General features: G+C 67.7%; 50 protein-coding genes and 1 pseudogene (2 of these 51 running past the window's edge). 33 read left to right on the forward strand and 18 right to left on the reverse strand.

Annotation, left to right across the window (positions count from 1 at the left end):
* On the reverse strand, positions 1-1,789 hold the 5' portion of the coding sequence (dinG, locus tag EA796_RS11295; protein ID WP_122108687.1) for an ATP-dependent DNA helicase DinG. It extends 356 nt beyond the left edge of the window; only the first 1,789 of its 2,145 coding nucleotides appear in the window; it begins with the start codon at positions 1,787-1,789; its stop codon lies off the left edge, out of view.
* A 123-nt stretch (positions 1,790-1,912) separates the two neighbouring features.
* Between dinG and EA796_RS11300 the strand changes: the two genes are divergently transcribed.
* Positions 1,913-2,377, forward strand: coding sequence for a CopD family protein (locus EA796_RS11300; protein WP_122108688.1), 465 nt, complete (start codon positions 1,913-1,915; stop codon positions 2,375-2,377).
* Between the two features lie 128 nt (positions 2,378-2,505).
* On the opposite strand, the gene EA796_RS11305 is transcribed toward EA796_RS11300, so the two are convergent.
* The 4 genes and pseudogenes from EA796_RS11305 to EA796_RS23450 form a co-directional block, all read right to left on the reverse strand.
* Entirely contained in the window at positions 2,506-3,267 is a 762-nt protein-coding gene (locus EA796_RS11305; protein ID WP_122108689.1) for a collagen-like protein, read from the reverse strand.
* Positions 3,260-3,565: a DUF1145 domain-containing protein gene (locus EA796_RS11310; protein WP_122108690.1), complete on the reverse strand. Its 306-nt coding sequence runs from the start codon at positions 3,563-3,565 to the stop codon at positions 3,260-3,262. The genes EA796_RS11305 and EA796_RS11310 overlap by 8 nt, the downstream gene beginning before the upstream one ends.
* 116 nt (positions 3,566-3,681) lie before the next feature.
* Complete coding sequence (locus EA796_RS23570; protein ID WP_178082556.1) at positions 3,682-4,416, reverse strand: OmpA family protein; 735 nt, start codon at positions 4,414-4,416, stop codon at positions 3,682-3,684.
* A gap of 135 nt (positions 4,417-4,551) precedes the next feature.
* A pseudogene (locus EA796_RS23450) lies at positions 4,552-4,905 on the reverse strand (OmpA family protein); the annotation flags it as partial.
* A gap of 440 nt (positions 4,906-5,345) precedes the next feature.
* Here EA796_RS23450 and EA796_RS11325 point away from each other — a divergent pair.
* From EA796_RS11325 to EA796_RS11335, 3 genes are all read left to right on the forward strand, one after another.
* Positions 5,346-5,843 carry a DUF6231 family protein gene (locus EA796_RS11325; protein ID WP_122108693.1) on the forward strand — a complete coding sequence of 166 codons (498 nt, stop codon included), beginning with the start codon at positions 5,346-5,348 and terminating at the stop codon, positions 5,841-5,843.
* 4 nt (positions 5,844-5,847) lie between these two features.
* Positions 5,848-6,327 (forward strand): YchJ family protein, encoded by a 480-nt coding sequence (locus tag EA796_RS11330; RefSeq protein WP_122108694.1) that lies wholly within the window; start codon positions 5,848-5,850, stop codon positions 6,325-6,327.
* A gap of 93 nt (positions 6,328-6,420) precedes the next feature.
* Positions 6,421-7,536 carry a hypothetical protein gene (locus EA796_RS11335; RefSeq protein WP_122108695.1) on the forward strand — a complete coding sequence of 372 codons (1,116 nt, stop codon included), beginning with the start codon at positions 6,421-6,423 and terminating at the stop codon, positions 7,534-7,536.
* 31 nt (positions 7,537-7,567) lie between these two features.
* Here the strand turns inward: EA796_RS11335 and EA796_RS11340 are convergent, their stop codons facing one another.
* Positions 7,568-8,116, reverse strand: coding sequence for a hypothetical protein (locus tag EA796_RS11340; protein ID WP_122108696.1), 549 nt, complete (start codon positions 8,114-8,116; stop codon positions 7,568-7,570).
* Between the two features lie 197 nt (positions 8,117-8,313).
* Here EA796_RS11340 and EA796_RS11345 point away from each other — a divergent pair, with 197 nt between their 5' ends.
* From EA796_RS11345 to EA796_RS11390, 10 genes are all read left to right on the forward strand, one after another.
* Positions 8,314-8,811, forward strand: a complete 498-nt coding sequence (locus EA796_RS11345; RefSeq protein WP_178082557.1) for an LEA type 2 family protein — start codon at positions 8,314-8,316, stop codon at positions 8,809-8,811.
* 5 nt (positions 8,812-8,816) lie between these two features.
* On the forward strand, positions 8,817-9,014 hold the full coding sequence (locus EA796_RS11350) for an SEC-C metal-binding domain-containing protein (RefSeq protein ID WP_021444498.1): 198 nt from the start codon (positions 8,817-8,819) through the stop codon (positions 9,012-9,014).
* A gap of 7 nt (positions 9,015-9,021) precedes the next feature.
* Entirely contained in the window at positions 9,022-9,486 is a 465-nt protein-coding gene (locus tag EA796_RS11355; protein WP_122108697.1) for a DUF2489 domain-containing protein, read from the forward strand.
* 122 nt (positions 9,487-9,608) lie between these two features.
* On the forward strand, positions 9,609-12,122 hold the full coding sequence (locus tag EA796_RS11360; RefSeq protein ID WP_122108698.1) for a penicillin acylase family protein: 2,514 nt from the start codon (positions 9,609-9,611) through the stop codon (positions 12,120-12,122).
* Between the two features lie 420 nt (positions 12,123-12,542).
* Positions 12,543-13,370 (forward strand): ammonia-dependent NAD(+) synthetase, encoded by an 828-nt coding sequence (nadE, locus tag EA796_RS11365; RefSeq protein ID WP_122108699.1) that lies wholly within the window; start codon positions 12,543-12,545, stop codon positions 13,368-13,370.
* A gap of 106 nt (positions 13,371-13,476) precedes the next feature.
* Positions 13,477-14,580: an AI-2E family transporter gene (locus EA796_RS11370; protein ID WP_122108700.1), complete on the forward strand. Its 1,104-nt coding sequence runs from the start codon at positions 13,477-13,479 to the stop codon at positions 14,578-14,580.
* Positions 14,570-16,090 carry an efflux transporter outer membrane subunit gene (locus tag EA796_RS11375; RefSeq protein ID WP_178082558.1) on the forward strand — a complete coding sequence of 507 codons (1,521 nt, stop codon included), beginning with the start codon at positions 14,570-14,572 and terminating at the stop codon, positions 16,088-16,090. The genes EA796_RS11370 and EA796_RS11375 overlap by 11 nt, the downstream gene beginning before the upstream one ends.
* Positions 16,087-17,214 carry an HlyD family secretion protein gene (locus EA796_RS11380; protein WP_122108701.1) on the forward strand — a complete coding sequence of 376 codons (1,128 nt, stop codon included), beginning with the start codon at positions 16,087-16,089 and terminating at the stop codon, positions 17,212-17,214. The genes EA796_RS11375 and EA796_RS11380 overlap by 4 nt, the downstream gene beginning before the upstream one ends.
* Positions 17,214-18,248: a DUF2955 domain-containing protein gene (locus EA796_RS11385; RefSeq protein WP_122108702.1), complete on the forward strand. Its 1,035-nt coding sequence runs from the start codon at positions 17,214-17,216 to the stop codon at positions 18,246-18,248. Before EA796_RS11380 ends, EA796_RS11385 begins: the two co-directional genes overlap by 1 nt.
* A complete protein-coding gene (locus EA796_RS11390) occupies positions 18,239-18,685 on the forward strand; it encodes a potassium channel family protein (protein ID WP_122108703.1) in 447 nt (148 codons plus the stop codon). The genes EA796_RS11385 and EA796_RS11390 overlap by 10 nt, the downstream gene beginning before the upstream one ends.
* A gap of 111 nt (positions 18,686-18,796) precedes the next feature.
* Here the strand turns inward: EA796_RS11390 and dcd are convergent, their stop codons facing one another.
* The gene (gene dcd / locus EA796_RS11395) at positions 18,797-19,363 is read right to left on the reverse strand and encodes a dCTP deaminase (protein WP_021446086.1); all 567 of its coding nucleotides are present in this window, start codon (positions 19,361-19,363) and stop codon (positions 18,797-18,799) included.
* 311 nt (positions 19,364-19,674) lie between these two features.
* Here dcd and EA796_RS11400 point away from each other — a divergent pair, with 311 nt between their 5' ends.
* Complete coding sequence (locus EA796_RS11400) at positions 19,675-19,884, forward strand: cold-shock protein (protein WP_004423761.1); 210 nt, start codon at positions 19,675-19,677, stop codon at positions 19,882-19,884.
* Positions 19,885-20,006: 122 nt separating this feature from the next.
* Here the strand turns inward: EA796_RS11400 and apbC are convergent, their stop codons facing one another.
* Positions 20,007-21,095: an iron-sulfur cluster carrier protein ApbC gene (apbC, locus tag EA796_RS11405; RefSeq protein ID WP_021446087.1), complete on the reverse strand. Its 1,089-nt coding sequence runs from the start codon at positions 21,093-21,095 to the stop codon at positions 20,007-20,009.
* A 164-nt stretch (positions 21,096-21,259) separates the two neighbouring features.
* On the opposite strand from apbC, the gene metG reads away from it, so the two are divergent.
* The 9 genes from metG (at position 21,260) to EA796_RS11450 (ending at position 30,942) form a co-directional block, all read left to right on the forward strand.
* A complete protein-coding gene (metG, locus tag EA796_RS11410; protein ID WP_122108894.1) occupies positions 21,260-23,296 on the forward strand; it encodes a methionine--tRNA ligase in 2,037 nt (678 codons plus the stop codon).
* A gap of 119 nt (positions 23,297-23,415) precedes the next feature.
* Positions 23,416-24,000 (forward strand): electron transport complex subunit RsxA, encoded by a 585-nt coding sequence (rsxA, locus tag EA796_RS11415; protein ID WP_122108704.1) that lies wholly within the window; start codon positions 23,416-23,418, stop codon positions 23,998-24,000.
* Entirely contained in the window at positions 23,997-24,572 is a 576-nt protein-coding gene (gene rsxB, locus EA796_RS11420) for an electron transport complex subunit RsxB (protein ID WP_122108705.1), read from the forward strand. Before rsxA ends, rsxB begins: the two co-directional genes overlap by 4 nt.
* Positions 24,569-27,574, forward strand: a complete 3,006-nt coding sequence (rsxC, locus tag EA796_RS11425; protein WP_256679208.1) for an electron transport complex subunit RsxC — start codon at positions 24,569-24,571, stop codon at positions 27,572-27,574. The genes rsxB and rsxC overlap by 4 nt, the downstream gene beginning before the upstream one ends.
* A gap of 73 nt (positions 27,575-27,647) precedes the next feature.
* Positions 27,648-28,679 carry an RnfABCDGE type electron transport complex subunit D gene (locus EA796_RS11430; RefSeq protein ID WP_122108706.1) on the forward strand — a complete coding sequence of 344 codons (1,032 nt, stop codon included), beginning with the start codon at positions 27,648-27,650 and terminating at the stop codon, positions 28,677-28,679.
* 2 nt (positions 28,680-28,681) lie between these two features.
* On the forward strand, positions 28,682-29,317 hold the full coding sequence (rsxG, locus tag EA796_RS11435; RefSeq protein ID WP_122108707.1) for an electron transport complex subunit RsxG: 636 nt from the start codon (positions 28,682-28,684) through the stop codon (positions 29,315-29,317).
* Positions 29,314-30,021 (forward strand): electron transport complex subunit E, encoded by a 708-nt coding sequence (locus EA796_RS11440; RefSeq protein ID WP_021443588.1) that lies wholly within the window; start codon positions 29,314-29,316, stop codon positions 30,019-30,021. Before rsxG ends, EA796_RS11440 begins: the two co-directional genes overlap by 4 nt.
* Positions 30,018-30,656, forward strand: coding sequence for an endonuclease III (gene nth / locus EA796_RS11445; RefSeq protein ID WP_122108708.1), 639 nt, complete (start codon positions 30,018-30,020; stop codon positions 30,654-30,656). The genes EA796_RS11440 and nth overlap by 4 nt, the downstream gene beginning before the upstream one ends.
* A 106-nt stretch (positions 30,657-30,762) precedes the next feature.
* Complete coding sequence (locus EA796_RS11450; RefSeq protein ID WP_017677837.1) at positions 30,763-30,942, forward strand: PA3496 family putative envelope integrity protein; 180 nt, start codon at positions 30,763-30,765, stop codon at positions 30,940-30,942.
* Positions 30,943-31,002: 60 nt separating this feature from the next.
* Here EA796_RS11450 and gloA read toward each other — a convergent pair whose 3' ends face one another.
* The 3 genes from gloA to EA796_RS11465 form a co-directional block, all read right to left on the reverse strand.
* Positions 31,003-31,395, reverse strand: coding sequence for a lactoylglutathione lyase (gene gloA / locus EA796_RS11455; protein WP_021443586.1), 393 nt, complete (start codon positions 31,393-31,395; stop codon positions 31,003-31,005).
* Between the two features lie 93 nt (positions 31,396-31,488).
* On the reverse strand, positions 31,489-32,706 hold the full coding sequence (locus tag EA796_RS11460) for an argininosuccinate synthase (RefSeq protein WP_021443585.1): 1,218 nt from the start codon (positions 32,704-32,706) through the stop codon (positions 31,489-31,491).
* Between the two features lie 108 nt (positions 32,707-32,814).
* Positions 32,815-33,762 carry an OmpA family protein gene (locus EA796_RS11465; RefSeq protein WP_122108709.1) on the reverse strand — a complete coding sequence of 316 codons (948 nt, stop codon included), beginning with the start codon at positions 33,760-33,762 and terminating at the stop codon, positions 32,815-32,817.
* Between the two features lie 195 nt (positions 33,763-33,957).
* On the opposite strand from EA796_RS11465, the gene pyrC reads away from it, so the two are divergent.
* The 3 genes from pyrC (at position 33,958) to EA796_RS11480 (ending at position 36,228) form a co-directional block, all read left to right on the forward strand.
* On the forward strand, positions 33,958-35,004 hold the full coding sequence (pyrC, locus tag EA796_RS11470) for a dihydroorotase (RefSeq protein WP_021443378.1): 1,047 nt from the start codon (positions 33,958-33,960) through the stop codon (positions 35,002-35,004).
* Entirely contained in the window at positions 35,001-35,675 is a 675-nt protein-coding gene (gene rnt, locus EA796_RS11475; protein WP_021443379.1) for a ribonuclease T, read from the forward strand. Before pyrC ends, rnt begins: the two co-directional genes overlap by 4 nt.
* Before the next feature lie 334 nt (positions 35,676-36,009).
* Positions 36,010-36,228 (forward strand): bacterioferritin-associated ferredoxin, encoded by a 219-nt coding sequence (locus EA796_RS11480; RefSeq protein ID WP_021443380.1) that lies wholly within the window; start codon positions 36,010-36,012, stop codon positions 36,226-36,228.
* 206 nt (positions 36,229-36,434) lie between these two features.
* Here EA796_RS11480 and EA796_RS11485 read toward each other — a convergent pair whose 3' ends face one another.
* Both EA796_RS11485 and pap read right to left on the reverse strand, forming a co-directional pair.
* Positions 36,435-37,619 carry a thiolase family protein gene (locus tag EA796_RS11485; RefSeq protein WP_122108710.1) on the reverse strand — a complete coding sequence of 395 codons (1,185 nt, stop codon included), beginning with the start codon at positions 37,617-37,619 and terminating at the stop codon, positions 36,435-36,437.
* A 91-nt stretch (positions 37,620-37,710) separates the two neighbouring features.
* Positions 37,711-39,198: a polyphosphate:AMP phosphotransferase gene (pap, locus tag EA796_RS11490; RefSeq protein ID WP_021443382.1), complete on the reverse strand. Its 1,488-nt coding sequence runs from the start codon at positions 39,196-39,198 to the stop codon at positions 37,711-37,713.
* A gap of 105 nt (positions 39,199-39,303) precedes the next feature.
* On the opposite strand from pap, the gene mnmC reads away from it, so the two are divergent.
* Together mnmC and EA796_RS11500 are read left to right on the forward strand one after the other, a co-directional pair.
* A complete protein-coding gene (gene mnmC / locus EA796_RS11495) occupies positions 39,304-41,265 on the forward strand; it encodes a bifunctional tRNA (5-methylaminomethyl-2-thiouridine)(34)-methyltransferase MnmD/FAD-dependent 5-carboxymethylaminomethyl-2-thiouridine(34) oxidoreductase MnmC (RefSeq protein WP_122108711.1) in 1,962 nt (653 codons plus the stop codon).
* A gap of 139 nt (positions 41,266-41,404) precedes the next feature.
* Positions 41,405-43,525, forward strand: a complete 2,121-nt coding sequence (locus tag EA796_RS11500) for a TonB-dependent receptor (protein ID WP_122108712.1) — start codon at positions 41,405-41,407, stop codon at positions 43,523-43,525.
* 39 nt (positions 43,526-43,564) lie between these two features.
* On the opposite strand, the gene EA796_RS11505 is transcribed toward EA796_RS11500, so the two are convergent.
* Positions 43,565-44,461: a DMT family transporter gene (locus tag EA796_RS11505; protein ID WP_122108713.1), complete on the reverse strand. Its 897-nt coding sequence runs from the start codon at positions 44,459-44,461 to the stop codon at positions 43,565-43,567.
* Positions 44,462-44,610: 149 nt separating this feature from the next.
* Here EA796_RS11505 and EA796_RS11510 point away from each other — a divergent pair, with 149 nt between their 5' ends.
* Both EA796_RS11510 and EA796_RS23345 read left to right on the forward strand, forming a co-directional pair.
* Complete coding sequence (locus EA796_RS11510; RefSeq protein WP_021443387.1) at positions 44,611-46,497, forward strand: DEAD/DEAH box helicase; 1,887 nt, start codon at positions 44,611-44,613, stop codon at positions 46,495-46,497.
* Positions 46,498-46,650: 153 nt separating this feature from the next.
* The gene (locus tag EA796_RS23345; RefSeq protein WP_156350864.1) at positions 46,651-46,857 is read left to right on the forward strand and encodes a hypothetical protein; all 207 of its coding nucleotides are present in this window, start codon (positions 46,651-46,653) and stop codon (positions 46,855-46,857) included.
* A gap of 66 nt (positions 46,858-46,923) precedes the next feature.
* Here the strand turns inward: EA796_RS23345 and EA796_RS11515 are convergent, their stop codons facing one another.
* The 4 genes from EA796_RS11515 to bglX form a co-directional block, all read right to left on the reverse strand.
* Positions 46,924-47,463, reverse strand: coding sequence for a cytochrome b (locus EA796_RS11515; RefSeq protein ID WP_021443388.1), 540 nt, complete (start codon positions 47,461-47,463; stop codon positions 46,924-46,926).
* Between the two features lie 198 nt (positions 47,464-47,661).
* Positions 47,662-50,208 carry a glucans biosynthesis glucosyltransferase MdoH gene (gene mdoH, locus EA796_RS11520; protein WP_122108714.1) on the reverse strand — a complete coding sequence of 849 codons (2,547 nt, stop codon included), beginning with the start codon at positions 50,206-50,208 and terminating at the stop codon, positions 47,662-47,664.
* Entirely contained in the window at positions 50,201-51,760 is a 1,560-nt protein-coding gene (locus EA796_RS11525) for a glucan biosynthesis protein G (RefSeq protein ID WP_021444651.1), read from the reverse strand. The genes mdoH and EA796_RS11525 overlap by 8 nt, the downstream gene beginning before the upstream one ends.
* 234 nt (positions 51,761-51,994) lie before the next feature.
* Positions 51,995-54,286, reverse strand: coding sequence for a beta-glucosidase BglX (gene bglX, locus EA796_RS11530; protein ID WP_256679209.1), 2,292 nt, complete (start codon positions 54,284-54,286; stop codon positions 51,995-51,997).
* 179 nt (positions 54,287-54,465) lie between these two features.
* Here bglX and EA796_RS11535 point away from each other — a divergent pair, with 179 nt between their 5' ends.
* On the forward strand, positions 54,466-55,341 hold the full coding sequence (locus EA796_RS11535; RefSeq protein WP_122108716.1) for a helix-turn-helix domain-containing protein: 876 nt from the start codon (positions 54,466-54,468) through the stop codon (positions 55,339-55,341).
* 127 nt (positions 55,342-55,468) lie between these two features.
* Positions 55,469-56,653 carry the 5' end (the start) of a DEAD/DEAH box helicase gene (locus EA796_RS11540; protein WP_122108717.1) on the forward strand. 1,446 nt of this gene lie beyond the right edge of the window, so 1,185 of the gene's 2,631 nt are visible here — the first part of the coding sequence; the start codon lies at positions 55,469-55,471; the stop codon falls past the right edge of the window.

The following is a 56,653-nucleotide window of genomic DNA, read 5'->3' on the forward strand; positions in this document are numbered from 1 at the left end:
CCTTGTGCTTGTTCAGGGTCTCCTGCTTGGACAGGTTGCCTTGGATGAACACGCGGCGGCGCCAGTCGCGGTCGAGGCCGTCGAACACCTCCTGCATCTGCTTGCGCGAGGAAAACAGCACCAGGGTGCCGCGACTGCCCGCCACCAGGCCGGGCAACTCGCGGACGATGGCCGCGGTGTGCGCCGCCGCCTCGCGCGGGTCTGCCTTGAGGTCGGGCACCCGCAGCACGCCGGCGTCGGCATGGTGAAACGGACTCGGTACCACGGCGGTGACCGCCACCTTGGGCAAGCCAGCACGCATGCGGTAGCGGTCGAAGGTGCCCAGGGCGGTCAGGGTGGCCGAGGTCACCAGGGCGCCATGGGCGACGTTCCACAGGTTGCGCCGCAGGGTCTCGGCGGCGAGGATCGGGCTGGCGTTGACCTCGATGTCGAACAGCGCGCCGCCGTCGGCCAGGGTCAGCCAGCGCGCCATCGGCGGGCTCTCCTCGGGGTCTTCGGCGGTGAAGGCCAGCCACAGTTCCCAGTTGCCCTTGGCCCGCGCCAGCAGGCTGCCGAACAGCGGGTACCACTCCTCGGCCTGGTGGCTGGCGATGCCGTTGGCGCCCTCGCCGTCCATGGCCTCCTTGAGCAGTTCGGTGACGCCGGTGAACAGATCGTTGAGCTTGGAAAAGCCCTTCTTCAGCTCCAGGCCCAGCTCGCTCAGATGCTCGGGGACCACACCGCCGACAAAGCGATGGCGCGGGCGCTCGCGGCCTTCCATATCCTCGCCGGGTTTGAAGTCGGCAACCTGCTCGCAGGTGCTGAACATAAATTGCTGCTGGGTCTTGAGCTCGCGGGCCAGCTCCGGCACCTGCTCGATCAGGCGGCCGAGATCGCCCGGCAGCGGGTTCTGCGCCAGCAGCTTGGTCAGGTTCTTGTCGATCTGGGTCAGCCAGTCGGCAGTGGAACGCAGGCGGGTGAAGTGGGCGAAGTGGCCGATGGCCTTGTCCGGCAGGTGGTGGCCCTCGTCGAACACGTAGATGGTCTCGCGCGGGTCGGGCAGCACGGCGCCGCCGCCGAGGGCCAGGTCGGCCAGCACCATGTCGTGGTTGGTGACGATCACGTCGACCTTGCCCATGCCTTCGCGGGCCTTGTAGAAGGCGCACTGCTGGAAGTTCGGGCAATGGCGGTTGGTGCACTGGCTGTGGTCGGTGGTCAGCTGCGACCAGCGGCTGTCCTCCAGCTCCTCGGGCCAGCTGTCGCGGTCGCCGTCCCACTTGTTGCCGGCCAGCTTCTCGATCATCGCGGTGAACAGCTTCTGGCCCTGCTCGTCGACATCGATGCGAAAGCCTTCCTCCTCGAACAGCTGGGCGGTGGCGCTCTGCGCGGCGCCGTCCTGCAGCAGGTGGTCGAGCTTGGACAGGCACAGGTAGCGGCCACGGCCCTTGGCCAGGGCGAAGCTGAAATTCAAGCCGCTGTTGCGCAACAGGTCCGGCAGGTCCTTGTGCACGATCTGCTCCTGCAGGGCGACCGTGGCGGTGGCGATCACCAGGCGCTTGCCGGCCGCCTTGGCGGTAGGAATGGTGGCCAGGCTGTAGGCCACCGTCTTGCCGGTACCGGTGCCCGCCTCCACCGCGACCACGGCGGGCTCGCCCAGGCGCTTGCCCTCGTCGTCGGTCTTGATCGCGCCGAGCACCTTGGCGATCTCGGCGATCATCAGGCGCTGGCCATAGCGCGGCTTGAGCGACTTGGCCTCGAGAAAGCGGGAATAGGCGCCCTGGATCTGGGACTTGAGTTCGGTGCTGAGCATGGGATCTAGGGCGAAAAAGGCTGGATAAATTTTCAGTGTTTGAGCATCGGCCGCTATCATAGCGCGCTAATCGCTTCGGCGCAGATTCCATCGCGCCGCCCCTGCCTCGACCGGAGACGCCGCATGACGCCTTACGCCCCGCTCTACACCCTGCACCTGTTGGCCGCCCTGATCTGGGTCGGCGGCATGTTCTTCGCCTGGATGATCCTGCGCCCGGCCGCGGTTCAGCTGCTGGAGGCGCCGGCGCGGCTGCGCCTGTGGCTGAGCGTGTTCCAGCGCTTCTTCGTCTGGGTGTGGGCGGCGGTGCTGGTGCTGCCGGTCAGCGGCGTGGGCATGCTGCACCTGGGCTACGGCGGTTTCGATGCGGCGCCGCGCTACGTGCACATCATGATGGGGCTGTACCTGGCCATGCTGGCGCTGTTCCTGCGCATCCAGGCCCTGCAGCTGCCGGAACTGCGCCGTGCGGTGGAAGCCGAGAACTGGCCGGCCGGCGGCGAAGTCCTGGGCAGGATTCGCAAGGTGGTGGGCAGCAACCTGCTGATCGGTCTGCTGCTGGTGAGCATCGCGGCGCTGCGGCCGGGCTTCTGAGGCGAGCCGACGCCACCGACAGGGGATCGCCGGGCCAAGCCCTGCAGGCTGCCTGTTGGGCTTCGCCGGGCTCAGCGCCAACCTACCCATCGGCGCGCATCGCGCACCGGGCGGGCAGAGGCGCGCGGCTAGAAGCGCACCACCTGCAGTTCGCCTTCGCGCCCCGGGCTGCCTTGCCGGCCGGGCTGGCCCGGCTGGCCGTCGGCGGCGCCATCGACGCCGTACAGCAGACAGCCCTTGCTCGCACCACCGCGCCCGGCCTTGCCGCCGACGCCGGGCATACCGCCGGCGCCGCCATCGAGCAGCACCTGGATGCTCTCCAGCGATGCCGCCTCCGGTACCTCCAGGCGCACCCGGCCGCCCGCGGCGCCGGGGTTGCCGTCGCCGCCGTTCTGGCCGTCGTGGCCATGGCTGGCGCGCCCCCAGGTGCAGCCGCCGGCCTGGCCGTTGGCGCCGTCCAGGCCGCGATAGCCCGGCGCCCCGCGACCGCCGCGCACGTCCAGGGTCAACGACTGGATACTGGCCTGCTGCAGGCGCAGGCTCAGCTCGCGTCCCGCCGTGGCCGGCTTGAGCACCCCACCCGGCGCGCCCTGAGCGCTGATCCAGACGTCCGCGGCGACCGTCGCCTGGAGCACCTCGAGACGCAGCGGCTGCTCGCCGGGGGCGATGCCGATGCGCGCCGCGGGCCCCAGATGCAGTTCGCCGATATGCAGCTCAGTGACGCCGGCCGGAATCAGCAGGGTGCCCTGCTCGGCCACTTCCAGGCGTGCCAGCTGCAGCCTCGCCTCGGTCACGGGCAGGCGCAACAGGCTGTGGGAAGCGACGCTGAGGTGGTTTTCGGCCCAGGCCGAAGCGCTAGCGAGGCACAGCAGCAGGGCCAGGTTACGCATGGGCCACCTCTTCGCCGCCGAGCAGCGCCGGCTCCTGCTCCGGCATGGCCGATTGCAGGGCTAGCAGGTGGAACACGCCGAACAACAGGATCTGCACGCGATCCTGCCAGGGGTTGGTGCGCCCCTTGAGCAAGGCGGCGAACAGCCAGAGTTCCAGGCCATGGATCACCAGCAGCAGCGCCGCCAGCAGATAGAGCAGTTGCTCGAAGGGGCTGCCCAGCCATTTCGCCAGCGCCGCGCCGAATGCCAGCCAGAACAATCCGGCCAGCGCCTTACCCAGCATCGTCAGTGCTTGCATCCCCGCCCTCGCCTGCTCTTTTTCTAGTCGTGCCGCACCTTAACCGCTTGCCCTCCGCATGACCAGAGCCGGAAAAACACGGGGGCCTTGCGGCCCCCATTGGCAACACCGCACCGCTAGCGCGACACGTGCAGCTCGACGCGCCGGTTCTCGGCCCGCCCGGCATCGCTGCCGTTGTCCGCCACCGGCTGACTCTCGCCGCGGCCTTCGGTGCTGACCTTGCCGGCCGGCACGCCCTGGGCGATGAGGAAATCCGCCACGCTGCGCGCGCGCCGCTCGGACAGGCCCTGGTTGTAGGCATCGCTCCCCACCGAGTCGGTATGCCCGATCACCCGGACGCCGACCAGGTTGGCGCCGGTCAGGCGCGTGGCGACGTCGGCGAGCAGACCGCGCGCCTCGCCGGTCAGCTCGGCCGAGTCGAAGGCGAACAGCACGTTGCCCAGATCGCTAAGGACGATGACCTCGTCTTGTGCCTCGGGCTCCATGGCCGGCGCCTCGGCGACGCTCTCGGGATATTGCGGCAACGGGCAGCCGTTATGGCGGACCGGGGTGCCTGCGGGCGTGCCGGGACAGCGGTCGCGGCGGTCGAATACGCCATCGCCGTCCTCGTCGCCGTCCTGCGCGTAGCAGACGATGGTACCGAGCAGCGCACCGGCGACCGCGCCGCCTGCTGCCCAGGTGGAACTCTCGATTGCACCCAGACCGCCACCGGCCAAGGCACCAATCGCACTGCACAGGGGCCAGTTCCCCTGGTTGAGCGGCGCGTCTCCCGTACTGGAAGTCGTGGCACAACCGGAAAGAACACTGCTGACCAAGAGGAGGGGGATAAACCTGGGAAGGTTCGCTCTCATGGTGGGTTTCTCCTGTGTTACCGGCCTTATGCCGGCATCACTGGAGTAAAGACGGCCGCTCCCCACTGCACAAGAAAGCCCGCGCTGCCCAGGCAAACCTGGACAACGCGGGCTCGGTTGCCACGCGGGGCCGGCTCAGGGCTGAGCTTCGACCTCGGCCTCCACCCGACGATTGATGGCGCGGCCGTCGCTGGTGGCGTTGTCGGCCACCGGGCGGCTTTCGCCATAGCCCACGGCCTGCACACGACCGGACTCGACCCCGTACTGGTTGACCAGCACGTCGCGCACCGCACCGGCGCGGCGCTCGGACAGGCCCTGGTTGTAGGCATCGCTACCCACCGAGTCGGTATGTCCTTCGACCACGGTGCTGGTCTGCGGGTATTGCTTCATGAAATCGGCCAGGGCTTTGATATCGCCATAGCTCTCTTCCTTGACCTGGGCCTTGTCGAAGTCGAACTTGACGTCCAACTCGACCCGCACCGCCTCGGCCGGTTCGGCCACCACGACCTCCTCGACCACCACTTCTTCCTCGACCACGGCGACCTGCTCCTCGGCGCCATGCACCCAGCAATAGGCCGCGGCCATACCGGCGCCGAGCACGGCGCCGCCGCCAGCCCAGGTGGAACTTTCGATGGCCCCCAGCGCCGCGCCGCCAACGCCGCCCACCGCCGCACAGGTGGGCCAGTCGGACTTCTGCAGGCCGGCACAACCGGTCAACAGGGTACTGGCCAGAATCAGGGGTACAGCTTTCCTTGTGATGCTCATACTTTAGGTCTCCAATGTTCATCGGCCCATAACCGACTCAAGAGTAGTAAAGACAGGAGTTATGCAATCCGCCAGCTATAGAAGGCATAGCACATAATTTCTCCTCGCTCTAGGCCGATTGCCGGCGCCACGTTAGTCTTTGCCGCCCTGTTCGAGGATGTTCGATGACTGCCAGCCCCTCTTCCCGTACCCCGCAGCAGGCCCTGGCCGCCCTGCTCGCCCGCTATACCCCGGAGAAACTGCTGTTGGTCGGGGCCAGCGAACTGCCCGCGCTAAGCGCCTTCCACGGCGCTCACCCGCAGTGCCGGGTGGCCACGGCGCCGGCCGCCGCCCTGCCGGCCGAGCTGGCCGCCCAGCGCTTCGACCTGGCGCTGCTGGTCGACTGCCTGGAACACCTGAGCAAGCGCGACGGCCTGCAACTGCTCGGCGGCATCCGCAACCTCAACGCCAGCCGCGTCGCCGTGCTGGTCGACCTGCAGGCCGCAGACTGGCGGGAAACCGATTTCTTCGCCCTGGCCATGCAGGCCAGCGAGCAGTTCCAGCGCGAAGGCCAGACCCTGCACCTGTTCACCTACGACCTGCTCGACTACAAGCAGGTGCCGGACTGGCTGAACGCCAAGTTCTGGGCCAATCCGGAAAACTTCGGCAAGTACTGGTGGTAACGCCATGAATCCACTCGACCCCGTTTGCCCCTGCGGTAGCGGCAACCCCCTCGGCCACTGCTGCGGCCCCTACCATGCCGGCACCGCCGCGCCCAGCGCCGAGCTGCTGATGCGCTCGCGCTACAGCGCCTACGTGCTGGGCCTGGTGGACTACCTGGTCGCCACCACCCTGCCGGCCCAGCAGAGCGCGCTGGATCGCGCCGCCATGGCCGCCTGGAGCGCGCAGAGCACCTGGCTCGGCCTGGAGATGGAAAGCAGCGAGCTGTTCGGCGGCCAGCCCGAGCATGCGCAGGTCTGCTTCGTCGCCCGCTGGCACGACGCACAGGGCGAGCACAGCCACCGCGAACGCTCGGCCTTCGTCCAGGTCGGCGGGCGCTGGTATTTCCTCGACCCGAGCGTGCCGCTGAAAGCCGGACGCAACGATCCCTGCCCCTGCCGCAGCGGACAGAAGTTCAAGAAATGCTGCGCCGGCTACCTGGCTTGAGCGCCCGCACCTGACGCCTGCGGCCTTTTCTGCTTGAGTTGTGGGCGCCCGCCGGCACGTTGCCGGGCGCGGACGCTCAACAAGGAGAAGGGCATGCACAAGCAAAGTGGTGTGGCGATCATCCTGGCCAGTCTGCTGTTCGGCTGCGCCAGCCAACCGTCCGGACAGCAGGGGGAGCGCCTCGATCTGGGCGACAGCGCGCGCGTCAGCCGCCTGTTCGCCTACCCCAACAACTGCAGCGTGATCTGCTACCGCGACTGGACGCTGGAGCAGACGGTGCAGCATTACCTCGAACAGAGCCTGGCGCGCGACGGTTACGCCAACGCCCGGGTGACCATCCACCGCCAGGGCGAGCGCCTCTACGCTGACTTCGCCGGCACGCCCAAGGGCTACGGGCAGCCGCTCAAGCAACTGCTCGACGCCGGCGACCTGGCCTACGATGGCGCCAACCAGCTCAACCGCGACGGCAAATGGCAGTACGACTGGTACTTCTTCCTGCCCCTGGGCATGGCCCTGGACAACCGCAAGAGCGTCGAGCTGCTGCATTTCCCCCCGGACTATTCGCTGACCCAGGCGCAGGACTACCTGCGCTCCAGCACCACCGATCGCTGGGCCGCGCTGCTGGCCAGCAACGGCGTGCCGGCGACGCTGACCCCGGCCTACCAGACCATCGTCGATATCGCCCCGATCGCCGCGCCGGCCAACGCCGGCAGCGCCCTGCAAGGGGTCTACGGTTATTTCAACGACTACCAGCAGCGCATGGTGCGCGAGCTGAGCGCCGGCAAGGGCGGCGCCAGCCTGCCCATGGTCGCCTTCGGCAGCCCGGTGCGCGACTGGGTCAAGCAGCAGTATGGCGTGCAGCTGGCGGTGCTCGGCCTCGGCCGGATCGAGGCCGCGCCGGGGCAACAGGTGTCGGTGCTGGGCGCCAACCACCCCAGCTATATCTGGTACGCCGCCGATCCGGCCAACAACCAGGGCAGCCAGGCCAAGGCCGATGCCACCGGCATCCGGGTCATGGGCCAGGATCTCAGCGCCGCCTGCTGGCAAGCCGGCATGGGCCGGCAGCCCGCCGGCGATCCGCAGCAGACGCTCGCGAGCTGCACGCAGAAATGGCAGGTCACCGACCAGTTGCAGACCTGCGAGCTGTTCTACGTCTCGGTGCGCAAGCTCAAGCCCGAAGACGCCGAGGCCAAGTGCCAGGCGAGCTGAAACGACCGGGCCCGCAGTGGCGGGCCCGGTGTCATTCCTGCAGTTTCAGGTGCGAGGTATCCGGCGGCGGCGCGGCAGGGGCAGCCTTGGCCTGGCCCATGTCGCTGCCTACCGGCGCCAGGCTGAACTGCGACAGATCGACCTGCGGTGCGGCGGCCTCGGGCTTGGCGTCCTGCAGATCGGCGCCGACCGGTGCGATGCCGAAATCCGGCGCGTCCACCTCGCTGAAGGCGGCCATGTATTCGTCGCGCGGCGCCACCCGCAGGCGGCCGCCAGTGGCACTCGCCAGCGGTGCTACAGGCGCAGGCTCGGCGGCGGGCGGCGGCGCCAGTTCCACCTCCTCCACCGGCAGGTCCATAGCCACCACCTCCACCCGCGCGCCGGCGCGCTCCAGGGTGGAGCGATACTTCTCCGCCCCGACGGCATCGAGGTTGTTCTTGATCACGATGCGTCGCCCGGAAAACAACTGGGCGATGCGCTGGGCATCGGCCTGGAACAGCTTGGCCAGATTGGCCTTGACCAGCTCCGGTTGGGCGCCCGGCACCAGTTGTCCGGAGAAGGCGATCTCGTAGCGACTCATGGTCACACTCCTGTCCTATTCGGCCCTCAGTATGGCGCAGGTTTTTTGACGCTAACACCGCAGGCGTCTCATCCACCGCTTTTCGGCCGACTTGGGCAGAAACCTACGGCAACCTCGCGGCAAAAAATAATGATGGAGTGCCCAGGTTGCAGCCGAGCGGTTGCTTGTTACACTGGGGGCGTTATTGGGGGTATGACATGCTTTCTCAGGCGCAAACGATAAGAATTATCAGTCTATTGATGTTTTTTGGCCTGTTCTCGGGCCTCGCAGGATGCTCCACCTGGATGACAGGTGGTTTCAAGGACCCGGACGTCCAGCTCATCAAAGTTGATGTAATCAAGGCCAGGCTGCTCGAACAGGAGTTCCGCCTGCGTTTTCGCATCGACAATCCCAACGGCGTCAGCCTGCCGGTGCGCGGCCTCGACTACGCCGTGCACCTCAACGAGATGAAACTCGCCGAGGGCTATTCCAACGAGTGGTTCACCGTGCCCGCGCACGGCCACCACACCTTCGAGGTGCCGGTGCGCACCAACCTCTGGCGCCACGTGCGGCAGATCGTGAAGATGCTGGAGAAACCCGACGAGCCGATCCGCTATCGCCTGCAGGGCGAAGTGAAAACCGGCATGTTGTTCGGACGCAGCGTGCACATGTCGCGCAATGGCGAGATAATTCCCGGCGATTTCATCCCGGAGTAACCGCCATGAGCAACCAACCCCACGTCCACGGCCCCGACTGCAACCACGATCACGACCATCATCACGATCATGACCACGTCCACGGCCCGCATTGCAACCACGGCCATCAGGAGCCGGTGCGCAACGCGCTGAAGGACGTCGGCCGCAACGACCCTTGCCCCTGCGGCAGCCAGAAGAAGTTCAAGAAATGCCACGGCGCCTGAAGCCCCGATGAATGCGCCGACCCTCGCCCTGCTGCTCGCCGGTCTGCTGCTGATCGCGGCTTTGGCCGCCTATGCCTGGCATCTCTGGCGCCGCGTCTGGGCGCAGCAACGCAGCCAGGCCGCCGCCCAGCAGGAGCGCCAGCAGCGCCTCGGCGGCGACCTGACGATTCTCGCCGGCAGCCTGCTCGACGAGCAGTTGCCGCTGATCGAAGGCGCCATCCGCATCAAGGTGCTGCTGGACAACTACGACAGCGAACTGAGCCGCGACAACCGTTGCCAGGTGTTCCACCTGCTGTTCGAGGCCACCGCCGAGGTGCCCACCCATGGCGCCTGGAAGGCGCTGGACAAGCACGAGCGGCGGCGCTTCGAGAAGCGCTTCAACGAGCTCGAGCTGCAGCACAAGGCCGCCGCCCGTACGGCCGCCCGCTGGTTGCTCGACGAAGGGCTGAAGAGCGCTCGGCGAAACGCCTGAACCCCCTCTTGCCAGGCTCTGCGCCCCTCATTACCGTGGCGACTTCATGGCCGATCGGCAGCGATCGGCCCGTCGCGCGCAGCCGCCACACCCCGACCTATTGCCTGCCAAGGAATTTCGCCATGCGCACGCTGGCCTGCCTGACCCTTGCCGCCTCGCTGACCGGCCTCGCCGGCTGCCAGTCCCTGCTCAACAGTCGCTATGCCGACAGCGTGCCGCCGACGCGCGGCGTGGAACGCATCCAGGGCCTGGCGGAAAGCGCCTCGATCCGTCGCAACGCCCTCGGCATGCCGCTGATCGAGTCGGGCACCTTCCACGATGCGCTGTTCGCCCTGGGCTACGTGCATGCCGGCGACCGCCTCAGCCAGATGGTCGGCATGCGCCTGCTGGCCGAAGGGCGCCTGGCGGAAATGGCCGGCCCCGGCGTGCTGGAGATGGACAGGTTCATGCGCGCGGTGAACCTCAAGCGCAGCGCCGAGGAGCTCTATGCCGGCGCCTCGCCGCGGCTGAAACGCTTCTTCGAGGTCTACGCGCGCGGCGTCAACGCCTACATGTTCCGCTACCGCGAGCGCCTGCCGATGGACCTGGCCGAGTCCGGCTACCGGCCGGCCTACTGGAAGCCGGAAGACTCGGTGCTGCTGTTCTGCCTGCTCAACTTCGGCCTGGCGGTCAATCTGCAGGAAGAGATCGCCGCGCTGGTCATGGCCCAGCAGGTCGGCGCCGACCAGCTGCCCTGGCTGCTGCCGATCTACCCCGACGAAGCGCTGCCGTTCGACGAGGCGCAAAAGCTCGCCGGCCTCGACCTCAAGGGCCAGCTGCCCGGCCTGCAGGCCGTCGGCCAGGCCGCGGCGCAGATCGCCGCGCAGCACATGCTCGGCGTCGCCGCCTCGAACAACTGGGCCATCGCCCCCGAGCGTACGCGCGGCGGCAAGAGCCTGCTGGCCAACGACACCCACCTGCCGCTGGCGATGCCCTCGCTGTGGAATTTCGTGCAGATCCGCTCGCCCAAGTACCAGGCCGCCGGTATCTCGCTGGCCGGCGTGCCGGCCGTGGTCGCCGGCTACAACGGCAAGCTGGCCTGGGGCATGACCATGGTCATGGGCGACAACCAGGACCTGTTCCTCGAACGGGTCAAGCGCGAGGGCGGCCGCCTGCTGTACCTGGCCGACGGCCAGTGGTTGCCGGCCGGCGAGCGCCAGGAGACCTTCTTTATCAGGGGCCAGCGACCGATCCGCGAGACGCTCTACGAGACCCGCAACGGCCCGCTGCTGAACTCGGTGCTGGGCGAGCGCAAGCACGCGCTGCAACCGATGCGCCTGGAGAGCGGCTACGGCCTGGCGCTGAAGACCACCCAGTTCGAGCGCGACGCCAGCCTCGATGCCTTCTTCGACCTGTCCCGCGCGCAGTCGGTGGACGCGGCCTTCGAGGCCACCCGCGAGATCCGCGCCATGCCGCTGAACATCGTCTTCGCCGACGCCCAGCACATCGGCTGGCAGGTCACCGGGCGCTTCCCGAACCGCCGCGAGGGCCGCGGCCTGCTGCCCTCGCCCGGCTGGGACGCACGCTACGCCTGGGACGGTTTCGCCGACCCGATGCTCCACCCCTACGACCAGGACCCGCCGCAGGGCTGGCTGGGCAGCGCCAACCAGCGCAGCGTGCAACCGGGCTACGGCATGCAGCTGTCCAGTTCCTGGTACTACCCCGAGCGCGCCGAACGCATCGCCGAACTGGCCGGCAGCGGCCAGCATGACAGCCGCAGCATGATCGCCATGCAGTACGACCAGACCTCGCCCTTCGTCGCCAAGCTGCAGGCCATGTTCAACGACCCGGGCATGCAGGGCCCGCTGCGCGACGCCATCGCCGCCCTGCCGGCCGCCCAGCGCCCGCGCGCCGAGGAAGCCCTGCAACGTCTGCTGGCCTTCGACGGCAGGTTGGCCGCCAGCTCCGCCGATGCGGCGATCTACGCCGCCTTCCTGCATGAAAGCGCGCGGCAGACCTTCCTCGACGAACTCGGCCCGGAAAGCAGCCCGGCCTGGCAGGCACTGGTGCAGACCGCCAACACCTCCTACTCGGCGCAAGCCGACCACCTGCTCGGCCGCCCCGACAGCCCGTTCTGGAACGACCTGCGCACACCGCAGCAGGAAGACAAGCCGGCCATCCTCGCGCGCAGCCTGGCCGCCAGCATCGAGCTGCTGGAAAGCCGCCTGGGCCAGGAGCGCAGCGCCTGGCAATGGGGCAAGCTGCACAGCTACGCATGGGTCACCGAGACCACCCGCCTAGCGCCCTATATGAGCGCCAGCCAGCGTGCCAGCATCAATACGCTCAAGAGCTACCTGGACCGCGGCCCCTACCCGGCCGGCGGCGACCACAGCACGCTCAACGTCTCGGCCTATGCCTGGGGCCAGGACTTCGACACCTGGCTGATCCCGGCCATGCGCATCGTCGTCGACTTCGCCGCCGCCGAGCCGCTGCGCGGCGTCAACAGCTCCGGCCAGTCGGGCAACCCGGCCAGCCCGCACTATGCCGACGGCATCGAGGCCTGGCTCAAGGGCGGCTACATGAGCTTCCCGTTCCGGGCGGAGAACCTGGACAAGGTCTACGGCAACCAGCGCCTGCTGCTGATGCCGGCCAGGTGACGACCGTTCGTCGGGTGGCGCTGAACCTTTCCGTCGGCGCCTCACTCAGACTATTCGACTTACTCCATAGATCATCGTTTAAGGCGCCTCTGGCGCCTTTTCTTTTGCCTGCGCAAAAGTCGCAGCCAAAAGATGGCCTTTTTACATCATCGAATTGAACTTACCGCCGACGCCGGGTTCGGAACCTGTGCATCGTTTGAAAGCTCCTGGCGCCTATGGCGCCTATTTTTTAGGGCCTGCCATCCCTGGCGCCCCCCCTACGGGCCGTCGCTGCGCGACGTTGAAAATGCCTCCCGGGCATTTTTTGTCCGCTCCTCGCGCCCGTCGCTCTCTGGCCTGCACTTTTCCCCTGGATCGACGTAAGCTCTAGCGCTTTCCGTTTCCCGCTTTGCAGCGCCGACCCGCATCAAGGAGCCCGAGATGAGCAACCGCCAAGCCGAAATCGCCGCCGCCCTGGAGGTGGTGCCGCCCTTTGCCGACGAAGCCGCCCTGGTCGCCGAGATCGAACGGCGCAAGGCCTTTATCAAGCAGTGCCTGCGCAACTCGGGGCTGAAGGTGCTGGTGCTCGGTATCAGCGGCGGCGTCGACTCGCTGACCGCCGGGCGCCTGGCGCAGTTGTCGGTGGAGGAGCTGCGCGCCGAAACCGGCGATTCGGCGTACCGCTTTATCGCCGTGCGCCTGCCGCACAACGCCCAGCACGACGAGCACGACGCCCAGGACTCGCTGAAATTCATCCGCGCCGATGAAGAGGACACCGTCAATATCGCCAGCAGCGTGCTGGGACTGGGCGAGCAGGTCACCCACCTGCAGAAACTGACCGACGCGCGCCGCGACTTCGTGGTCGGCAATATCAAGGCACGCATCCGCATGGTCGCCCAGTTCGCCATCGCCAACGCCAACAACGGCCTGGTGATAGGTACCGACCACGCCGCCGAGGCGGTGATGGGTTTCTTCACCAAGTTCGGCGATGGCGCCTGCGACCTGGCGCCGCTGTCCGGCCTGGTGAAGCATCAGGTGCGCTCCATCGCCAGGCACCTGGGCGCACCGCAGCACCTGGTGATGAAGACCCCGACCGCCGACCTGGAAGAACTGCGCCCGGGCAAGCCGGACGAGGAAGCCCATGGCGTCAGCTACGCCGAGATCGACGCCTTCCTGCACGGCGAAACGGTCAGTGAGGCGGCCTATGCCACCATCGTCCGCACCTTCGATGCCACCCGCCACAAACGCGAGCTGCCGCTGGTGCCCTGAGTGCCTGCGCCGCGGGCTGGAATGCCCGCGGCAGGCTACGCTGTTTTGAAGTAACGGCCCGCCCCTAGTCGCGCGGGCTCGAGCCACTTCAGCCGGGGTACGCCGCATGTCGCCGAACGCCACGCCAGAACGGATCTTTAACCGTACCCTGCTCGACACCCTGATCCGCGCTGGCATGATCGCCGCCCTGGTGGTGGCCTGCTTCGAGGTGTTCAGCCCCTTCCTCAGCCTGATGTTCTGGGCGCTGATTCTCGCCGTCACCCTCTATCCGTTGCACAACCTGCTCAAGCCCCGCCTGGGCCGCAGCGACAGCCGTGCCGCCACCTTGATCGTGATCCTGGCGATCGCCGTCCTGCTGATCCCCATCTACCTGCTCGGCACCTCGCTGACCGAGTCGGTGCAGGTGGCAATTGCCACGGTCAAGTCGGGCGCCGTGCATATCCCGCCGCCACCGGATGCGGTCGCCCAGTGGCCACTGATCGGCAAGCAACTGCATGGCTTCTGGGCACAGCTCGCCTCCGACCTGACCGGCGTCCTGCAACGCCTGGCCCCGCATCTCAAAGACATGACCCTGGGCCTGCTCAGCAGGCTTGCCGGGGTGGGAGTCGGCATGCTGGTCTTCATCGCCGCGCTGATGATCGCCGGCATCATCATGGCCTACGGCGAAAACGGTCATCAGAGCGCCCGCCGCATCTCGGCGCGGATATTCGAGCCGGGTCGCAGCGATCAGCTGGTCGAGCTGTGCACAGCCACCATCCGCGCCGTGGCCCAGGGCGTGATCGGCATCGCCTTCATCCAGATGCTGCTGATCGGCGCCGGATTCATCTTCATGGGCGTTCCCGGCGCCGGCCTGCTGGCCCTGGCCGTCTTGCTGCTGGGGATCATGCAGCTGCCGGCCACGCTGATTACCCTGCCGGTGATCGCCTTCGTCTTCTTCAACGAAGGCGCCACCCTGGCCAGCATCGTCTTCGCCATCTACGTGTTCGTCGCCGGCCTCGCCGACAACGTGCTCAAGCCGCTGCTGCTCGGCCGCGGCGTGGACGTGCCGATGCCGGTGGTGCTGGTCGGCGCCCTGGGCGGCATGGTCAGCGGCGGCATCATCGGCCTGTTCATCGGCCCGGTGCTGCTGGCGGTGGGCTACAAACTGTTCTGGCAATGGGTCGACACCCCGCCCGCCAGCAGCGCGGCTGGCCCGCGGGATGGCGATTAAGCAGCGCCGCGCCTGGGCATTGCTGGCCGCAGCCAGCCTGGCTGGCTGCGTGCGCCTGGGGCCGGACTTCCAATCGCCGCGGCAGGCCTGGATCGACCACTGGGACAGCCAGGCGCTGAACGCGGCCAATCAACAGCACCCGCAGCCGGAAAACCGGCAATGGTGGACGCAGTTCGACGACCCGCTGCTCGAGCGCCTGATCGCCGAGGCGGACATCCACAACCCCAACCTGCGCATCGCCGCCCTGCGCATCCTCGAGGCCCGCGCCCAGCTCGGCATCGCCCGCAGCGGGCGCTACCCGCAACTGCAGCAGGCCAGCGCCGACGCCTTCTACCTGGACCGCAACCAGTACGGTGGTGACACCGAGCTGGACAGCAGTGCCTGGCAGTACGGCGCCGGCTTCGACATCGGCTGGGAGCTGGACTTCTGGGGTCGCTACAGCCGCGCCATCGAATCCGCCGATGCCAGCTACTTCGCCGCCCGGGCCAACTACGAGGACGCCCTGGTGCTGCTGCGTGCCCAGGTGGCGCAGACCTACTTCGCCCTGCGCACCGCCGAGGCGCGCCTGGGCATCGCGCGCGACAACGCCAGGCTGCAGAAGCGCAGCCTGGAGATCACCGAACGCCTGTTCAACAGCGGCAACAGCGACGAACTCGACCTGCAGCAGGCCAAGACCCAGTACCTGGGCACCCTGAGCAGCGTGCCCGAGCTGGAGGCCCAGGCGGCGCAGACGCGCAACGCCCTCGCCGTGCTGATCGGCCAGCCGCCGGGCAGCCTGCCCGAGCTGAGCGCGCAGACCGGCCTGGTGCCGCTGGTCGACCAGGCCCTGCTCGACGACGTGCCGGCCAACCTGCTGCTGCGCCGCCCCGATGTACGCGCCGCCGAACTCCAGGTGGCCGCCCAGTCCGCCCTGATCGGGGTGGCCGAGAGCGACCTGTACCCCTCGCTCAGCCTGCTCGGCAGCATCGGTTGGTCGGCCAGCAGCCAGGCCGGCAGCCCCGATACGATGAGCCTCGGCGCCGGCCCCAGCCTGACCTGGAACCTGTTCGACCACGGCCGCCTGCGCAACAACGTGCGCGTGCAGGATGCGCGCCTGCAGCAACTGATCGAGGCCTACCGCGACCGCGTGCGCCAGGCCGCGCGCGAAGCCGACGACGCCGCCACCGGCCTGAGCAAAGCCCTGGAGCGCGAACGCATCCTGCGCGAGGCCGCGTTCTCGGCCCAGCGCTCGCTGACCCTGGCCAGCGCCCAGTACCGCGAGGGCTACTCCGACTTCCAACGGGTGCTGGACGCTCAGCGCGCCCTGTTCGTCCAGCAGGATGGTTATCTGGTGGCGCGCAGCGCCGCACTGAGCAACCTGATCGACCTCTATCGCGCCCTCGGCGGCGGCTGGCACAGCAACCAGCCGTTGCTCGACGACGCCACCCGCGAGCAGATGCGCCAGCGTACCGACTGGGGCGAGCTGCTCGACGAACAATCACCACCGTCCGCCCAGGCAGCCACGCCATGACCGACAGCCCGGAAACTACCGACCAGCCAGCCGCCAAACCCGCGGGCAAGGAGCACGATCCCAGCCGCCGCGGGGTGCAGATCACCCTCGCCGCGATCGGCCTGACCCTGGTCTGGTACCTGCTGGCCGACCGCTTCACCCCCTATACCCAGCAGGCGCGGGTGCAGGCCTACGTGGTCGCGGTGGCACCGGAGGTGGCCGGGCGCATCCAGCGGGTGCTGGTCGGCAACAACCAGACGGTCGAAGCCGGCCAGGTGCTGTTCGAACTCAACCCGCAGCCCTACGAGATCGCCGTGGCCAAGGCCCGCGCCGAGCTGGAAAACATGCGCGGCCAGGTGGGCGCCAGCACCGCCGCCATCGACTCGGCCCTGGCCTCGCAGCGCGCCGCCGAGGCCGGCGAGCTGGAAGCCAGGCAGGATCGCGAGCGCCTGGAACGCCTGTATCGCGAAGACCCCGGGACCATCTCCCTGCGCCGCCTGGAAATCTCCCGGGCCAATTTGCAGCAGGCCATCAGCCAGGTGGCCGCGGCCCGTGCCGAAGTGCAGCGCGCCCGCGAAAGCGAGGGCGGTAGCGGTGCGGACAACGCCCGCCTGCGCAGCGCCGCCGCGGCACTCGAGCAGGCCGAGCTGGATCTGAGCAAGACCCAGGTACGCGCCGCCTCCGCCGGGCTGATCACCGACCTGCGCAGCGAAGTCGGCCAGTATGCGGCGGCCGGCAGCCCGCAGATGACCCTGATCGGCCTCAACGACCTATGGATCAGCGCCGAGATGAGCGAGAACAACCTCGGCCACCTGCAGCCCGGCACGGCGGTTGCCATCGTCCTCGACGCCCGCCCCGGGCATGTCTATCGCGGCCGTGTACGCAGCATCGGTTACGGCATCAGCGTCGGCCAGAGCACCCCGCCTGGCAGCCTGCCGACGGTGGAGAACAGCCGCGACTGGCTGCGTGCGGCGCAACGCTTCCCGGTGATCATCGAGTTCGCCGAGGGCGAACTGGGCGACTACCAGGGCCTGCGCGTCGGCGGCCAGGCCGAGGTGATGGCCTTCCCCAGCGAGGGCAACCCGCTGAACCTGCTCGGCCGCGCCTTTCTGCGCGTGATGAGCTGGCTGTCGTTCGCCTACTGATGGCCGGCCCGACCGATCCGCGCCCGCAGCGCGCCCTGCGCCTGGCCTGCGGGGTGGCCTGTGGCACCGTGCTGGGCTTCGGCCTGGGCCTGCCGCTGCCGTTTCTCACGCCGGTGCTGGTGCTGCTCTTGCTGGCGATGAGCAACCAGCCGCTGACCCTCAGGGCCGGCCTGAGTCTGGCCCTGGTGGCCGCCCTGACCTGCGGCAGCGGCCTGCTGCTGAGCCCGCTGCTGCGTCACTCGCCGTTCAGCGGCGTGCTGCTGGTGGCACTCGGGCTGTTCTTCAGCTTTCGTTTCGCCCTGCGCGGCGGCAATGGCCTGCTGTCGACCTTGCAGGTCATCGGCCTGACCCTGATTACCGCCGCAGGCACCAGCTCCATGGCGCTCGGCCAGGAAGTGGTGATCGCGCTGATCAAGGCCGTGCTGCTGACCACCCTGTGCGTGGCGATCGGCCACTGGCTGTTTCCCGAACCCGCAGGACTGCCGCCCGCCGCCAAGCCGGCGGCCATGGGTCAGGCGCGTTCCGAGTGGATCGCCCTGCGCGCCATGCTGGTGGTGCTGCCGGCCTGGCTGCTGGCGCTGATCGACCCCGCCAGCTACATACCGCTGGTGATGAAAGCGGCCAGCCTCGGCCAGCAGGTGTGCGGCACCAGCGCCCGCGACGCCGGCCGTGAACTGCTCGGCTCGACCCTGCTCGGCGGCGCGCTGGCCATAGCCTTCTGGGCACTGCTGAGCATCCTGCCGCACCTGTGGCTGTTCTTCCTGCTGATGCTGCTGTTCATCCTGCTGCTGGCGCGGCGCCTCTACCAGGTGGTGGCCAACCGCCTGAGCCCCGGCTTCTGGCTGAACAGCGCGATGACCCTGATCATCCTGCTGGGCCAGTCGGTGCAGGACAGCGCCCTCGGCAAGGATGTCTACAGCGCCTTCGCCATCCGCATGGGCCTGTTCGTCCTCGTCACCCTGTACGCCTGCGCGGCGGTTTACCTGATTGACCGGCGCGTCACCATGCCCCCTGAGGAAAAGCCATGTTCCTGAACCTGCTGATCGGCCTGCCCATGACCATGCTGTGCCTGCTGCTGCAGGCCGTGATGGTCGCCCTCAGCCTGCGTCGTTACATCGACTACCGGCATGGCCTGAGCCGGCCATCGCTCGGCAGCACCATCCTGACCCTGAGCCTGGTGATGCTGTTCATGCTGTTCGGCAACTTCCTGCAGATGAGCATCTGGGCAGGGCTGTACGTCGTGCTCGGCGAATTCGAAACCTTTGCCCAGGCCCTGTACTTCTCCGGAGTGACCTTTTCCACCCTGGGTTACGGCGATCTGGTGCTCTCCCCGCCACGGCAGCTGCTGAGCGCACTGGAGGCGGCCAACGGCATCCTCATGTTCGGCGTCTCCACGGCCGTGCTGACTGCCGCACTCGGCGACGTGCTCAAGCACTACGCCCAGCAGCGCAAGGCCGCACAGGAGCCCTGAGGCACTGCGCCGGCTGGCAAACGGCTAACCGCTCGTCGCCAGCCGCCTATCGAGCGGGGCAAAGACGAAAAAGCCGAGCAGAGGCTCGGCTTTTTCGGATGCAGCGGCCATTCAGGCCTTGGGCAGGGTCACGCCCAGCTGGCCCTGGTACTTGCCGCCGCGATCCTTGTACGACACCTCGCAGGCCTCGTCCGACTGTAGGAACAGCATCTGCGCCACGCCCTCGTTGGCGTAGATCTTCGCCGGCAGGGTGGTAGTGTTGGAGAACTCCAGGGTCACGTGGCCTTCCCACTCCGGCTCCAGCGGCGTGACGTTGACGATGATGCCGCAGCGCGCATAGGTGCTCTTGCCCAGACAGATGGTCAGCACGTCGCGCGGGATGCGGAAGAACTCCACGGTGCGGGCCAGGGCGAAGGAGTTCGGCGGGATGATGCAGACGTCGCTCTTCACGTCGACGAAGCTCTTCTCGTCGAAGTTCTTCGGGTCGACGGTGGCCGAGTTGATGTTGGTGAACACCTTGAATTCGTCGGCGCAGCGCACGTCGTAGCCGTAGCTGGACACGCCGTAGGAGATCAGCCGCTCGTTGCCTTCGGTGCGCACCTGGCGCTCGACGAAGGGCTCGATCATGCCGTGCTCGAGAGCCATGCGGCGAATCCACTTGTCCGATTTGATGCTCATGGCGAGGTGTCCTGAATGGGCGGTGGCGAAAAAAGTGAGCGCATCTTACCGACCCCGGCGCCCCGCTTCAAAGGCTGTCGACCGGCGTCACGACCGGCCGCCGCGAGTTATTTGCAAGAAAGACGCACGCAGCATTCGCACTCGACGATAAAAACACGTATGGTGTGCCCACTGTGCTGCATGTGTCACCGCGAATCGCTACTAGATGCCTAGATCTCGATCCAAACATCGTCCGACTCCTAGTACTCGTTGCACTCAGTCCCGGCCTGGGCTTTTCCAGGGCTGTTATTACTTTTGTTAGGAGACATCACATGTCCAATCGTCAGACTGGCACCGTTAAGTGGTTCAACGATGAGAAAGGCTACGGCTTCATCACCCCGCAATCCGGTGACGACCTGTTCGTACACTTCAAAGCCATCCAGAGCGATGGTTTCAAGAGCCTGAAAGAAGGCCAGCAAGTGACTTTCGTGGCCACCCGTGGTCAGAAAGGCATGCAGGCTGAGGAAGTTCAGGTTGTCTAACCTGAGCTGACCCGCTTGAAAAGAGCCCCGCCTAGTGCGGGGCTTTTTTATGGCCAGAAGAAACACCGGCCGCCCCTCCCATAAATGGGAGGGGTCATCAGAAGGCCGCTGCGCGACCGCTATCAGTCGTCGCTGATCTCGATGCTCGGCATCGCCGGCTGGCCGGCCTGGGCGATGCGGGCGCCGACCTTGCGCGCCAGGTCCTGGTAGATCATGGCGATCTGGCTTTCCGGATCGGCGATGGTGGTCGGCTTGCCGTCGTCGGCCTGCATGCGGATGGCCATCGACAGCGGCAGGGACGCCAGCAGCTCGACACCGTACTGCGCCGCCAGCTTCTCGCCGCCGCCCTCGCCGAACAGGTGCTCGGCATGGCCGCAGTTGGAGCAGATGTGCACGGCCATGTTCTCCACCACGCCCAGCACCGGGATATGCACCTTGCGGAACATCTCCACGCCCTTCTTGGCATCCAGCAGGGCCAGGTCCTGCGGCGTGGTGACTATCACGCTGCCAGCCACCGGCACCTTCTGCGCCAGGGTCAGCTGGATGTCGCCGGTGCCCGGCGGCATGTCCACCACCAGGTAATCCAGGTCGTTCCAGGCGGTCTGGGTGATCAGCTGCAGCAGTGCACCGCTGACCATCGGCCCGCGCCAGACCATCGGCGTGTTGTCGTCGGTGAGAAAGGCCATGGACATCACCTGCACGCCATGCGCCTCGAGCGGCACGAACCACTTCTGTTCGCGCACCTGCGGCCGCGTGCCTTCGGCGATGCCGAACATGATGCCCTGGCTCGGCCCGTAGATATCGGCGTCGAGAATGCCCACCCGCGCGCCTTCGCGGGCCAGGGCCAGGGCCAGGTTGGCCGCGGTGGTGGACTTGCCCACCCCGCCCTTGCCCGAGGCCACGGCGATCACGTTCTTCACCCCGGCCAGCGCCGGCACCTGGGCCTGGCCCTGGTGCGACTCGATCAGGCAATCGACCTGCACCCGTGCACTGTCGACGCCATCGAGGCTCTCCAGCGCCATCTGCAGCATCTGCGCCCAGCCGTTCTTGAACAGCCCGGCGGCGTAGCCCAGCTGCAGACGCACATTGACCTGGCCACCCTGGATCTCGACCTCGCGCAGACAGCCGGCGCTGACCGGGTCCTGGTCCAGATGGGGGTCGGTGAACCGACGCAGACAGGCTTCGACCGCTTCGCGGGTGACGGCACTCATGCAAGAACTCCAAGAACAAGGCAGGGCAGAAACAGGCGCCCATCATAGCAGCAGCGCCATCGGGCGATGGAGCACGGCGCTTTTCCGTGGCGCAGGTAGCTTGAAGCTTGTCGCTTCCCTTATAGTTGCCGACTTCCCTCGTTTTACCAGTGCAGCCGATCACCATGACCGAAGCCCGCAAGATTCTCGTTACCAGCGCCCTCCCCTACGCCAACGGCTCGATCCACCTCGGCCATATGCTCGAGTACGTGCAGACCGACATGTGGGTGCGCTTCCAGAAACTGCGCGGCAACCAGGCGATCTACGTGTGCGCCGACGATGCCCACGGCTCGGCCATCATGCTGCGCGCCGAGAAGGAAGGCATCACCCCCGAGCAGCTGATCGCCAATGTGCAGGCCGAGCACACCGCCGATTTCGCCGACTTCGGCGTGGACTTCGACAACTACCACTCGACCCACTCGCAGGAGAACCGCGAGCTGTCGGCGGCGATCTACCTCAAGCTGCGCGACGCCGGGCATATCGCCACCCGCTCGGTGACCCAGTACTTCGACCCCGAGAAGGGCATGTTCCTCGCCGACCGCTTCATCAAGGGCACCTGCCCCAAGTGTGCGGCCGAGGACCAGTACGGCGACAACTGCGAGAAATGCGGCGCCACCTACGCCCCCACCGAGCTGAAGGACCCGCGCTCGGCGATCTCCGGCGCCGTGCCGGTACTCAAGGACTCCAAGCACTTCTTCTTCAAGCTGCCGGACTTCGAGGCCATGCTCAAGCAGTGGACCCGCAGCGGCAGCCTGCAGGAGGCGGTGGCCAACAAGATCGCCGAATGGCTCGACGGCGGCCTGCAGGAGTGGGACATCAGCCGCGATGCGCCCTACTTCGGCTTCGAGATTCCCGACGAGCCGGGCAAGTACTTCTACGTCTGGCTGGACGCACCGATCGGCTATATGGCCAGCTTCAAAAATCTTTGTGCGCGCCGCCCGGAGCTTTCCTTCGACGCCTTCTGGAACAAGGATTCGACCGCCGAGCTGTATCACTTCATCGGCAAGGACATCGTCAACTTCCACGCCCTGTTCTGGCCGGCCATGCTCGAAGGCGCCGGCTACCGCAAGCCCACCGCGGTCAATGTGCACGGCTACCTGACGGTGAACGGGCAGAAGATGTCCAAGTCGCGCGGCACCTTTATCAAGGCGCGCACCTACCTCGATCACCTGAACCCCGAGTACCTGCGTTACTACTACGCCAGCAAGCTGGGCCGCGGCGTCGATGACCTCGACCTGAACCTCGAGGACTTCGTGCAGAAGGTCAACTCCGATCTGGTCGGCAAGGTGGTCAATATCGCCAGCCGCTGCGCCGGCTTTATCCACAAGGGCAACAATGGGGTGCTGGTCGCCGCCAATCCCGAGCCCGAGCTGTGGGCCGCCTTCCAGACCGCCGCACCGAGCATCGCCGAGGCCTACGAGGCGCGCGATTTCTCCCGCGCCATGCGCGAGATCATGGCCCTGGCCGACCGCGCCAACGCCTGGATCGCCGACAAGGCGCCCTGGGCGCTGAACAAGGTGGAAGGCAAGCAGGCCGAAGTGCAGGAAATCTGCGCCCTGGGCGTCAACCTGTTCCGCCAGCTGGTGATCATGTTGAAACCCGTGCTGCCGAAACTGGCCGCCGACGCCGAAGCCTTCCTCAATGTCGCCCCGCAAACCTGGGCCGACCTGGCGCTGCCGCTGGCCAACCACCAGCTGAATCCGTTCAACCCGCTGCTGACCCGTATAGAACCCGCGAAGATAGACGCCATGATCGAAGCCTCCAAGGAAGACCTGGCCGCAGAAAGCGCCAAGCCTGCCGGTAACGGCGAACTGACCAAGGACCCGCTGGCCGCCGAGATCGCCTTCGACGCCTTCGCCGCCGTCGACCTGCGTATCGCCCTGATCGAGAAGTGCGAGTTCGTCGAGGGCGCCGACAAGCTGCTGCGCCTGTCGCTGGATATCGGCGACGCCAAGCGAAACGTGTTCTCCGGGATCAAGTCCGCCTACCCGGACCCGAGCAAGCTGGAAGGCCGCCTGACCCTGTACGTGGCCAACCTGGCGCCGCGCAAGATGAAGTTCGGCATCAGCGAAGGCATGGTGCTGGCCGCCGGTCCCGGCGGCGAGGAAATCTACCTGCTCAGCCCGGACAGCGGCGCCAAACCGGGCCAGCGCGTCAAGTAAGCGCCAGCTAGGCTTATAGGCGTCGAACAAGCCGGCCAATGCCGGCTTGTTTGCTTCTGCGCGCTTCCCGATAATAAGCGCCCTTTTTCTATGGCCTTTTCGAGCACAACGGCAACCCGATGACCGAACTCGTCCTGATCATGGTCAGCGCCATCCTGGTCAATAACTTCGTGCTGGTGCAGTTCCTCGGCCTGTGCCCCTTCATGGGCGTGTCGAAGAAGATCGAGACGGCCATCGGCCTGTCCCTGGCCACCACCTTCGTCCTGACCCTGGCCGCCATGTGCAGCTATCTGGTGCAGCAGTACGTGCTCAGACCGCTGGACCTGGAGTACCTGCGCACCATCAGCTTCATCCTGGTGATCGCGGTGACCGTGCAGTTCACCGAGATGGTGGTGAACAAGACCAGCCCGCTGCTGTACCGCGTGCTGGGCATCTTCCTGCCGCTGATCACCACCAACTGCATCGTTCTCGGCGTGGCCCTGCTCAACGCCAACAAGGCCGAGTTCACCTTCGTCAGCGCCACCGCCAACGGCTTCGCCGCCGGCCTGGGCTTCTCCCTGGTACTGGTGCTGTTCGCCGCCATGCGCGAGCGCATCGCCATCGCCGACGTGCCCAAGTCGTTCCAGGGCGCGGCCATCGGCATGATCACCGCCGGCCTGATGTCGCTGGCGTTCATGGGCTTTACCGGGTTGATCAAGCTATGAACCTGGTTCTCGTCGCCGTCCTCGCCCTGCTCGGCCTGTGCCTGCTGGCCGGCGCCATCCTCGGTTTCGCCGCGGTGCGCTTCAAGGTCGAGGGCGACCCCATCGCCGAGCAGATCAACGCCCTGCTGCCGCAGACCCAGTGCGGCCAGTGCGGCTACCCTGGCTGCAAGCCCTACGCCGAGGCGATCGCCGGCGGCGACAAGATCAACAAGTGCCCGCCCGGCGGCGAGGCGACCATCGCCGCCTTGGCCGACCTGCTCGACGTCGAGCCCGAGCCACTGGACGCGGTGGAAGGCGAGAAGCCGCAGATGGTCGCCTATATCCGCGAGGCCGAGTGCATCGGCTGCACCAAGTGCATCCAGGCCTGCCCGGTGGACGCCATAGTCGGTGCGGCGCGGCAGATGCACACGGTGATCGCCAGCGAATGCACCGGCTGCGACCTGTGCGTGGAGCCCTGCCCGGTGGACTGCATCGACATGCTCGAAGTGGGCGGCAGCGTACAGAGCTGGAAATGGGACAAGCCGCTGGCGCCCGGCCAATTGATCGCCAGCGACCGGGAGCAGGCGGCATGAGCGCACAAGAGCGTATCTGGGATATCCCCGGCGGCATCCATCCGGCCGAGCGCAAGGAACTGTCAAACCGCACGCCAATCCAGCAGGCGCCGTTGCCGGCCCGCCTGACCTTGCCGCTGGGCCAGCATATCGGCGCCGTCGCCGAGCCTTGCGTGGTGGTCGGCGAGCGGGTGCGCAAGGGGCAGAAGATCGCCGAGGCCACCGGTTTCGTCAGCGCGCCGCTGCATGCGCCGACCTCCGGCACGGTCAGCTTTATCGGCCCGCAGCCCTACCCGCATGTCTCCGGCATGCTGGCGCCGGCCATCGTCATCGACAGCGACGGCCTGGACGAGTGGATCGACCTGACCCCGCATCCCGACTACCGGCATATGGACTCCGCCGAACTGCTGGCGCTGATCCGCGAGGCCGGCATCAGTGGCCTGGGCGGCGCGGGCTTCCCCACCGCGGTGAAGCTCACCGCGCGGCCGACGCAGAAGATCCACACGCTGATCATCAACGGCACCGAGTGCGAGCCCTATATCACCGCCGACGACCTGCTGATGCGCGAGCGCGCCGCTGAGCTGGTTTCCGGCATCGATATCCTGGTGCAGCTGATCCAGCCCGAGCAGGTGCTGATCGGCATCGAGGACAACAAGCCCGAGGCCATCGCCGCGGTGCGCGGCGCCTGCAGCGAGCGCAGCTACCAGGTGCGGGTGTTCCCCACCAAGTACCCCTCCGGCGGCGAGAAGCAGCTGATCCAGATCCTCACCGGTGTCGAGGTGCCATCGGGCGGCCTGCCGGCCGATATCGGCATCCTCTGCCAGAACGTCGGCACCTGCGTGGCCGTGCACGAGGCCGTGGTTCACGGCAAGCCGCTGATCTCGCGCACCACCACCCTCACCGGCGAGGCCCTGGCGCGCCCGGGCAACGTCGAGGCACTGCTCGGTACGCCGGTTGGCGAGCTGCTGGAATTTGCCGGGCTCGACCGGAGCAAGCTCAATCGCCTGATCATGGGCGGACCGATGATGGGCTTCACCCTGCCCAGCCTCGAAGTGCCGCTGATCAAGACCGCCAACTGCCTGCTGGCCAGCACCGCCGCCGAGCTGCCGCCACCACCGCCGGCGCTGCCCTGCATCCGCTGCGGCGAATGCGCCGAGGCCTGCCCGGCCAGCCTGCTGCCGCAGCAGCTGCATTTCTTCGCCCTGGGCCAGGAGCACGAGCAGCTCAAGGCACACAACCTGTTCGACTGCATCGAGTGCGGCGCCTGCGCCTATGTCTGCCCCTCGAGCATCCCGCTGGTGCAGTACTACCGCGCGGCCAAGGCGGAAATCCGCGAGCTGGAGCAGAAGCAGCTCAAGGCCGAGCACTCCAAGCAGCGCTTCGAGCAGCGCCAGGAGCGCCTGCGCCGCGCCGAGGAACAGAAGGAAGCCGAGCGCAAGGCCCGTGCCGAAAAAGCCGCCCGCGCCAAGGCGGCGCAGGCCGAGGCGCCGCCGGCTGCCGCCGCCCCGGCCGACGAGGCGCTGAAGAAACTCAAGATCGAGGCCAGCATGGCCCAGGTCGCCCTGAAGAAGGCGGAAAAACAGCTGGCAGCCCACGACACGCCGGAGCTGCAGGCCCAGGTCGCCGAGCTGCGCACCGCTGCCGAAGCCGCACAGAAGGCCCTGGCCGACGCACAAGCGGCTGCCCCTGCCCCGGCGCCCAAACCGGCCGGCGACGAGGCGCTGAAAAAGGCCAAGATCGACGCCGCCATGCTCAAGGCCCAGCTGCGCAAGCTGGAAAAGATCGAGACCCCGGACGACGACCAGCAGGCCGAACTCGCCCGCCTGCACCAGCAGCTGGAAGCAGCCGAGAAGGCCCTGGCCAGCCTGGAAAGCCAGACGCCCGCCCCGGCCGCCAAACCCGCCGGCGACGAAGCGCTGAAAAAGGCCAAGATCGACGCCGCCATGCTCAAGGCCCAGCTGCGCAAGCTGGAAAAGATCGAGACCCCGGACGACGACCAGCAGGCCGAACTCGCCCGCCTGCACCAGCAGCTGGAAGCAGCCGAGAAGGCCCTGGCCAGCCTGGAAAGCCAGACGCCCGCCCCGGCCGCCAAACCCGCCGGCGACGAAGCGCTGAAAAAGGCCAAGATCGACGCCGCCATGCTCAAGGCCCAGCTGCGCAAGCTGGAAAAGATCGAGACCCCGGACGACGACCAGCAGGCCGAACTCGCCCGCCTGCACCAGCAGCTGGAAGCAGCCGAGAAGGCCCTGGCCAGCCTGGAAAGCCAGACGCCCGCCCCGGCCGCCAAACCCGCCGGCGACGAAGCGCTGAAAAAGGCCAAGATCGACGCCGCCATGCTCAAGGCCCAGCTGCGCAAGCTGGAAAAGATCGAGACCCCGGACGACGACCAGCAGGCCGAACTCGCCCGCCTGCGTCAGCAACTGGAAGTCGCCGAGAAGGCCCTGGCCGACCTGGAGAAGCAGGCACCCGCCCCGGCCACCAAACCCGCCGGCGACGAAGCGCTGAAAAAGGCCAAGATCGACGCCGCCATGCTCAAGGCGCAGCTGCGCAAGCTGGAAAAGATCGAAAACCCGGACGACGACCAGCAGGCCGAACTCGCCCGCCTGCGCCAGCAGCTGGAAGCAGCCGAGAAGGCCCTGGCCAGCCTGGACAGCCAGGCGCCCGCCCCCGCCGCCAAGCCGGCCGGCGACGAGGCCCTGAAAAAGGCCAAGGTCGAGCTGGCGATGAAGCGCGCCGAACTGAAGAAGGCCGAGAAGGCCGGCGCCGACGAAGCCGCACTGCAGCCGCTGCGCGATGCCCTGGTCGCCGCCGAGGCGGCCTCGGACAAGCCGGCGCCGGAGTTGGTACGCCGCGAACGCCCCGGCGTGGACGAAACGCTGAAAGCCCTGAAAACCGAAGCGGCCTTCGCCCGCGCCGACCTGCGCAAGCTGGAGCGCGACGACAACGCCGCCAGCGAGGCGCTGGAACAGGCCCGCACGCGCCTGGCCGAGGCCGAACGCCAACTGGCCGAATACCAACCCTGATATCCGCCCCGGACGCAATCCGGGGACAAACACCACACCCGACAGCGCAGCGACAGCAACGACCGGAGCGCCAATGGCCCTGCCCCGCATCACATCGCCCCACGCCAAGGGCAGCAATCGCACCCAGCAGGTCATGCTGCAGGTGCTGCTGGCCACGGTGCCGGGCATTCTCGCCCTGACCTGGCTGTTCGGCGCAGGCACCCTGTTCAATCTGGTCCTGGCCAGCCTGTTCGCCCTGGCGTTCGAGGCGGCGATCCTGGCCGCGCGTCAGCGTCCGCTGGCGTTCTTCCTCACGGATTACAGCGCCCTGGTCACCGCCGTACTGCTGGCCCTGGCGCTGCCGCCCTACGCGCCCTGGTGGCTGACCCTGGTGGCGGTGGGCTTCGCCATCGTCTTCGGCAAGCAGCTCTACGGCGGCCTTGGGCAGAACCCCTTCAACCCGGCCATGCTCGGCTACGTGGTGGTGCTGATCTCCTTCCCGGTGGAGATGACCAGCTGGCCCGTGCCGCATGGCGTCGCCCTGCTCGATGGCCTGCAGCACATCCTCGGTATCGCCGCGCTGCCCGACGGCTGGGCCCAGGCCACCGCGCTGGACGCGCTGAAGGTCAACAAGAGCCTGACCATGGACGAGCTGCGCGCCGCCAACCCGGCCTTCGGCCACTTCGGCGGCGCCGGCAGCGAGGCGGTCAACCTGGCCTTTCTCGCCGGCGGCCTGTACCTGCTGCACAAGCGCATCTTCAGCTGGCACGCGCCGGTCGGCATGCTCGGCGCCCTGGCCGTGATGAGCCTGCTGTTCTGGAACGGCAGCGGCTCGGACTCCAACGGCTCGCCGCTGTTTCACCTGCTCAGCGGCGCCACCATGCTCGGCGCCTTCTTCATCGTCACCGACCCGGTGTCCGGCGCCACCAGCAACCGCGGGCGCCTGGTGTTCGGCATCGGCGTCGGCGTGCTGGTCTACGTGATCCGCGCCTGGGGCGGTTACCCGGACGCAGTGGCCTTCGCCGTGCTGCTGATGAACCTGGCCGCACCGACCATCGACTACTACACCCGGCCGCGCAGCTACGGCCACCGCAAGCCCAATAGCGGCTTCAAGCTGGGAGAATGAGCATGCTGCCGGAAATCAGCCGCTCGATGCTGAAGAACGCCCTGGTGCTGGGCCTGTTCGCCATCGCCACCGTCGGCAGCGTGGCCCTGTTGCAACAGGCCACCGCCAGCCGCATCGCCGCCGCCGAGCGCGAGGCGCAGGTGCGCGCCCTGGGCGAGATCCTGCCGGCCGGCAGCTACGACAACCACCTGCTGGACAACCGCATCGAGGTCAACGCCCGCGAACTCGGCCAGCGCAGCCCGCAGTCGGCCTACCTGGCGCTCAAGGACGGGGCGCCCAGCGCACTCATCCTGCCGGTCACCGCCCCGGACGGCTACAGCGGCGCCATCCACCTGCTGGTCGGCATCTTCGCCGACGGCCGCGTGGCCGGCGTGCGCGTGCTCGGCCACAAGGAAACCCCGGGGCTGGGCGACAAGATCGAACTGGCCAAGAGCCAGTGGATTCGCAGCTTCGACGGCAAATCCCTGAGTAACCCCGGCGCAGAGGGCTGGGCGGTGAAGAAGGATCGCGGCGAGTTCGACCAGTTCGCCGGTGCCACCATCACCCCGCGTGCGGTGGTCAAGGCCGTGCACGGCGCCCTGCAGTATTTCGACGCACACCGCGCCCAGCTGCTGGGCCTGGCGGAGGACGCGCAATGACCAGCTACCGCGAGATCACGATCAACGGCCTGTGGAAGAACAACCCGGCGCTGGTACAACTGCTCGGCCTCTGCCCGCTGCTGGGGGTGAGCAACTCCACGGTCAACGCCCTCGGCCTGGCGCTGGCCAGCGCGGTGGTGCTGGTGTGCTCCAACACCGCGGTGTCGCTGGTGCGCGGCGTGGTCAACACCGCCGTGCGCCTGCCCGCCTTCGTGATGATCATCGCCGCGCTGACCACCTGCATCGAGCTGCTGATGCAGGCCTTCACCTACGAGCTGTACCAGATCCTCGGCATCTTCATCCCGCTGATCACCACCAACTGCGTGATCCTCGGCCGCGCCGACGGCTTCGCGGCGAAGAACGCGCCGCCGCGCGCCGCCTACGACGGCCTGATGATGGGCCTGGGCTTCGGCGCGGTGCTGGTGCTGATCGGTGCCGCCCGCGAGCTGCTCGGCACCGGCGCCCTGCTGGCCAACATGCACCTGCTGTTTGGCCCGGTTGCGGCCGACTGGCAGATCACCCTGGTCAGCGACTACAAGGGTTTTCTCCTGGCCATCCTGCCGCCGGGCGCCTTTATCGTCCTCGGCCTGCTGATCGCCGGCAAGAACCGCATCGACCAGGTATTGGCCGAGCGGGCCAAGGCCGCCGCCCCCGAGGCGCCCGCGCCAAGCCGTCGCGTGCGAGTGACCGGAGTGATCGAGTGAACGCCGCCAAACGCCTGGAAATCTTCCGCCGTCTGCACGAGGACAACCCGGAGCCGAAGACCGAGCTGGCCTACAGCACGCCCTTCGAGCTGCTGGTAGCCGTCACCCTGTCGGCCCAGGCCACCGACGTCAGCGTCAACAAGGCCACCGCCAAGCTGTTCCCGGTAGCCAACACCCCGGAGGCCATCCATGCCCTGGGTGTCGAAGGGCTTAGCGAGTACATCAAGACCATCGGCCTGTACAACAGCAAGGCGAAGAACGTCATCGAGGCCTGCCGCATCCTCATCGAGAAGCACGGCAGCCAGGTGCCGGACAACCGCGAAGACCTCGAAGCCCTGCCCGGCGTCGGCCGCAAGACCGCCAACGTGGTGCTCAACACCGCCTTCCGCCAGCTGGCCATGGCGGTGGACACCCATATCTTCCGGGTCAGCAACCGTACCGGCATCGCCCCCGGCAAGAACGTGCTGGAGGTGGAGAAGAAGCTGCTCAAGTTCGTGCCCAAGGACTATCTGCTCGACGCCCACCACTGGCTGATCCTGCATGGCCGCTACGTCTGCACCGCGCGCAAACCGCGCTGCGGCGCCTGCCGCATCGAGGATCTGTGCGAGTACAAGGCGAAGACCTCGGACGATTGATCGACCATTGATCCGAGCGATCGTCCGATTGAAAAAATCTTTTTTACCCGCTCTATTTTTGCCGCTATAAGGTGCGCAAATGGCCCCGGAGCCTGGAGTGGAACATATGAGCACTGACAAAGAAGACCTCGAACTGGACGAAGACTTTGTCGCGGAAGAATCGGACGATGCCGAGCCTGCGGTGGAAGTCGCCAAGACCAACCTGACCAAGCGCCGCATCATCGACAACTTCCTCGAAGAGCGACGCCTGCACAAGCAGCTGGCCGAGTACGACTTCGACATCTGAAGGTCGAGTCGGATAAAAAAGCCCCGCACAATGCGGGGCTTTTTCGTGGCGGCGATAACCTCAGTCCTTACGCGACGGCGACAGCAGCTCGATCTTGTAGCCGTCCGGATCTTCCACGAAAGCCAGGATGCTCGAACCGTGCTTCATCGGCCCCGGTTCGCGGGTGATCTTGCCGCCGCGCGAGCGGATGTCCTCGCAGGCCTTGTAGACGTCGGCCACTTCCAGGGCGATATGGCCGTAGCCGGTGCCCAGCTCGTAGCTGTCCACGCCCCAGTTGTGGGTCAGTTCGATCACGCTGTTGTGCGCCTCGTCGCCGTAACCGACGAAGGCCAGGGTGAACTCGCCGTCCGGGTAGTCCTTGCGGCGCAGCAGGGTCATGCCCAGCACTTCGGTGTAGAAGGCGATGGATTTGTCCAGGTCGCCGACGCGCAGCATGGTATGCAGCAGTCTCATCAGGTTTCTCCTCAGCGATTGGCCGTGATCTCGGCCCTAAAAAGAAACCCCGGCTCGTGGCCGGGGTTCCTCTGACACGGTGCAAGCAGTCTATCAGATCAGCTTGCGGCCCTTGCCGGCGGCGATGCGCATGCGCAGGGCGTTGAGCTTGATGAAGCCGGCCGCGTCCTGCTGGTTGTAGGCGCCGCCATCTTCTTCGAAGGTGGCGATATTGGCGTCGAACAGCGAGTCGTCGGACTTGCGCCCGGTGACGATGACGTTGCCCTTGTACAGCTTCAGGCGCACCACGCCGTTCACGTTGGCCTGGGAGGCGTCGATCATCTGCTGCAGCATCAGACGCTCCGGGCTCCACCAGAAACCGTTGTAGATCAGGCTGGCGTATTTCGGCATCAGCTCGTCTTTCAGGTGGGCCACTTCACGGTCGAGGGTGATCGACTCGATGGCGCGGTGGGCGCGCAGCATGATGGTGCCGCCGGGCGTCTCGTAGCAGCCGCGCGACTTCATGCCGACATAGCGGTTTTCCACGATGTCCAGACGGCCGATGCCGTTGGCGCCGCCAATGCGGTTCAGCTCGGCCAGCACCTGAGCCGGGGTCATCGCCTTGCCGTCGATGGCGACGATGTCACCGGCCTGGTAGGTCAGCTCGATATAGGTCGGTGCGTCCGGAGCTGCCTCAGGCGAGACAGTCCATTTCCACATGTCTTCTTCGTGCTCGGTCCAGGTGTCTTCCAGCACGCCGCCCTCGTAGGAGATGTGCAGCAGGTTGGCGTCCATGGAGTACGGCGACTTCTTCTTGCCGTGGCGCTCGATCGGGATGGCGTGCTTCTCGGCGTAGTCCATCAGCTTCTCGCGCGACAGCAGGTCCCACTCGCGCCAGGGGGCGATGACCTTCACGCCCGGCTTCAGTGCGTAGGCGCCCAGCTCGAAGCGCACCTGATCGTTGCCCTTGCCGGTGGCGCCGTGGGAGATGGCGTCGGCGCCAGTCTCGTTGGCGATCTCGATCAGGCGCTTGGCGATCAGCGGACGAGCGATGGAGGTACCCAGCAGGTACTCGCCTTCGTAGATGGTGTTGGCGCGGAACATGGGGTAGACGAAATCGCGGACGAACTCTTCGCGCAGGTCGTCGATGTAGATTTCCTTGACGCCCATCGCCTGGGCCTTGGCACGGGCCGGCTCGACCTCCTCGCCCTGGCCGAGGTCGGCGGTGAAGGTCACCACTTCACAGTTGTAGGTATCTTGCAGCCACTTGAGGATCACCGAGGTGTCCAGGCCACCGGAATAGGCCAGAACTACCTTTTTGACGTCCGCCATGCCATCACTCCACGGGTTGTACGGTAAAACCCGTGATTCTACTGACCCTGCGGGCCAATTTACAGGGGCGCGACAGCTTGTGACGACGAAGCGACGCCGTTTTTCGCCTCAGGACGGCGTGCTGCCGGCCGGATCGACCGGGGCGCTCGGCGCAGTGTCAGGCGCCGTGCTCGGCGGCGCGACCTCGGCCGGCGGCAGGCGCTCCAGGCGCAGGGTGGCGCGGCGGTTCTTGGCGCGGTTGGCCTCACTGTTGTTGGGTGCCAGCGGGTAACGCTCGCCATGAAAACGCAGGGTGATCTGCTCCACCGGCACACCGCCGGCCACCAGGTACTCCTGCACCGCCAGGGCGCGGCGGCGCGACAGGTCGCGGTTGGTCAGGCGGTTGCCGCTGTTGTCGGCGTGACCGTCGATCTGGAAGCTGTTGATGCTGGGGTCGGCCTTGATGAAATCGAGCACGATGTCCAGCTTGGCGCGGGCCATGGCGTCCAGCTCGACACCGCCGCCGGGAAAGCCGATCTGCGCCTGGCGGATCTGCTCGAAGTTGACCGGCAGCAGCTTGGCCGTGCAGGCCTGGTAGTCCTCGTAGGCCTTGTGGAACTTCACCGGCAGCAGGCGCACCTCGAGGCTGTCGCCGCCGTTGAGGGTGCGGTGGCGCACCAGCGGGCTGCGCCCTTCCAGCAGACCGGTCAGCAGCCGCGCGCCCTGCTCATGGGAGCTATTGAACGGCACCTCGCCGTTGCCGACGCTGACCACGCCCAGGTGGATGTCGCCGCGCCCCGGTTGCCAGGGCGCTGCCGCCGCCAGCAGGGTCGCCGAGCCGGCGCCGAGCCAGCGTTCACGCGCCTTGAGGCGGAAGGTCACCTGCTCGCCGGCACGGCGCACGAACTCGCCGCTGCCGAACTGACTGATCGGCTGGCTCAGGCGGCACTCGAACTGATCGCCCTCGACCTTCCATTCCACCTGTTCCAGGCGGGTCTGAAAGCTGACGGCGTGCGCCGGCAGGCTCAGGGCCAGGCCGGCCAGCAGACAGGGAAGGACAAGACGGGGCTGGCGCACGACGGGCTCCACGAATACACGGTTCTCCCTAGGTATCGGTGCCTTGGCGAAAAACTGTAGGGGCGAATTGCTTCGCGCACCGCTCGTGTCGGCACGCAAAATCCGCCGGCACGACGTCGCCCGTCCCGTCCACAGCGCATTTTCCGGCGGTTTCCGGTAGCATTCCGCTCACGTTTTACCCGCCTGGAAGCCCCCATGTCCGACCGCCTGACTCTCCTGCGTCCCGATGACTGGCACATTCACCTGCGCGATGGCGCGGTGCTGCCGCACACCGTCGGCGACGTCGCGCGCACCTTCGCCCGCGCCATCATCATGCCCAACCTGGTGCCGCCGGTACGCAACGCCGCCGAGGCCGACGCCTATCGCCAGCGCATCCTGGCCGCGCGCCCGGCCGGCAGCCGCTTCGAGCCGCTGATGGTGCTCTACCTCACCGACAACACCAGCCCCGAGGACGTGCGCCAGGCCAAGGCCGCCGGCTTCGTCCACGCCGCCAAGCTGTACCCGGCCGGCGCCACCACCAACTCCGATTCGGGCGTGACCAGCATCGACAAGATCTTCCCGGTGCTGGAAGCCATGGCCGAGGTGGGCATGCCGCTGCTGGTGCACGGCGAGGTGACCCGCGCCGAGATCGACGTGTTCGACCGCGAGAAGGCCTTTATCGACGAGCACCTGCGCCGTGTGGTCGAGCGCTTCCCCACGCTGAAAGTGGTGTTCGAGCACATCACCACCCGCGACGCGGTGCAGTTCGTCGAGGCCGCGCCGGCCAACGTCGGCGCCACCATCACCGCCCATCATCTGCTGTACAACCGCAACCACATGCTGGTCGGCGGCATCCGCCCGCACTTCTATTGCCTGCCGATCCTCAAGCGCAACGTGCACCAGGAAGCCCTGCTCGACGCCGCCGTCAGCGGCAGCCGCAAGTTCTTCCTCGGCACCGACTCGGCGCCGCACGCCAAGCACGCCAAGGAAGCCGCCTGCGGCTGCGCCGGCTGCTACACCGCCTATGCCGCCATCGAGCTGTACGCCGAAGCCTTCGAGCAGCGCGGTGCGCTGGACAAGCTGGAAGGCTTCGCCAGCTGCCACGGCCCGGACTTCTACGGCCTGCCGCGCAACAGCGACTCGATCACCCTGGTGCGCCAGGACTGGACAGCCCCGGCCAGCCTGCCGCTGGGCGAGCAGACGGTGATCCCCCTGCGCGCCGGCGAAACCCTGCGCTGGAAGCTGCTGGAGGGCCAGGCGTGAGCGAAGAGCATTACGACGACGAACTCGATCCCAGCCTGCCGTCCGGCCCGCGCACGCCCATGGCGGCGCGCTTTCGCGGCTATCTGCCGGTGGTGGTGGACGTCGAGACCGGCGGTTTCAACTGCGCCACCGACGCCCTGCTGGAGATCGCCGCAACCACCATCGCCATGGACGAGAGCGGCTTCCTCTACCCGGATCACACCCACTTCTTCCGCATCGAGCCCTTCGAAGGCGCCAATATCGAGGCGGCGGCGCTGGAGTTCACCGGGATCAAGCTGGATCACCCGCTGCGCATGGCGGTGAGCGAAGAACACGCCCTCGGCGAGATCTTCAAGGGCCTGCGAAAGTCGATCAAATCGGCCGGCTGCAAGCGCGCCATCCTGGTCGGCCACAACAGCAGCTTCGACCTGGGTTTCCTCAACGCCGCGGTGGCCCGTTGCGGCATCAAGCGCAACCCCTTCCACCCCTTCTCCAGCTTCGACACCGCCACCCTGGCCGGCCTCGCCTACGGCCAGACCGTACTGGCCAAGGCCTGCCAGACCGCCGGCATCGAGTTCGACGGCAAGGAGGCGCACTCGGCGCGCTACGACACCGAGAAGACCGCCGAGCTGTTCTGCGGCATCGTCAACCGCTGGAAGGAAATGGGTGGCTGGGACGAATTCGACCAGTAAGCCGTTGCGCGGCAATCAGTCCCCACCAGAAACCGGCCTCGCGCCGGTTTTTGCCGATGCCCCATCGCGTCTGGCCGCCCGGCCTCGCAGGGTGCAGCCCAGTGATGCGCACCACCCGGCCCGACCACTCGACCCTTTTGCCAACCGCCGCCGCCCGTCGCCAGGCGCAGTCAAAAACTCTTCCGGAATTTTCTGGCCGCGGCCGCCACGGCGGCAACCGTTCGTCAGCCAGCCAGGTCTCTAGCGCGGGCATTTGCAAGAGTTCTTTGACAAGCATTCTCATTAACATTAGTATCCGTCGCATCAAACAGATCCACCAAGACGAGCCTTGCTTATGTACGTCTGCCTCTGTGAAGGTGTCACCGATACGCAAATCCGCGACGCGGTCTATGAAGGCTGCTGCAGCTACCGTGAAGTGCGCAGCACCCTCGGCATCGCCAGCCAGTGCGGCAAGTGCGCCTGCCTGGCCAAGCAGGTGGTCCGCGAAACCATCGGCGAAGTACAGAGCAGCCAGGCCGCCCTGGCCTACCCCGCCGGCTTCGTCGCCGCCTGAGGCAGCCCGCTCGCATAAGAAACCGGATCGGCGATCCGGTTTTTTTATGCCCTGCCATCCCGGTGCCCCCGCCAAGGCCGCTACAAACGCGCACCCGCAGCCCGGATGCAATCCGGGGCAGGCGTCCCGATTGCATGCGGCATACGCCAGGCCAATAAAAAACCGGATCGAGGATCCGGTTTTCGTTGGGGCGAAGAACCTTGGACTCAGCGATAAGCCTCGAACAGCCCCGTCGCCCCCATGCCGCCGCCAACGCACATGGTGACGATGCCGTAGCGCAGCTGGCGGCGCTGCAGCTCGCGCACCAGATGGCCGACCTGGCGCGAGCCGGTCATGCCGAAGGGGTGGCCGATGGAGATGGAGCCGCCGTTGACGTTGTACTTGGCGTTGTCGATCTCCAGCTTGTCGCGGCAGTACAGGCACTGCGAGGCGAAGGCCTCGTTGAGCTCCCAGAGATCGATGTCGTCGACCGTCAGGCCCTTGGCCTTGAGCAGCTTGGGCACCGAGAACACCGGGCCGATGCCCATCTCGTCGGGCTCGCAGCCAGCCACAGTAAAACCACGGAAATACGCCTTGGGCGTCAGGCCCAACTCGAGCGCTTTCTCCAGGCTCATCACCAGGGTCATGGAGGCGCCGTCGGACAGCTGCGAGGCATTGCCGGCGGTGACGCTGCCGGCCGGATCGAAGGCCGGCTGCAGCGCGGCCAGGGATTCGAGGCTGGTGTCCGGGCGGTTGCAGTCGTCCGCCTCGACCACGCCGTCGACGATCCGCTTCTCGCCGCTGGCCTTGTCCTCGACCTGGTACTTCACCGCCATCGGTACGATTTCGTCGGCGAACAGCCCCTCGGCCTGGGCGCGGGCGGTGCGCTGCTGGCTCTGCAGGGCATAGGCGTCCTGGGCCTCGCGGGTGATGCCGTAGCGGTTGGCGACGATCTCGGCGGTCTTGCCCATGGGGTAGTAGATGCCGGGGTTGTCCTTTTGCAGCAGCGGGTTGAACAGCTGGTCCATGTTCATGCTTTTCAGGGTCATGGTGATGGACTCGACGCCACCGGCGACGATGATCTCGCTGCAGCCGGAGGCCACCTGGTTGGCGGCGATGGCGATGGCCTGCAGGCCCGAGGAGCAGAAGCGGTTGAGGGTCATGCCCGCCACCGGGTTGCCCAGGCGCGACAGCACCGCGACGTTGCGGCCGATGTTCATGCCCTGCGCGCCCTCGTTGGAGCCGGCGCCGACGATGCAGTCGTCGACCTGCTTCGGATCGATGCCGTTGCGCACCAGCAGCGCGTCGACGCAGTGGGCGGCCATGTCGTCCGGCCGGGTCAGGTTGAACTTGCCGCGAAAGGACTTGGCCAGGCCAGTCCGCACGCTGTCGACTATCACCACTTCACGCATGACGCACCTCGTTGTTATTGGATGGCGGATATGGCGAAGATAAATCCGTCCGATCCCGGGGCGCGATCATCATTGATCCGGCGTATGCACCTCAATCCTTGGCGAAGGCCGCCTCGATCGCTTGGTTGATGGTGCGCAGCACCTTGACCCGGGCAAAGCGCTTGTCGTTGGCTTCCACCAGGGTCCAGGGGGCGATCTCGGTGCTGGTGCGGTCGACCATGTCGCCCACCGCGTCGGCGTATTGCGGCCACTTGTCGCGGTTGCGCCAGTCTTCCTCGGTGATCTTGAAACGCTTGAAGGGGATCTGCTCGCGCTCCTGGAAACGCGCCAGCTGAGTGTCCTGGTCGATGGACAGCCAGAACTTGACCAGGATCGCCCCGGCGTCGCTCAGTTGCTCCTCGAAGTCGTTGATCTCGCCGTAGGCGCGCAGCCAGTCGGCCTCGCTGCAGTAACCCTCGACCCGCTCCACCAGCACCCGGCCATACCAGCTGCGATCGAAGATGGTGAACTTGCCGCGCGCCGGGATATGCCGCCAGAAGCGCCACAGGTAGGGCTGGGCGCGCTCTTCCTCGGTGGGCGCGGCCACCGGTACGATGCGGTACTGGCGCGGATCCAGCGCGCCGGTGACGCGGCGGATGGCGCCGCCCTTGCCGGCCGCGTCGTAGCCCTCGAACACCGCGATCAGCGCGTGCTTGCGCATGCGTTTGTCGCGCATCAAACCGGACAGACGCGCCTGCTCGACGGTCAGTTGCTCCTTGTAGTCGTCCTTGTCCAGCGCCTGGGTCATGTCCAGGCTGGCCAGCAGAGCGCTGCTGTCCAGGCTCGACACCAGCGGCGCGGCATGCGGCTGGCGCTGCGCTCGCTGCTGGCTGGCCAACGCCGCCTGCAGCCCCTCGAGGAGGATGCGCCCGACGGTCAGGCTGCGGTAATACTCGTCGACCCCCTCGACCACGTACCAGGGCGCGTAGTCGCGGCTGGTGCGGCGCAGCACACGCTCGCCGTAGTGGACGAACTTGTCGTAGGTCTTCGACTGCTGCCAGTCCAGCGGGCTGATGCGCCAGCTGTGCAGCGGGTCGTCCTTGAGCGCCTCCAGGCGCGCCTTCATGTGCTGCTTGGACAGGTGGAACCAGAACTTGAAGATCAGCGCGCCCTCGTCGCAGAGCATGCGCTCCAGGCGCTCGGCGCCATCGATGGCCTGATCCAGCACGGCGTCCTTGAAGCGCCCATGCACCCGGCCCTGAAGCATCTGGCTGTACCAGTTGCCGAAGAACACGCCGATGCGCCCCTTCGGCGGCAGCTGACGCCAATAGCGCCAGGCCGGCGGCCGCGCCAGTTCCTCGTCGGTCTGCACGTCGAAGGTGCTGACCTGGATCAGCCGCGGGTCCATCCACTCGTTGAGCAGCTTGACCGTCTCGCCCTTGCCGGCGCCCTCGATGCCGTTGATCAGCACGATCACCGGAAAACGCGCCTGCTGCTTCAACTCGTACTGCGCCTCCAGCAGCGCCTCGCGCAGCGCCGGCTCTTCGGCTTCGAACCTGGCTTTATCGATGCTGCGGCCGATTTCGGCGGATTCGAACATGCGACAACCTCCCTGGAATGATCACCACAGCGTAACGGATGATGCCCGCCTTTGCCCGTTGGCGCGGCGCGGTAGAATCGCCGCACGATCCAGCGGAACCCCTCCATGTCAGAACCTCATCACGCCCAGCTCGACTGGGACGAACGCGGCCAACCCCTGTCGCGTCACTTCGGCGACGTCTACTTCTCCCAGCAAGACGGCCTGGAAGAGACCCGCTACGTGTTTCTCGCCAACAACGACCTGGCGGCGCGCTTCGCCGCCCTCGGCGACGGCGAGTGCCTGTGCATCGGCGAAACCGGCTTCGGCACCGGGCTGAACTTCCTCTGCGCCTGGCAGCTGTTCGAGCAGCAGGCGCCGGCCGGTGCGCGCCTGCACTTCGTCAGCGTGGAGAAATACCCGCTGCAACTGGCCGACCTGCAGCGCGCCCTGGCCCTGTGGCCGGAGCTGGCGCCGTTCAGCGCCCCGCTGTTGGAGCAGTACCGAGCGATACACCCGGGTTTTCAACGCCTGCTGCTGGGCGGTGGGCGGGTGGTACTGACATTGCTGATCGGCGACGCGTTGGAGCAGCTGGCGCAGCTGGATGCACGCATCGACGCCTGGTTCCTCGACGGCTTCAATCCGGCGAAGAACCCGCAGATGTGGACGCCCGAGCTGTTCGCCGAACTGGCGCGGCTGTCCGCTCCCGGCGCGACCCTGGGCACCTTCAGCAGCGCCGGCGTGGTGCGCCGGGCGCTGAACGACGCCGGCTTCCGGATGAAACGTGTACCCGGCCTGGGCAAGAAATGGGAGGTACTCAAGGGGCGCTTCATCGGCGCCACGGGAGACGAGACCAAACCCTGGTTCGCCCGCCCCGCGCACCAGGCGCGGGACAAACACGCGGTGGTGATCGGCGCCGGCCTGGTCGGCTGTGCCACGGCCGCCAGCCTGGCCGCACGCGGCTGGCGGGTAAGCCTGCTGGAACGCCACGGCGAGGTGGCCGCCGAGGCCTCGGGCAACCCGCAGGGGGTGCTCTACCTCAAGCTCTCGGCCCACGGCACGGCGCTGTCGCAACTGATAGTCGCCGGCTTCGGCCACACCCGGCGCCAGCTCGAACGCCTGCAACGCGGCGCCGACTGGGACGCCTGCGGCGTGCTGCAGCTGGCCTTCGACGCCAAGGAAGCCGCGCGCCAGGCCAAGCTGGCCGCGGCCTTTCCCAGCGAGCTGCTGACGCCGCTGACGCGCGAGCAGGCCGAGGCCCTGGCCGGCATTGGCCTGCCGGCCGGCGGCCTGTTCTACCCGGACGCCGGCTGGGTGCACCCGCCGGCGCTATGCCGGCTGCTGGCCGCGCATCCTTCGATCGACCTGCTGACGCACAGCGAGGCGCTGGAGCTGCGGCGCCATGACGACCAGTGGCAGGTGCTGGCAGGCCAGCAGGAACTGGCCCGTGCGCCGGTGGCGGTGCTGGCTGCCGCCGCGGAAATCCGCCGATTCGCGCAGAGCGCCGGCCTGCCGCTCAAGCGCATCCGCGGGCAGATCAGCCGTCTGCCGGCCAACTCCGCCAGCAGCGCCCTGCGCACCGTGGTCTGCGCCGACGGCTACGTCGCCCCGCCACGCGCAAACGAGCACACCCTGGGCGCCAGCTTCGACTTCCACAGCGACGACCTGACGCCGAGCGTCGCCGAACATGCCGGCAACCTCGAGCTGCTCAAGGACATTTCCAGCGATCTGGCCGAGCGTCTGCAGGCCGACCAGCTCGACCCGGCGCAGCTCGAAGGCCGCGCCGCCTTCCGCTGCACCAGCCCGGACTACCTGCCCATAGTCGGGCCGCTGGCCGATGCCGAGGCCTTCGCCGAACGCTACGCGGTGCTGGCCAAGGACGCCCGCCAGGTGCCACAGGCGCCCTGCCCCTGGCTGCCCGGCCTGTACGTCAACAGCGGCCACGGCTCGCGCGGGCTGATCACCGCGCCGCTGTCCGGCGAGCTGATCGCCGCCTGGCTGGAAGGCGAACCCCTGCCGCTGCCGCGCGCGGTGGCCGAGGCCTGTCACCCCAACCGCTTCGCCCTGCGCCAGCTGATCCGCGGCGAGTAAGTCCCTTCCTGGCGCCTTCCCGCGACACTGCGTCGCGGGGCTGGTGGCTGCTCGCCGAAAATACCTAATGAAACAAATTCGTATTTACATTATCTTTACAAGCTCTTTCTAACCCCTCCTGCCGTACCGGAGCCGTCGCATGCACCGCAAGACCCGCCTCTGCCTCGCCATCAGCCTCGCCTGCCTGGGCAGCAGCGCCCTGGCCGAAGACAACCGCGAGCAACAGCTCGAACTGGACGCCATGACCATCAGCGCCACCCGCGGCCACAGCCAGGTGGGCAAGACGCCGCAGAAGATCACCGTCATCAGCCGCGAGCAGATCGAGCAGCAACTGGCGATCACCAGCGACCACGGCCAGGTGCTGAGCAACCTGATTCCCTCCTACTCGCCGAGCCGGCAGAAGCTGAGCAACGCCGGCGAGACCTTCCGCGGCCGCGCCGCGCTGGTGATGATCGACGGCGTGCCGCAGTCCACGCCGCTGCGGGCCGGCGGCCGCGACGGCTACACCATCGACCTGGCGATGGTCGAGCGCATCGAGGTGATCCACGGCGCCAGCGCCGAGCATGGCCTGGGCGCCACCGGCGGCATCATCAACTACGTCACCCGCCGGCCCCAGGGCGGCAGCCTCAGGCAGCACGCCGGCGTCAGCCTGGAGGCGGGCGACGACTTCGACGGCGACGGCCTGGGCTACAAGCTGGACTACCGCGTCGAAGGCAACCAGGGCAGTTGGGACTACCTGGCCGCCATCAGCGGCCAGACCCGGGGCATGTTCTACGACGCCGACGGCGAGCTGATCGGCGTCGACGACACCCAGGGCGACATCATGGATTCCACCAGCAGCGACCTGCTGGTCAAGCTCGGCTACTGGTTCGACGCCGAGCAGAACCTCGAACTGATGGTCAACCGCTTCCAGCTCGAGGGCGAGCACGACTACGTCAACGTGCCCGGCAACCGCGCCGCCGATGTGCCGACCACCTCGCGCAAGGGCCAGCCGCCGGGCAAGGCGCCGCAGAACGAGGTGCTGGCCACCAGCCTGACCTACAGCAACGCCGACCTGGCCGGCAACCAGTTCACCGCCCAGCTGTACAGCCAGCGCTTCCGCGCCCGCTACGGCGGCAACATCCTGCCCAGCTTCCAGGACCCGGCCATCGCCCCGGTCGGCACCCTGTTCGACCAATCGCAGAACGAGTCGGACAAGTACGGCGGCAAGCTCTCGCTGAGCCGCGACGACATGTTCGATGGCCTGCTCAAGCTCACCGGCGGCCTGGACTTCCTGCAGGACACCACCAGCCAGATGCTGATCGCCACCGACCGCGAGTGGGTGCCGGAAACCGTGTTCAACAACCTCGCGCCCTTCCTCCAGGCCGAGGTGCGTGCCCACGAGCGCCTGACCCTGCACGGCGGCGTGCGCCACGAGTTCGCCAAGCTGGAGGTCGATCCGTTCCGCACCATCGCCTCCACCACCATGCCGCCGGGCGGCGTATCCGTCGAGGGCGGCGAGCCGGACTTCGAGGAAACCCTGTACAACGTCGGCCTGGTGTTCCAGGCCAGCGACTGGGCGCAGGTCTTCGCCAACTACTCGGAAGGCTTCGGCATGCCCGACGTCGGCCGCGTGCTGCGTGGCATCAACCAGCCCGGCCTGAGCGTGGACAGCTTCCTCGACCTGCAGCCGATAGTCACCGACAACCGCGAGATCGGCCTGCGTCTGAACCATGGCCCCTTCGATGCCGAAATCAGCTACTTCGAATCCGACTCCGACCTCGGCTCGCGCCTGGAGAGCGTCGGCGGCGTGTATCAGGTGCGTCGCGAACGCACCGAGATCGACGGCATCGAGGCCAGCGCCGGCTGGCAGATCGACGCCGTGCATCGTCTGCAGGCCAGCTACGCCAAGCTCAACGGCCAGTCGGACACCGACGGCGACGGCAAGGTGGACACCGATCTGGACGGCGCCAATATCGCCCCCGACCGCTACGGCATGAGCTGGCAGGCCAAGTGGAGCGACAAGCTCAACACCCGGGTGCAGGCCAACCACTACGCCAGCCGCAGCTTCGACACCCCCGGCCTGGACTTCGACGGCTACAGCCTGGTGGATGCCTCGGTCGGCTACCGCCTGCCGGTGGGCGAAGCCAGCCTGGGCGTGGAGAACCTGCTCAACCGCGACTACATGACCTACTACGCGCAGGCGGCCAGCACCCGCAACGACCAGTACTTCGCCGGCCGTGGTCGCACCTTCACCCTCGGCTATCAGCTCGACTTCTGAGTCGCCCCCCGACGGCCGCGCCAGGCGGCCGTCGCTGACTCAGGCGGTGCGCGCCGCTGCCAGCACCGCCTTGGGTTTGCGAAACACCAGCACGTTGCCCAGCATCACCAGCGCCAGGCCCAGCAGTGCCGGGGCCGTCCACTGGTAGCCCTCGACGAACACCGAGATATTCAGCGCCACCACCGGGAACAGCACGGTGCAGTAGGCCGCGCGCTCGGGCCCCATCCGCCCGACCAGGGTCAGGTAGGCGGTGAAGCCGATCACCGAGCCGGGAATCGCCAGGTACAGCAGCGAGCCGATATAGCGCGCGTTCCATTCGAAGGCGAACGGCGTACCGCTGACCAGGCAGATGCCCACCAGCATCAGCGCGCCATAGAGCATGCCCCAGGCATTGGTGGTCAGTGGCTTGAGCCCGGCCTTCTGCTGCAGGCTGGAAAGCATGTTGCCGGCGGAGAAGAACAGCGTGCCGAGCAGCGCCAGGCCGATGCCCAGCAGGCTCTCGCGGCTGGTTTCGTGGCCGGCCAACTCCGGCCAGAACAGCAGCCCCAGGCCGGCCAGCCCCAGCGCGCCGCCGAGCAGCACGTTGGCGGCGATGCGCTGCCGGAAGAACAGCCGCGCGTTGAGCGCGTTCCACAAGGTGGCGGTGGAGAAGATCACCGCCACCAGGCCGCTGGGTATCCACTGGCTGGCGGTGTAGAAGCAGAGGAAATTGAGGCAGAACAGGCACAGCCCCTGCACCAGGCAGATCGCCTGGCCGCGCCGATCCAGACGCTGCAGCCGCCCGCTGAGCCAGAGCAGGGCGAACAGCACCGCGGCGGCCAGGGCGAAGCGGTAGGCGATGGAGGCGGCGACGGCCACCTCGCCCATCTGGAACTTGATGGCGATCCAGGTGGTGCCCCAGATCAGCACGGTAAGCAGGTAAAGCGACAGATTCATCGAGCATCTCCCATGACTGCCGCCAGTCTGCGGCCAGCCCACGAGGCGCGCTTGCATAAAGTTGCGCTTTTAAACCTGCGCCATCACTGCCTGCCATCGCCGCCCAGGCTTTATCATGCGGGCTTTGCCAATCAGGTCATTCCCTCCGCATGCTGTCCGCCGTCGCGCGCTACCAGAAACTGCTGTCCAGCGCCCTCGCCCGCTACTTCCCCCGCACCACCGCCTACCTACGCGCCGAGCGTGAGGCCGCCCAGCCGCGCCAGCCGGCGCGCAAACCGGCGAAGAAGAAAACCGCCGGCGGCAAAGCCGGCAAGCGCCAGCAAAAGGCCGACAAACCCGGCCCCGCGGGTATCTACCCCGCTGCCAGGCTCAAGGTGGACGATGCGCAGATCCAGGCCATGCGCCAGCGCGTCGCCGAGGCGGTGCGCGCCGGGCTGATCGGCGCCCCCTCGGACGAGCAATGGGCGATGATCCTCTGCCGCGCGCCGCTGACGCGCATCTTCGCCGGCGCCGGCTCGGGCAAGTCCAGCACCCTGGTACTGCGCGTGGTGTTCATGCTCTGCCACCTGCATATCGACCCGGCGCGGCTGACGGTGATTTCCTTCACCAACGCCTCCTGCGCCGAGCTGCGCGAACGCCTGCAGCGGCTGCTGGACTTCTGGCGCTACCCGCACGATACGCGCCAGTGCGTGCGCACCTTCCACTCGGCGATGGCGACGCTGGCCAAGGAAGAGCTGGGCAACCCGCGCTGGTTCGAGCAACTCGACGAACCCGGCGAGGAACCGGACAACCCGCTGGCCGGCGGCCGCCTGCGTCCGGCGCAGCAGCGCCTGCTCAAGCAGGCCTACCAGAGTGCCTATGCCGCGGACGCGCGCTTTCGCACACTGGTGCATCGCCTGCTCAGGCTAGCCGCGCCGCAGGAGCCGCCGCAGGGCAAGCCCAAGGCGCCACTGGACGCCTGCAAGCTGGCCGGCGAATTCGCCGCGCAGCCGCTGTTCGAGCTGCTACACAGCCAGGCCGGTTTCGCCGAAAGCCTGGGTCTGCGTCTCGACCGTCTGGACGTCAAGGCGCTCGACTGCGGCGCGCGCGAGCGCGACTTCATCGAGGCCATGCAGCTGTTCCACGGGCACTTCGACGCCCTGCTGCAACGCCAGGGGCTGATGAGCTTCAACGGCGCCTTCCAGCGACTGAGCGAGCGCCTGCAGCGGGACGGCGGCAAACCGGGCCAGGCTCTGCTCGCCCTCGGCCATCTGCTGATCGACGAATTCCAGGACATCTCGCCGCAGATCCTGCAGTGGCTGCAAGCCGTACACAGAGAACTCGCCCGACATGGCGAGACGCTCAGCCTGATGGCCATCGGCGACGACTGGCAGTCGATCTACGGCTGGCGCGGCAGCTCGCCGGAGCTGTTCATCGACTTCGACCGCCACTTCCCCAGCAAGGGCCGCGGCAAGAGCACCACCCTGCTATTGGGCACCAACTACCGCAGCGTCGAGGCGGTGATCCGCGACGGCGAACGGGTACTGGCCGGCGTGGCACGCAAGCAGGACAAGACCAGCATCGCGCACAAGGCCATGCAGCCGGGCGATCACGGCGTCAAGCTGATCCAGCGTTTCGAGCTGGCCAGCGGCATGCCGCGCCTGCTCGCAGACATCGGCGCGCAATGCGCCCACGTCGCCACGCGCGCCAACGCCGACCGCACCGCCGTGCTGCTGCTGAGCCGGCGCAACGAGCCGCTGCAACAGATCCGCGCGCAGCTGGACAAGCAACTGCCGGTCAAGACCATGACCATCCACCGCGCTAAGGGCCTGCAGGCCGAGGTGGCGATCATCCTCGACGACTGCCTGCCGGCGGAGCCACACCCGCTGCGCAACGCCCTCTACGCCCACTGCGGCTTCTTCGCCGGCAGCTACGATCAGGCCATGCAGGACGAGACCCTGCGCCTGGCCTACGTGGCCATCACCCGCGGGGTGAGCCGGGTGCTCTGGTATACGCGCAAGGCGCAGGGGGCGACGCGCTCGCTTCAGGGCGGCTGAGCCGACGCTGAGCAATGCGCCGGGACTTTTTCGCCGGCAAGCAAGAATTGCCTGGAGCAGCTCCTGACGTCGCCCGCGACAGCCCCGAGGCTTGCCGCCAAGGCCGGTTACTACTCCTGCAAAACCGGCATCTCCGCCATTCTTGGCGGTCAAATGGCAGGCAACAAAAAATCGTCAGGAACGATTTTTGACGTCGCTTGCGACGGCCCCAAGGGTTGCCGCCATGGATGGCAGGCAACAAAAAACCCGCCGAAGCGGGTTTCTTCCCAACCATCCGACATCCTGTCGGTGGCCATCCGGGCCTGGTCATCGTCCTTGATCCTCAGCGATCCGTCGCTGCAGGGGATGGGTGTAGATTAAGGCGCCAGCCGGGGTGGCGACAGCGGCCAATGCCGCCGGCGCGTGTAAGACATTGGCTATAGCGCCTCAGCGCGCCCGCCCGATCATCCGCCCCAGCACGTCTGCCTCGCCCTGGCGGCGATGGACCAAGGCCATCGCCGCGTGGCCGAGGATCAGCGCCAGCAGCAGCCAGCCCAGGTTGCCGTGCAGCAGGTTGGCCGGGGCCATCAGCCATTCGATCTTCGGCCCGCTGAAACCGGCCATCAGTTCGATGCCGAAGGCGCTGAACTGGCGTCCGGAGCCGTACTGGCGCAGCAGCGCGAGCAGCGGCACCAGCAGCATCAGCGCATACAGCGCCAGGTGACCGAGCCGCGCCATGGCGTTGAGCGAGGCCGGCCGCCGGCTGCGGTTGGCCAGCGCCCAGAGCAGACGAACCAGCACCAGCGCCATCAGCAGCACGCCGGTGGGCTTGTGCGTGGCCCAGGCGAACTCGTCGAGGCTGGATTCCGCCAGCAGCAGGTGAACGAGGGTGGTGAAGAATTGCCAGCCCAACAGGGCGGCCATGCCCCAGTGCAGAATGCGGCTGACCAGGCCGTAGTGCTGGGCAGAGTCGTGGAGTGACGACATCGTGGTTCCTCTCGAATGTCAGAAGCGGGTGAACACAGGCTCAGGCAACAACCCGGCGCAGCGCCTTGACCTCAAGCAAGGCCGACGGCCGGAGTCATTACCGACCCGGTTCGGCGCACAGGGTGCCGCATGTCGCAGACCGCCGACCGCGCCCAGATGTAAACAACTGTGTCGACGCCCGGCGCACCGGGCGCCGGCTCAGCGCTCGCGCAGCGCGGCGTGGGCGTCTCGCCAGGCCTGCTGCCGGGTATCCTGCCAGATGCGCGCATGCAGGCGCGCCATGCCGTCGGGGTCGTTGAGCAGGCGCCAGCGGGTCGCCTCGACGCTGCCATGCGGGCCGGCGGCGAGGATTTCCGCGAGGCGCGCCTCGCGCAGCGCCTCGGCCGCCGGCACCACCTTGGCGTGGCGGGCCCGGGCCATGGCGCAGACCAGGGCGTTGTACAGCGGGTCGACCGCCGCGCGCAGGAAGCCCTGCTGCAGCGCCCGCGCACTGTTCAACCGTTCGTACTCGGCGGTATTGCTCAGCTCGCGCGGCACCTGGTGCTCCTCGGGAATCAGGAACAGCTTGCTGCGCCGCGCCGCCAGGCCGGGCGCGGTACGGCTGGTCAGCACCGACACCACCGGCGAAAGCACCAGGGATACGACGATGGGCGCCAGCCACCAGAGGAAGTCCGGGTTCAGCCAGCCGACCAGCGCCGTCCAGCCGATCCCCAGCAGCACCTGCGAGCCATGGCGGCGCCAGGCCTCGCTCCAGGGCGTGGCGTCATCCACCCGCTGCGGCGAATTCCACTGCACCGACCAGCCGAGGAAGGCTGCGGTGACGAACAGGCTGTGAAACAGCATGCGCACCGGTGCCAGCAGCACCGAGCACAAGGTTTCCAGCAGCATCGACAGCAGCACGCGCAGGCGCCCGCCATAGGCTTCCGCGCCCTGGATCCAGATCAGCAGCACGCTGAGCAGCTTGGGCAGGAACAACAGGGTCATGGTCGCGGAGAACAGCGCCACGGCCTCCATCGGCTGCCAGCGCGGCCACAGCGGATAGAGCTGGTTGGGCTGCAGGAAGTACTCCGGCACCATCAGCGTATGGATCGCCAGCAGGCCGGTGGACAGCAGCAGGAACAGCAGCCACAGCGGCGCCGACAGGTAGGACATGACGCCGGTGAGGAATACCACGCGGTGCACCGCGTGCATGCCGCGCACCAGGAACAGACGGAAGTTCATCAGGTTGCCGTGGCACCAGCGACGGTCACGCTTGAGCTCGTCGAGCAGGTTCGGCGGCAGCTCCTCGTAGCTGCCCGGCAGGTCGTAGGCGATCCATACGCCCCAGCCGGCGCGGCGCATCAGCGCGGCCTCGACGAAATCGTGGGAAAGAATCGCGCCGGCGAAGGCGCCGGTACCCGGCAGCGGAGCCAGGGCGCAGTGCTCGATGAAGGGTTTGACCCGGATGATCGCGTTGTGGCCCCAGTAATGCGATTCACCGAGCTGCCAGAAGTTGAGGCCGGCGGTGAACAGCGGGCCGTAGACGCTGGTGGCGAACTGCTGCAGGCGCGCATAGAGGGTGTCCATGCCCGAGGCCTTGGGCGCGGTCTGGATGATGCCGGCGCCGGGGTTGGCCTCCATCAGGCGCACCAGGCGGGTCAGGCATTCGCCGCTCATCACACTGTCGGCGTCGAGCACCACCATGTAGCGGTAGTTGCTGCCCCAGCGGCGGCAGAAGTCGTCGATGTTGCCGCTCTTGCGCTTCACCCGCCGCCGGCGACGGCGGTAGAAGATCTGGCCGAAGCCCTCCACCTCGCGACACAGCTCCAGCCAGGCCTGCTGCTCGGCGACGCAGATGTCCGGGTCGTTGCTGTCGCTGAGGATGAAGAAGTCGAAGTGATCGAGCTGGCCGGTTTCGCGCAGCGACTCGAAGGTCGCGCGCAGGCCGGCGAACACCCTGGGCACGTGCTCATTGGCGATCGGCATGACCAGCGCGGTGCGCGCCCGCGGCGAGATCGGCTCGTCGCCGCAGCTGCTGGCCGAGATGCTGTAGCGGTCGCGCCCCTTGAGCAACTGGAAGAAGCCCATCAGCGCGGTCCAGAAGCCCATAGACACCCAGCAGAACAGCAGGGCGAACAACGCCAGGATGCTGGTCTGCACCAGATACGGCAGGATCTGCCGCGCCGATTCCTGCCAGGGCTGCTCGAACACCAGGCCCAGGTCGACCAGCGACCAGCCCTGGTAGGGCAGCACCGACTTCATGTACCAGGTGGCGACCACCGTCTGCACCAGCATCAGCACCAGCAGCGCGCTGCGCCGCACGGCGGCGACATGGCGCCAGTGCGCCTCGCTGAAATCCTCGGCCTCGCGGGTGCGCGGTCGCGGCGCCGGCTGCTCGCCCTTCAGGCGGCGCCAGCCGCGCTGCAGAATATTGGTCTGCCAGGGCTCGGGCACCATGCGCGTGCGCTTGATCGGCGGGGTGGAATCGATGGCGGGACGGCCCTGGTGATCCTGCACGATGCGGCAGCCGCGTTCGAGCGCATCCGGCCAGCCGAGCGCCAGGCGCGCCGGCACCGAGTCGAGCAGTTCTCGGGTCTCCCCGAGCGCCTCGGGCGGCGCCGGCTCCGGCGTCTGCAGCGCATGGTGCAACGCGGCCAGGTCGCCGCCCTGCTCGAGCTGGCGCGCCAGTGCCTGCTGGCGCTCGGGGTCGAGCGGCAGTTCGTCGAGGTAATGCTGGATCAGCGTGGCGTCAGGGGAGTTATTCATGGGCAGGCAGCTGATAGCTCCAGGTTTCCGACAGGGGTTTGCCGTCCTCGACCAGGGCGGCGCGCATTTCCACCGGCTGCGCCGGGTCCTTGATCTTGACCCGCAGGGTCAGGCGCCAGCCCCGGCTCACCGGGTTGTAGCGCAGGCTGTTTTCCAGCAGCTCGGCGTTGCCGTCGACGCTGGCCTGCACCGTCGGCGGCGCCTCGGCCTTGCGCTTGGCCAGCCGCGGGCCGACGAAATCCACCAGCAGGGCGGTGCTGCCGTCGGGCTGGCGGATCAGGTTGGCCTGCTTGACGTCGCCCTCCGACAGCCGGGTCTGGCTGACCCAGGCCAGCTGCGGGTCGTGCAGCGCCGCCTCGTCGCGACTGAAGTGCAGGCGGTAGGCGATATCCAGCGGCTGGCCGACCGCGGGCAGCTTGTCGGGGCGCCACAGGGCGACGATGTTGTCGTTGGTCTCGTCGGGGGTGGGAATCTCCACCAGCTCGACGTGGCCCGGGCCCCAGTCGCCGAGGGTCTCGACCCAGGCGCTGGGACGCAGCTCATAGCGGTCGTCGAGATCCTGGTACTGGGCGAAGTCGCGGCCGCGCTGGAGCAGGCCGAAGCCGCGCGGGTTGTCGATGCGGTAGCTGCTGACGTTGAGCCGCTGCGGGTTGTTCAGCGGGCGCCACAGCCACTCGCCGTTGCCGGCGTGGATGGCCAGGCCGTCGGAGTCGTGCAACTCGGGCCGGTAGTTGGGCCGCGGCCAGGGCTGGTTGGCGCCGAACAGGTACATGCTGGTCAGCGGCGCAATGCCGAGCTTTTCCACCGAGTCGCGCAGATACAGCCTGGCCTCGACGTCGAGCACGCTGTCCTCGCCCGGCTTGATTTCCATGCGGTAGGCGCCGGTGGCGCGCGGCGAGTCGAGCAGCGCGTAGATCACCAGGCTGCGTCGGTCGGCCTGCGGCTGCTCGATCCAGAACTCGCTGAAGCGCGGGAATTCCTCGCCGGACGGCAACGCGGTGTCGATCGCCAGGCCGCGTGCCGACAGGCCGTAGACCTGGCCCTTGCCGACGACGCGGAAGTAGCTGGCGCCGAGCACGCTCATCAGCTCGTCGTGCTTGTCCGCCGCGTTCAGCGGGTGGATCACCTTGAAACCGGCGAAACCGAGGTTCTCCAGTTCGCCGGGCTGCACCGGCAGATCGGCGAAGTCGAACATGGCCGGATCGTAGCGAATCTCGCGCACGCCCGTGGCGGTGACTTCGTTGATCTTCACCGGCAGGTCGAAGTGCATGCCCTGGTGGAAGAAATACAGCTGGAACGGCGTCTTGCCGTCGCGCCAGTGCGCCTGGTCCTCGCGAAAGCGCAGCTTCTGATAGTCGGCGAAGGCCAGCTCGCGCAGCGCCCCCGGCAGATTGCTCTGCGGCGCGTTGTAACCCTCGGCGGCCAGGGCCTTGGCCTTGACCGCCACATCGTCCAGATCGAACGCCCAGCTGTGGGCGGCGAACAGCAGGGGAACCGCCCAGAGGGCCAGCTTGCCGGCCTTGCCCAGACGGGTTGCAGAACAACGACTCATTGACACACGGCCTCCAGGGCGACGCAGATTGACGGGCAGCGGCCAGCCCACGGGGCGCCGCTGCACGGAAATTGAAATCAGGCGAATGATGCAAAGACAACGCGAGCGCCGTGCAGACGGCCAACCGGACGGCGGCGCCCCTGCATGCGCGTTTTTTCTGCGCATTATCACCAGATCGCGGTATCCGGCACAGGGGCCCGCACAGCTATATTTTCGCCTGCCCGCAGCACCCGCTCAGTCGCGCGGCAGAAGCTCGAAGCGCGCCTCCTGCACGGTGGCCGAATCCAGCCCGAGCTGCACGCGGAACGTCCCCGGTTCGCTGATGTGACGCAGCTCGGCATCGAAGAAACGCAACATGCCCTCGTCGATCTCGAAGCTCAGCTCGCGCGCCTCGCCTGCTTCCAGCTTGACCCTGCGAAAATCCTTGAGTTCCTTGACCGGGCGGATCACCGAGGCGGCCTCGTCGTGCAGATACAGCTGCACCACCGTGGCGCCGGCGCGCGGGCCGCGGTTGTGCAGGGTGACGCTGACCTGGATCTTCTCGCCCGGGCGCAGGCGCTCGGCGGACAGCCGCGGCGGCGACAGCGAGAACTCGCTGTAGCTCAGGCCGTAGCCGAACGGATAGAGCGGGCCGTTGCGCTCCTCGAAGTACTGCGAGGTGTAGTTGCCGGGATCCCCGCCGTACGGCCGGCCCAGGCGCAGGTGGTTGTAGTAGGTGGGGATCTGCCCCACCGAGCGCGGGAAGGAGATCGGCAGCTTGCCCGCCGGGTTGTGCGCGCCGAACAGCACGTCGGCGATGGCGTGGCCGCCCTCGATGCCGCTGTACCAGGTCTCGAGTATGGCGTCGGCGTTGGCCTGCTCCCAGCCCAGGGACAGCGGCCGGCCGTTCATCAGCACCAGCACCAGCGGCTTGCCGGTGGCCTTGAGCGCGCGCAGCAGGGCCTGCTGGCTGTCCGGCAGGTCCAGGCGGGTGCGGCTGGAGGACTCGTGCGACATGCCGCGGGCCTCGCCCACCGCGGCGACTATGACGTCGGCCTGCTGCGCCACGCGCACCGCCTCATCAAGCATGGCCGCGGGGCTGCGCGCGTCCTGCACCACCTCCGGACGGTCCCAGTTGAGGTGGTTGAGGTACTCGACCACCCGCGCATCGTCGGTGACGTTGGCGCCGCGCGCATACAGCAGCTGGCCCTGGCCGCCGAGCGCGGCCGCCATGCCCTGGCGCAGGGTCACCGCCTGTTCGGCGCGGCCGGCCGCCGACCAGCTGCCGAGCATGTCCACCTGGGAGTCGGCCAGCGGACCGATCAGGGCGATGCGCCTGTCCTTGCGCAGCGGCAGGGTGGCGTCGCGGTTTTCCAGCAGCACCAGGGCATCGCGCGCCATCGCCCGCGCCGCGGCGCGGTGCAGACGGTTTTCGGCGTAGACCTCGGCAGGATCGTCGGCGGCGCGGCCGATGCGCCGGAACGGATCGTGGAACAGGCCGAGATCGTACTTGGCGCCCAGCACCGCGGCCACCGCCTCGTCGAGCAGCGCCTCGTCCACCTCGCCGCTGCGCACCAGACCGGGCAGCTCCTCGAGGTAGAGGCTGTCGGCCATGCTCATGCCGATACCGGCCTTGAGCGCCAGGCGCGCGGCCTCGCGGCCGTCGGCGGCGACGCCGTGGCGGATCAGCTCGGAGATGGCGCCGTGGTCGCTCAGCACCACGCCGCGAAAGCCCCAGTCGCGACGCAGCAGGTCGCGCAGCAGCCAGCTGTTGGCCGATGCCGGCACGCCGTTGATCGCGTTGAGCGCCACCATCACCCCGCCGGCGCCGGCCTCCAGCGCCGCGCGGTAGGGCGGCAGGTAGTCCTGGTGCATGCGCAGCGGGCTCATGTCGACCACGTTGTAGTCGCGCCCGCCCTCCACCGCGCCGTACAGGGCGAAGTGCTTGACGCTGGCCATGATGCGCTGCGGATCGCTCGGCGCGGCGCCCTGGAAGCCGCGCACCATGCGTGCGGCGATCTGCGAGACCAGCTGCGGGTCCTCGCCGAAGCCTTCGGAGGTGCGCCCCCAGCGCGGGTCGCGGGAAATGTCCACGGTGGGCGCGAAGGTCATGTCCAGGCCGTCGGCACTGGCTTCCAGCGCCGCGATGCGGGCGCTGTTCTCGATGGCCTCGAGGTCCCAGCTGGAGGCCAGACCGAGGCCGATGGGAAAGGTGGTGCGATGGCCGTGGATCACGTCGTAGGCGAAGAACAGCGGGATGCCCAGGCGGCTGCGCAGCGCGGCCTGCTGCATGGGCCGGTTGTCCTGGCGGGTCACCGAGTTGAAGGTACCGCCGATGCGCCCGGCGGCGATCTCCTCGCGGATGCGCTCGGCGCTCATGTCGCCGCCGATGCTGATCAGGCGCAGCTGGCCGATCTTCTCCTGCAGGCTCATGCGCGCGATCAGCTCGCTGATCAGCACGTCGCGCTCGGCCACCGGCGGCGCCGCGAGGAGCAGGCCGGGAGCGGCGATCAGGGTGACAAACAGCAGGTGGCGCAGGCGTTTCATCGAGGTCGGCATCCGGGCACGAGGGCTGGGCAAAATTGTCGCCACGATACTCCGACTCCGCACGGCGCGCGCCGGGGGCGGGGAAAAAATTCGCGCTTGCACAAAGTTGCGCTTTTTCTCCCCCGGGGGCTGGCGAGGCGGCAGCGGCGGCGTAGCATGGCGGCATCAGGGGGACGGCGATGGCGCAACTCGATCACTTGCAGGTATTTCAGAGCATGAGCCGCTCGGCCAATGCGCGCCTGCACGCCCTCGCCGAGCTGGGCCACGGCCTGGCGGTGGCGCGCTGGAGCAATGCCCACGACGCCCGCGACTACCTGGCGCCCAGCCATCACACCCTGTCCTGCTACCTCGCCGGCGGCACCGGCACCTTCCGCCGCGAGCGGCCGGGCGCCAAGGGCGCGCCGGACAAGCTGTGCATCCTGCCGGCCGAGCACCAGTCGGCCTGGATCATCAACGGCGAGATCCAGTTGGCCCACCTCTATGTGGACCAGGAGCGCTTCGCCCTCGGCGCGGTCGCCCTGCTCGATCGCGAACCGCGCAGCCTGCAGCTGGAGGAGGCGACCTTTCTCGACGACGCCGCGCAGGCCGCGCGCTTTCGCCGGCTGTGCGCACTCGACTGGCGGGAGCCGGGCGAGCGCCTGCTGGCCAGCAGCCTGGCCCACGAGCTGCTCGACCACACCCTGCTCACCCAGGTCGGCCTGCGCCAGGGCCTGCGCCTGAAGGGCGGCCTGGCCCCTGCCCTGCGCAAACGCCTGCGCGACTTTATCGAGCAGCACCTGGCCGAGCCGCTGCCGCTGGGCCAGCTGGCCGCGCTCTGCGCGCTGTCGGAATACCACTTCGCGCGCATGTTCCAGGCCAGCTTCGGCCTGCCGCCGCACCGCTACGTGCTGGCCCGGCGCCTGGCGCGCGCCTGCCACTTGCTGCGCCAGTCGGCGCTGCCGCTGGGCGAGGTCGCCCTGGCCTGCGGCTTCGCCAGCGCCAGCCACTTCAGCAATCGCTTCCGCCAGGCCCTGGGCGCGACGCCGGGGCAGTACCGCGCCGCCTTCGAGCCCTGAGCCGACTGCACGTCGGCAATCGCCTCGCGGCGTCTGCTAATCGCGCCGCGGCTGTGCGAAAATCTGCGGCTTTGCATTGCCGCGGCCGAGTCATGCGCCTATCACCTGCGTCCCCGGGGTTTCGCTGATGCCCCTGGATATTCACCAGCTGCGCCAGGAAGACTGGCGCTCCGAGTTCGGCGCCGGCGACCTGCGCCGCGGCATCGCCTACGCCGAGGAAAAGCGCAGCAAGCTGCTCAGCCTCAAGGACAACAGCCTGCTGGCCAGCTGCCGCGGCGCGGCCGGGCACACCTACCAGCAGCGCATCACCCTGCACCCCTACGGTCGCCGCTGGAGCGTCACCGGCCACTGCAACTGCCCGGTGGGCTTCAACTGCAAGCACGTGGTCGCCGCCCTGCTCACCCTGGAGGCGCAGCAGCGCGGCGGCGGCGATCTGTCCGAGATAATCGTGGCGACCAAGGAAGTGGCCGAGCAGCGCCTCGAAGGCATCGCCCCGACCCCGCAACTGAGCCTCGGCAGCCAGGTGCGCGTGCATTTCGACGCGCGCAAGGGGCGCATGCAGGAGCAGACCCAGCACCGCGCCGCGCTGGCCTTCGATTACGCCGGGCACCGGGTGTTCGGCAAGCCGGCCAAGGACCTAGTCAAGCGCCTCGATGCCGACACCAACCTGCGCCTGATCCGCGACGCGCAAGCGGAAGCGGCGCTGCGCAAACGCCTGGAAGGCCTCGGCCTGCAGGTGGCGCTACGGCAGAGCGAGGCGCTGCCGGCCGAGGCCGGCGAGCCGTTCGAGCTGGACAGCGAGCGCGACTGGCTGGATTTCGTCCAGCAGCAGCTGCCGCAGCTGCGCGCCGAGGGCTGGCAGATCCACATGCGCCCGGACTTCCAGTACAACCTGGCGGAGGTCGATGACTGGTACGCCGAGGTCGAGGAAGACCCGCAGCAGAACTGGTTCGACCTGGAGCTGGGCATCGAGGTGGAGGGGCAGCGCCTGAGCCTGCTGCCGATCCTGCTCCAGGCCATCCGCCGTACGCCCTGGCTGCTGGCCCCCGAGACGCTGGCCCAGCGCGCCGACGAGGACCGCCTGCTGGTCAGCCTGCCGCAGGGCGGAAAGCGCATCGCCCTGCCCTTCGCCCGCTTGAAGCCGCTGCTGGCCACCCTCGGCGAGCTGTATTTCCGCGACCCCGGCGAGGATGTAGGCCGCCTGCGCCTGGGCCGCGCCGACGCCGCGCGCCTGGCCGAGCTGGCCGCCGGCCCGGCACTCAGTTGGCAGGGCGGCGACGAACTGCGCGGCTTCGCCCAGCGCCTGCAGCAA

It is taken from the genome of Pseudomonas sp. AOB-7, from assembly GCF_003696305.1.
In the GTDB taxonomy this organism is placed as follows: domain Bacteria; phylum Pseudomonadota; class Gammaproteobacteria; order Pseudomonadales; family Pseudomonadaceae; genus Aquipseudomonas.

Bases quoted from the DNA above. Each gene is read 5' to 3' on its own strand.
- EA796_RS11380 (WP_122108701.1), top strand. From the start codon at position 16,087: ATGACCGACAGCCCGGAAACTACCGACCAGCCAGCCGCCAAACCCGCG.
- rsxG (WP_122108707.1), top strand. From the start codon at position 28,682: ATGCTGCCGGAAATCAGCCGCTCGATGCTGAAGAACGCCCTGGTGCTG.
- pyrC (WP_021443378.1), top strand. From the start codon at position 33,958: ATGTCCGACCGCCTGACTCTCCTGCGTCCCGATGACTGGCACATTCAC.
- EA796_RS11340 (WP_122108696.1), bottom strand. From the start codon at position 8,116: ATGAGTCGCTACGAGATCGCCTTCTCCGGACAACTGGTGCCGGGCGCC.
- EA796_RS11330 (WP_122108694.1), top strand. From the start codon at position 5,848: ATGAATCCACTCGACCCCGTTTGCCCCTGCGGTAGCGGCAACCCCCTC.
- EA796_RS11335 (WP_122108695.1), top strand. From the start codon at position 6,421: ATGCACAAGCAAAGTGGTGTGGCGATCATCCTGGCCAGTCTGCTGTTC.
- EA796_RS11440 (WP_021443588.1), top strand. From the start codon at position 29,314: ATGACCAGCTACCGCGAGATCACGATCAACGGCCTGTGGAAGAACAAC.
- EA796_RS11355 (WP_122108697.1), top strand. From the start codon at position 9,022: ATGAATGCGCCGACCCTCGCCCTGCTGCTCGCCGGTCTGCTGCTGATC.
- EA796_RS11480 (WP_021443380.1), top strand. From the start codon at position 36,010: ATGTACGTCTGCCTCTGTGAAGGTGTCACCGATACGCAAATCCGCGAC.
- EA796_RS23570 (WP_178082556.1), bottom strand. From the start codon at position 4,416: ATGAGAGCGAACCTTCCCAGGTTTATCCCCCTCCTCTTGGTCAGCAGT.
- EA796_RS11305 (WP_122108689.1), bottom strand. From the start codon at position 3,267: ATGCGTAACCTGGCCCTGCTGCTGTGCCTCGCTAGCGCTTCGGCCTGG.
- EA796_RS11525 (WP_021444651.1), bottom strand. From the start codon at position 51,760: ATGAGTCGTTGTTCTGCAACCCGTCTGGGCAAGGCCGGCAAGCTGGCC.
- EA796_RS23345 (WP_156350864.1), top strand. From the start codon at position 46,651: ATGGCAGGCAACAAAAAATCGTCAGGAACGATTTTTGACGTCGCTTGC.
- EA796_RS11370 (WP_122108700.1), top strand. From the start codon at position 13,477: ATGTCGCCGAACGCCACGCCAGAACGGATCTTTAACCGTACCCTGCTC.
- rsxA (WP_122108704.1), top strand. From the start codon at position 23,416: ATGACCGAACTCGTCCTGATCATGGTCAGCGCCATCCTGGTCAATAAC.
- EA796_RS11345 (WP_178082557.1), top strand. From the start codon at position 8,314: ATGCTTTCTCAGGCGCAAACGATAAGAATTATCAGTCTATTGATGTTT.
- EA796_RS11485 (WP_122108710.1), bottom strand. From the start codon at position 37,619: ATGCGTGAAGTGGTGATAGTCGACAGCGTGCGGACTGGCCTGGCCAAG.
- bglX (WP_256679209.1), bottom strand. From the start codon at position 54,286: ATGAAACGCCTGCGCCACCTGCTGTTTGTCACCCTGATCGCCGCTCCC.
- nadE (WP_122108699.1), top strand. From the start codon at position 12,543: ATGAGCAACCGCCAAGCCGAAATCGCCGCCGCCCTGGAGGTGGTGCCG.
- EA796_RS11510 (WP_021443387.1), top strand. From the start codon at position 44,611: ATGCTGTCCGCCGTCGCGCGCTACCAGAAACTGCTGTCCAGCGCCCTC.
- gloA (WP_021443586.1), bottom strand. From the start codon at position 31,395: ATGAGACTGCTGCATACCATGCTGCGCGTCGGCGACCTGGACAAATCC.
- EA796_RS11515 (WP_021443388.1), bottom strand. From the start codon at position 47,463: ATGTCGTCACTCCACGACTCTGCCCAGCACTACGGCCTGGTCAGCCGC.
- EA796_RS11310 (WP_122108690.1), bottom strand. From the start codon at position 3,565: ATGCAAGCACTGACGATGCTGGGTAAGGCGCTGGCCGGATTGTTCTGG.
- dcd (WP_021446086.1), bottom strand. From the start codon at position 19,363: ATGAGCATCAAATCGGACAAGTGGATTCGCCGCATGGCTCTCGAGCAC.
- mdoH (WP_122108714.1), bottom strand. From the start codon at position 50,208: ATGAATAACTCCCCTGACGCCACGCTGATCCAGCATTACCTCGACGAA.
- EA796_RS11460 (WP_021443585.1), bottom strand. From the start codon at position 32,706: ATGGCGGACGTCAAAAAGGTAGTTCTGGCCTATTCCGGTGGCCTGGAC.
- rsxB (WP_122108705.1), top strand. From the start codon at position 23,997: ATGAACCTGGTTCTCGTCGCCGTCCTCGCCCTGCTCGGCCTGTGCCTG.
- EA796_RS11390 (WP_122108703.1), top strand. From the start codon at position 18,239: ATGTTCCTGAACCTGCTGATCGGCCTGCCCATGACCATGCTGTGCCTG.
- EA796_RS11400 (WP_004423761.1), top strand. From the start codon at position 19,675: ATGTCCAATCGTCAGACTGGCACCGTTAAGTGGTTCAACGATGAGAAA.
- EA796_RS11360 (WP_122108698.1), top strand. From the start codon at position 9,609: ATGCGCACGCTGGCCTGCCTGACCCTTGCCGCCTCGCTGACCGGCCTC.
- EA796_RS11500 (WP_122108712.1), top strand. From the start codon at position 41,405: ATGCACCGCAAGACCCGCCTCTGCCTCGCCATCAGCCTCGCCTGCCTG.
- EA796_RS11505 (WP_122108713.1), bottom strand. From the start codon at position 44,461: ATGAATCTGTCGCTTTACCTGCTTACCGTGCTGATCTGGGGCACCACC.
- EA796_RS11325 (WP_122108693.1), top strand. From the start codon at position 5,346: ATGACTGCCAGCCCCTCTTCCCGTACCCCGCAGCAGGCCCTGGCCGCC.
- EA796_RS11450 (WP_017677837.1), top strand. From the start codon at position 30,763: ATGAGCACTGACAAAGAAGACCTCGAACTGGACGAAGACTTTGTCGCG.
- mnmC (WP_122108711.1), top strand. From the start codon at position 39,304: ATGTCAGAACCTCATCACGCCCAGCTCGACTGGGACGAACGCGGCCAA.
- EA796_RS11300 (WP_122108688.1), top strand. From the start codon at position 1,913: ATGACGCCTTACGCCCCGCTCTACACCCTGCACCTGTTGGCCGCCCTG.
- EA796_RS11385 (WP_122108702.1), top strand. From the start codon at position 17,214: ATGGCCGGCCCGACCGATCCGCGCCCGCAGCGCGCCCTGCGCCTGGCC.
- metG (WP_122108894.1), top strand. From the start codon at position 21,260: ATGACCGAAGCCCGCAAGATTCTCGTTACCAGCGCCCTCCCCTACGCC.
- rsxC (WP_256679208.1), top strand. From the start codon at position 24,569: ATGAGCGCACAAGAGCGTATCTGGGATATCCCCGGCGGCATCCATCCG.
- EA796_RS11350 (WP_021444498.1), top strand. From the start codon at position 8,817: ATGAGCAACCAACCCCACGTCCACGGCCCCGACTGCAACCACGATCAC.
- EA796_RS11430 (WP_122108706.1), top strand. From the start codon at position 27,648: ATGGCCCTGCCCCGCATCACATCGCCCCACGCCAAGGGCAGCAATCGC.
- EA796_RS11535 (WP_122108716.1), top strand. From the start codon at position 54,466: ATGGCGCAACTCGATCACTTGCAGGTATTTCAGAGCATGAGCCGCTCG.
- EA796_RS11375 (WP_178082558.1), top strand. From the start codon at position 14,570: ATGGCGATTAAGCAGCGCCGCGCCTGGGCATTGCTGGCCGCAGCCAGC.
- pap (WP_021443382.1), bottom strand. From the start codon at position 39,198: ATGTTCGAATCCGCCGAAATCGGCCGCAGCATCGATAAAGCCAGGTTC.
- apbC (WP_021446087.1), bottom strand. From the start codon at position 21,095: ATGAGTGCCGTCACCCGCGAAGCGGTCGAAGCCTGTCTGCGTCGGTTC.